Annotated in this window: 58 protein-coding genes and 1 pseudogene (2 of these 59 only partly in view); 18 read left to right on the forward strand and 41 right to left on the reverse strand. The window is 66.7% G+C overall.

The features are described 5' to 3' along the window. A protein-coding gene (locus tag Rhe02_RS21780; protein ID WP_203910145.1) for a class I SAM-dependent methyltransferase crosses the window boundary here: on the forward strand, positions 1-325 show its 3' end. Its footprint begins 491 nt before the window's first position; the window shows 325 of its 816 coding nt (coding positions 492-816); its start codon lies off the left edge, out of view; it ends in the stop codon at positions 323-325. A 90-nt stretch (positions 326-415) separates the two neighbouring features. Next, on the forward strand, positions 416-928 hold the full coding sequence (locus tag Rhe02_RS21785) for a DUF1990 domain-containing protein (protein ID WP_203910146.1): 513 nt from the start codon (positions 416-418) through the stop codon (positions 926-928). Here Rhe02_RS21785 and Rhe02_RS21790 read toward each other — a convergent pair. Further along, complete coding sequence (locus Rhe02_RS21790; RefSeq protein WP_203910147.1) at positions 910-1,677, reverse strand: maleylpyruvate isomerase family mycothiol-dependent enzyme; 768 nt, start codon at positions 1,675-1,677, stop codon at positions 910-912. The genes Rhe02_RS21785 and Rhe02_RS21790 overlap by 19 nt on opposite strands. Here Rhe02_RS21790 and Rhe02_RS21795 point away from each other — a divergent pair. Continuing rightward, positions 1,676-2,296, forward strand: a complete 621-nt coding sequence (locus tag Rhe02_RS21795) for a pyridoxamine 5'-phosphate oxidase family protein (RefSeq protein WP_203910148.1) — start codon at positions 1,676-1,678, stop codon at positions 2,294-2,296. The two genes, Rhe02_RS21790 and Rhe02_RS21795, sit on opposite strands and share 2 nt — an antisense overlap. Before the next feature lie 66 nt (positions 2,297-2,362). On the opposite strand, the gene Rhe02_RS21800 is transcribed toward Rhe02_RS21795, so the two are convergent. The 3 genes from Rhe02_RS21800 to Rhe02_RS21810 all read right to left on the reverse strand — a co-directional run bounded on the left by Rhe02_RS21800 (position 2,363) and on the right by Rhe02_RS21810 (position 4,422). After that, complete coding sequence (locus Rhe02_RS21800) at positions 2,363-2,725, reverse strand: hypothetical protein (protein WP_203910149.1); 363 nt, start codon at positions 2,723-2,725, stop codon at positions 2,363-2,365. A 2-nt stretch (positions 2,726-2,727) separates the two neighbouring features. Further along, a complete protein-coding gene (locus Rhe02_RS21805; RefSeq protein ID WP_203910150.1) occupies positions 2,728-3,441 on the reverse strand; it encodes a hypothetical protein in 714 nt (237 codons plus the stop codon). Positions 3,442-3,546: 105 nt separating this feature from the next. Continuing rightward, positions 3,547-4,422 carry a DUF72 domain-containing protein gene (locus Rhe02_RS21810; RefSeq protein ID WP_203910151.1) on the reverse strand — a complete coding sequence of 292 codons (876 nt, stop codon included), beginning with the start codon at positions 4,420-4,422 and terminating at the stop codon, positions 3,547-3,549. A 29-nt stretch (positions 4,423-4,451) separates the two neighbouring features. Here Rhe02_RS21810 and polX point away from each other — a divergent pair, with 29 nt between their 5' ends. Then, a complete protein-coding gene (gene polX / locus Rhe02_RS21815) occupies positions 4,452-6,152 on the forward strand; it encodes a DNA polymerase/3'-5' exonuclease PolX (protein ID WP_203910152.1) in 1,701 nt (566 codons plus the stop codon). 33 nt (positions 6,153-6,185) lie between these two features. Here the strand turns inward: polX and Rhe02_RS21820 are convergent, their stop codons facing one another. The 3 genes and pseudogenes from Rhe02_RS21820 to Rhe02_RS49935 all read right to left on the reverse strand — a co-directional run. Then, positions 6,186-7,124: an anti-sigma factor RsbA family regulatory protein gene (locus tag Rhe02_RS21820; RefSeq protein WP_239123979.1), complete on the reverse strand. Its 939-nt coding sequence runs from the start codon at positions 7,122-7,124 to the stop codon at positions 6,186-6,188. Positions 7,125-7,263: 139 nt separating this feature from the next. Then, positions 7,264-7,770 (reverse strand): FAD-binding oxidoreductase, encoded by a 507-nt coding sequence (locus Rhe02_RS49930; RefSeq protein WP_239123972.1) that lies wholly within the window; start codon positions 7,768-7,770, stop codon positions 7,264-7,266. A gap of 403 nt (positions 7,771-8,173) precedes the next feature. Continuing rightward, a pseudogene (locus tag Rhe02_RS49935) lies at positions 8,174-8,617 on the reverse strand (FAD-binding oxidoreductase); the annotation flags it as partial. 22 nt (positions 8,618-8,639) lie between these two features. On the opposite strand from Rhe02_RS49935, the gene Rhe02_RS21830 reads away from it, so the two are divergent. Further along, positions 8,640-9,266: a DUF2461 domain-containing protein gene (locus Rhe02_RS21830; protein WP_203910154.1), complete on the forward strand. Its 627-nt coding sequence runs from the start codon at positions 8,640-8,642 to the stop codon at positions 9,264-9,266. Here the strand turns inward: Rhe02_RS21830 and Rhe02_RS21835 are convergent. Genes Rhe02_RS21835 through pgsA form a run of 8 tightly spaced genes read right to left on the reverse strand, consistent with a single transcriptional unit; the run spans position 9,263 to position 15,165 of the window. Further along, positions 9,263-9,730 (reverse strand): YcxB family protein, encoded by a 468-nt coding sequence (locus Rhe02_RS21835; RefSeq protein ID WP_203910155.1) that lies wholly within the window; start codon positions 9,728-9,730, stop codon positions 9,263-9,265. The two genes, Rhe02_RS21830 and Rhe02_RS21835, sit on opposite strands and share 4 nt — an antisense overlap. Continuing rightward, the gene (locus tag Rhe02_RS21840; RefSeq protein ID WP_203910156.1) at positions 9,720-10,469 is read right to left on the reverse strand and encodes a YebC/PmpR family DNA-binding transcriptional regulator; all 750 of its coding nucleotides are present in this window, start codon (positions 10,467-10,469) and stop codon (positions 9,720-9,722) included. The genes Rhe02_RS21835 and Rhe02_RS21840 overlap by 11 nt, the downstream gene beginning before the upstream one ends. Beyond that, entirely contained in the window at positions 10,469-11,071 is a 603-nt protein-coding gene (gene pdxT / locus Rhe02_RS21845) for a pyridoxal 5'-phosphate synthase glutaminase subunit PdxT (RefSeq protein WP_203910157.1), read from the reverse strand. The genes Rhe02_RS21840 and pdxT overlap by 1 nt, the downstream gene beginning before the upstream one ends. Beyond that, on the reverse strand, positions 11,072-11,974 hold the full coding sequence (gene pdxS / locus Rhe02_RS21850; RefSeq protein WP_203910158.1) for a pyridoxal 5'-phosphate synthase lyase subunit PdxS: 903 nt from the start codon (positions 11,972-11,974) through the stop codon (positions 11,072-11,074). Positions 11,975-12,017: 43 nt separating this feature from the next. Beyond that, positions 12,018-12,524 carry a hypothetical protein gene (locus tag Rhe02_RS21855; protein WP_203910159.1) on the reverse strand — a complete coding sequence of 169 codons (507 nt, stop codon included), beginning with the start codon at positions 12,522-12,524 and terminating at the stop codon, positions 12,018-12,020. Between the two features lie 9 nt (positions 12,525-12,533). After that, positions 12,534-13,664 carry a glycosyltransferase family 4 protein gene (locus Rhe02_RS21860; RefSeq protein WP_203910160.1) on the reverse strand — a complete coding sequence of 377 codons (1,131 nt, stop codon included), beginning with the start codon at positions 13,662-13,664 and terminating at the stop codon, positions 12,534-12,536. Further along, a complete protein-coding gene (locus Rhe02_RS21865; RefSeq protein ID WP_239123974.1) occupies positions 13,664-14,554 on the reverse strand; it encodes a phosphatidylinositol mannoside acyltransferase in 891 nt (296 codons plus the stop codon). The genes Rhe02_RS21860 and Rhe02_RS21865 overlap by 1 nt, the downstream gene beginning before the upstream one ends. Further along, on the reverse strand, positions 14,551-15,165 hold the full coding sequence (gene pgsA / locus Rhe02_RS49940; protein WP_239123975.1) for a phosphatidylinositol phosphate synthase: 615 nt from the start codon (positions 15,163-15,165) through the stop codon (positions 14,551-14,553). The genes Rhe02_RS21865 and pgsA overlap by 4 nt, the downstream gene beginning before the upstream one ends. A 112-nt stretch (positions 15,166-15,277) precedes the next feature. Here pgsA and Rhe02_RS21870 point away from each other — a divergent pair, with 112 nt between their 5' ends. Beyond that, positions 15,278-17,437 carry an elongation factor G-like protein EF-G2 gene (locus Rhe02_RS21870; protein WP_203910162.1) on the forward strand — a complete coding sequence of 720 codons (2,160 nt, stop codon included), beginning with the start codon at positions 15,278-15,280 and terminating at the stop codon, positions 17,435-17,437. Here Rhe02_RS21870 and Rhe02_RS21875 read toward each other — a convergent pair. Genes Rhe02_RS21875 through Rhe02_RS21885 form a run of 3 tightly spaced genes read right to left on the reverse strand, consistent with a single transcriptional unit; the run spans position 17,333 to position 19,083 of the window. Then, entirely contained in the window at positions 17,333-18,259 is a 927-nt protein-coding gene (locus tag Rhe02_RS21875; protein ID WP_203910163.1) for an HTTM domain-containing protein, read from the reverse strand. The two genes, Rhe02_RS21870 and Rhe02_RS21875, sit on opposite strands and share 105 nt — an antisense overlap. Then, positions 18,256-18,699 (reverse strand): hypothetical protein, encoded by a 444-nt coding sequence (locus Rhe02_RS21880; protein WP_203910164.1) that lies wholly within the window; start codon positions 18,697-18,699, stop codon positions 18,256-18,258. The genes Rhe02_RS21875 and Rhe02_RS21880 overlap by 4 nt, the downstream gene beginning before the upstream one ends. A 12-nt stretch (positions 18,700-18,711) precedes the next feature. Continuing rightward, positions 18,712-19,083 (reverse strand): thiol-disulfide oxidoreductase DCC family protein, encoded by a 372-nt coding sequence (locus Rhe02_RS21885; RefSeq protein ID WP_203910165.1) that lies wholly within the window; start codon positions 19,081-19,083, stop codon positions 18,712-18,714. Between the two features lie 68 nt (positions 19,084-19,151). Here Rhe02_RS21885 and Rhe02_RS50565 point away from each other — a divergent pair, with 68 nt between their 5' ends. Further along, on the forward strand, positions 19,152-19,277 hold the full coding sequence (locus Rhe02_RS50565; RefSeq protein ID WP_275412631.1) for a hypothetical protein: 126 nt from the start codon (positions 19,152-19,154) through the stop codon (positions 19,275-19,277). A gap of 16 nt (positions 19,278-19,293) precedes the next feature. On the opposite strand, the gene Rhe02_RS21890 is transcribed toward Rhe02_RS50565, so the two are convergent. From Rhe02_RS21890 to Rhe02_RS21930, 9 genes are all read right to left on the reverse strand, one after another. Beyond that, complete coding sequence (locus Rhe02_RS21890; protein ID WP_203910166.1) at positions 19,294-20,022, reverse strand: VOC family protein; 729 nt, start codon at positions 20,020-20,022, stop codon at positions 19,294-19,296. Between the two features lie 30 nt (positions 20,023-20,052). Further along, positions 20,053-20,535 (reverse strand): HIT family protein, encoded by a 483-nt coding sequence (locus Rhe02_RS21895; RefSeq protein WP_203910167.1) that lies wholly within the window; start codon positions 20,533-20,535, stop codon positions 20,053-20,055. Further along, the gene (locus Rhe02_RS21900) at positions 20,532-20,975 is read right to left on the reverse strand and encodes a GNAT family N-acetyltransferase (RefSeq protein WP_203910168.1); all 444 of its coding nucleotides are present in this window, start codon (positions 20,973-20,975) and stop codon (positions 20,532-20,534) included. The genes Rhe02_RS21895 and Rhe02_RS21900 overlap by 4 nt, the downstream gene beginning before the upstream one ends. After that, positions 20,962-22,965 (reverse strand): threonine--tRNA ligase, encoded by a 2,004-nt coding sequence (thrS, locus tag Rhe02_RS21905; RefSeq protein WP_203910169.1) that lies wholly within the window; start codon positions 22,963-22,965, stop codon positions 20,962-20,964. The genes Rhe02_RS21900 and thrS overlap by 14 nt, the downstream gene beginning before the upstream one ends. A 92-nt stretch (positions 22,966-23,057) precedes the next feature. Further along, positions 23,058-24,713: a hypothetical protein gene (locus Rhe02_RS21910; RefSeq protein WP_203910170.1), complete on the reverse strand. Its 1,656-nt coding sequence runs from the start codon at positions 24,711-24,713 to the stop codon at positions 23,058-23,060. Next, positions 24,710-25,381 (reverse strand): ABC transporter ATP-binding protein, encoded by a 672-nt coding sequence (locus tag Rhe02_RS21915; protein ID WP_203910171.1) that lies wholly within the window; start codon positions 25,379-25,381, stop codon positions 24,710-24,712. Before Rhe02_RS21915 ends, Rhe02_RS21910 begins: the two co-directional genes overlap by 4 nt. Beyond that, positions 25,378-25,911: a PadR family transcriptional regulator gene (locus Rhe02_RS21920; RefSeq protein ID WP_203910172.1), complete on the reverse strand. Its 534-nt coding sequence runs from the start codon at positions 25,909-25,911 to the stop codon at positions 25,378-25,380. Before Rhe02_RS21920 ends, Rhe02_RS21915 begins: the two co-directional genes overlap by 4 nt. Before the next feature lie 47 nt (positions 25,912-25,958). Then, positions 25,959-26,927: a helix-turn-helix domain-containing protein gene (locus Rhe02_RS21925; RefSeq protein WP_203910173.1), complete on the reverse strand. Its 969-nt coding sequence runs from the start codon at positions 26,925-26,927 to the stop codon at positions 25,959-25,961. Positions 26,928-26,983: 56 nt separating this feature from the next. Beyond that, on the reverse strand, positions 26,984-28,678 hold the full coding sequence (locus Rhe02_RS21930) for a S8 family serine peptidase (protein ID WP_203910174.1): 1,695 nt from the start codon (positions 28,676-28,678) through the stop codon (positions 26,984-26,986). A 146-nt stretch (positions 28,679-28,824) separates the two neighbouring features. Between Rhe02_RS21930 and Rhe02_RS21935 the strand changes: the two genes are divergently transcribed. After that, positions 28,825-29,943, forward strand: coding sequence for a class I SAM-dependent methyltransferase (locus Rhe02_RS21935; protein WP_203910175.1), 1,119 nt, complete (start codon positions 28,825-28,827; stop codon positions 29,941-29,943). 7 nt (positions 29,944-29,950) lie between these two features. On the opposite strand, the gene Rhe02_RS21940 is transcribed toward Rhe02_RS21935, so the two are convergent. Continuing rightward, positions 29,951-31,618: a hypothetical protein gene (locus Rhe02_RS21940; protein WP_203910176.1), complete on the reverse strand. Its 1,668-nt coding sequence runs from the start codon at positions 31,616-31,618 to the stop codon at positions 29,951-29,953. A 167-nt stretch (positions 31,619-31,785) separates the two neighbouring features. After that, positions 31,786-32,640, reverse strand: coding sequence for a bile acid:sodium symporter family protein (locus Rhe02_RS21945; RefSeq protein WP_203910177.1), 855 nt, complete (start codon positions 32,638-32,640; stop codon positions 31,786-31,788). Between the two features lie 60 nt (positions 32,641-32,700). On the opposite strand from Rhe02_RS21945, the gene Rhe02_RS21950 reads away from it, so the two are divergent. After that, complete coding sequence (locus Rhe02_RS21950; RefSeq protein WP_239123976.1) at positions 32,701-33,048, forward strand: type II toxin-antitoxin system PemK/MazF family toxin; 348 nt, start codon at positions 32,701-32,703, stop codon at positions 33,046-33,048. Here the strand turns inward: Rhe02_RS21950 and Rhe02_RS21955 are convergent. From Rhe02_RS21955 to Rhe02_RS21970, 4 genes are read right to left on the reverse strand one after another with little or no spacing between them, the layout of a single operon-like run. Further along, the gene (locus Rhe02_RS21955) at positions 33,001-34,038 is read right to left on the reverse strand and encodes an adenosine deaminase (protein ID WP_203910178.1); all 1,038 of its coding nucleotides are present in this window, start codon (positions 34,036-34,038) and stop codon (positions 33,001-33,003) included. The genes Rhe02_RS21950 and Rhe02_RS21955 overlap by 48 nt on opposite strands. An 11-nt stretch (positions 34,039-34,049) precedes the next feature. Beyond that, positions 34,050-34,244 carry a hypothetical protein gene (locus tag Rhe02_RS21960; protein WP_203910179.1) on the reverse strand — a complete coding sequence of 65 codons (195 nt, stop codon included), beginning with the start codon at positions 34,242-34,244 and terminating at the stop codon, positions 34,050-34,052. Beyond that, the gene (locus tag Rhe02_RS21965; RefSeq protein WP_203910180.1) at positions 34,237-35,226 is read right to left on the reverse strand and encodes a chymotrypsin family serine protease; all 990 of its coding nucleotides are present in this window, start codon (positions 35,224-35,226) and stop codon (positions 34,237-34,239) included. Before Rhe02_RS21965 ends, Rhe02_RS21960 begins: the two co-directional genes overlap by 8 nt. 20 nt (positions 35,227-35,246) lie before the next feature. Next, entirely contained in the window at positions 35,247-36,014 is a 768-nt protein-coding gene (locus tag Rhe02_RS21970; RefSeq protein ID WP_203910181.1) for a methyltransferase domain-containing protein, read from the reverse strand. 178 nt (positions 36,015-36,192) lie between these two features. Between Rhe02_RS21970 and Rhe02_RS21975 the strand changes: the two genes are divergently transcribed. The 7 genes from Rhe02_RS21975 (at position 36,193) to Rhe02_RS22005 (ending at position 43,924) form a co-directional block, all read left to right on the forward strand. After that, positions 36,193-37,539, forward strand: a complete 1,347-nt coding sequence (locus tag Rhe02_RS21975; protein WP_203910182.1) for an ABC transporter substrate-binding protein — start codon at positions 36,193-36,195, stop codon at positions 37,537-37,539. Between the two features lie 87 nt (positions 37,540-37,626). After that, complete coding sequence (locus Rhe02_RS21980) at positions 37,627-38,610, forward strand: carbohydrate ABC transporter permease (RefSeq protein WP_203910183.1); 984 nt, start codon at positions 37,627-37,629, stop codon at positions 38,608-38,610. Next, the gene (locus Rhe02_RS21985) at positions 38,607-39,512 is read left to right on the forward strand and encodes a carbohydrate ABC transporter permease (RefSeq protein ID WP_203910184.1); all 906 of its coding nucleotides are present in this window, start codon (positions 38,607-38,609) and stop codon (positions 39,510-39,512) included. The genes Rhe02_RS21980 and Rhe02_RS21985 overlap by 4 nt, the downstream gene beginning before the upstream one ends. 26 nt (positions 39,513-39,538) lie before the next feature. Next, positions 39,539-40,873, forward strand: a complete 1,335-nt coding sequence (locus Rhe02_RS21990; protein ID WP_203910185.1) for a TrkH family potassium uptake protein — start codon at positions 39,539-39,541, stop codon at positions 40,871-40,873. After that, positions 40,866-41,534: a potassium channel family protein gene (locus tag Rhe02_RS21995; RefSeq protein ID WP_373320673.1), complete on the forward strand. Its 669-nt coding sequence runs from the start codon at positions 40,866-40,868 to the stop codon at positions 41,532-41,534. Before Rhe02_RS21990 ends, Rhe02_RS21995 begins: the two co-directional genes overlap by 8 nt. Further along, a complete protein-coding gene (locus Rhe02_RS22000; RefSeq protein ID WP_203910187.1) occupies positions 41,531-42,088 on the forward strand; it encodes a GNAT family N-acetyltransferase in 558 nt (185 codons plus the stop codon). Before Rhe02_RS21995 ends, Rhe02_RS22000 begins: the two co-directional genes overlap by 4 nt. A 459-nt stretch (positions 42,089-42,547) precedes the next feature. Continuing rightward, positions 42,548-43,924 carry a GH1 family beta-glucosidase gene (locus Rhe02_RS22005; RefSeq protein WP_203910188.1) on the forward strand — a complete coding sequence of 459 codons (1,377 nt, stop codon included), beginning with the start codon at positions 42,548-42,550 and terminating at the stop codon, positions 43,922-43,924. Between the two features lie 51 nt (positions 43,925-43,975). Here Rhe02_RS22005 and Rhe02_RS22010 read toward each other — a convergent pair whose 3' ends face one another. Beyond that, the gene (locus Rhe02_RS22010; RefSeq protein WP_203910189.1) at positions 43,976-45,208 is read right to left on the reverse strand and encodes a serine/threonine-protein kinase; all 1,233 of its coding nucleotides are present in this window, start codon (positions 45,206-45,208) and stop codon (positions 43,976-43,978) included. Positions 45,209-45,405: 197 nt separating this feature from the next. Here Rhe02_RS22010 and Rhe02_RS22015 point away from each other — a divergent pair, with 197 nt between their 5' ends. Continuing rightward, entirely contained in the window at positions 45,406-46,101 is a 696-nt protein-coding gene (locus Rhe02_RS22015; protein ID WP_203910190.1) for a lytic polysaccharide monooxygenase, read from the forward strand. On the opposite strand, the gene Rhe02_RS22020 is transcribed toward Rhe02_RS22015, so the two are convergent. The 3 genes from Rhe02_RS22020 to Rhe02_RS22030 all read right to left on the reverse strand — a co-directional run bounded on the left by Rhe02_RS22020 (position 46,043) and on the right by Rhe02_RS22030 (position 48,150). After that, positions 46,043-46,246, reverse strand: coding sequence for a DUF2795 domain-containing protein (locus Rhe02_RS22020; protein ID WP_203910191.1), 204 nt, complete (start codon positions 46,244-46,246; stop codon positions 46,043-46,045). The genes Rhe02_RS22015 and Rhe02_RS22020 overlap by 59 nt on opposite strands. A gap of 85 nt (positions 46,247-46,331) precedes the next feature. Next, complete coding sequence (locus tag Rhe02_RS22025; RefSeq protein WP_373320676.1) at positions 46,332-47,417, reverse strand: lytic polysaccharide monooxygenase; 1,086 nt, start codon at positions 47,415-47,417, stop codon at positions 46,332-46,334. A 220-nt stretch (positions 47,418-47,637) separates the two neighbouring features. Further along, positions 47,638-48,150: a hypothetical protein gene (locus Rhe02_RS22030; RefSeq protein ID WP_203910193.1), complete on the reverse strand. Its 513-nt coding sequence runs from the start codon at positions 48,148-48,150 to the stop codon at positions 47,638-47,640. A 290-nt stretch (positions 48,151-48,440) separates the two neighbouring features. Between Rhe02_RS22030 and Rhe02_RS22035 the strand changes: the two genes are divergently transcribed. Further along, on the forward strand, positions 48,441-50,783 hold the full coding sequence (locus Rhe02_RS22035; protein ID WP_203910194.1) for an ATP-binding cassette domain-containing protein: 2,343 nt from the start codon (positions 48,441-48,443) through the stop codon (positions 50,781-50,783). A gap of 69 nt (positions 50,784-50,852) precedes the next feature. Here Rhe02_RS22035 and Rhe02_RS22040 read toward each other — a convergent pair whose 3' ends face one another. The 4 genes from Rhe02_RS22040 to Rhe02_RS22055 all read right to left on the reverse strand — a co-directional run. After that, entirely contained in the window at positions 50,853-52,175 is a 1,323-nt protein-coding gene (locus tag Rhe02_RS22040; protein ID WP_203910195.1) for an inositol-3-phosphate synthase, read from the reverse strand. Between the two features lie 46 nt (positions 52,176-52,221). After that, entirely contained in the window at positions 52,222-52,851 is a 630-nt protein-coding gene (locus Rhe02_RS22045) for a hypothetical protein (RefSeq protein WP_203910196.1), read from the reverse strand. Between the two features lie 109 nt (positions 52,852-52,960). Next, entirely contained in the window at positions 52,961-53,653 is a 693-nt protein-coding gene (locus Rhe02_RS22050; RefSeq protein WP_203910197.1) for a carbon-nitrogen hydrolase family protein, read from the reverse strand. A gap of 10 nt (positions 53,654-53,663) precedes the next feature. Further along, positions 53,664-54,591, reverse strand: partial view of an MDR family MFS transporter gene (locus tag Rhe02_RS22055; protein WP_203910198.1) — the 3' portion only. Its footprint extends 1,049 nt past the window's final position; the window shows 928 of its 1,977 coding nt (coding positions 1,050-1,977); the start codon falls outside the window, past its right edge; its stop codon occupies positions 53,664-53,666.

The following is a 54,591-nucleotide window of genomic DNA, read 5'->3' on the forward strand; positions in this document are numbered from 1 at the left end:
GGTCACCCCGGCCGACCTGCCCAGCGGCCCGCCCTTCTTCCGCTTCGCCGACAAGGACACGGCATGTGGCCTGCTCACCGACGCTGGGTTCGGCTCCGTGCAGGTGTCCACGGTCGCCTTCGACCAGCCGATCGCCGACGCCGAGGAGCTGTGGCAGGGAATGATCAACGGCACCGTGCGTAACGGTGCGGTGCTGAATGCTCAGCCCGCCGAGACGCTGCAGCGGATCCGGGCCGCTTTCGACCGCAACCTCGCCGCCTACCAGCGCGGCGATCACCTGCAGGTCCCGGTCTCGGTGAAGCTGGTGTCGGGGCGCAAGCCATAGCGGCCGGGCGAAACGATACCTTGAGCGTATGGATCAACTCGTGCTCAGCCAATCAGCACGCACTCTCGGTCTCGGCCTGCTGATCAACTGATGGACCTGACCTATACAGAGGTCGGCCGGACTCGCGATGACGAGCTCCCGGCCGGCTTCCGGCATGCGCGACGCCACACCGTGGTCGGCAGTGGCGAAGAGGCATTCCGCGCGGTCGCCGCCGGGATGCGCCATTTTCAGATCCATCGCCTGGCCGGGGCCAGGGTGCGCACCGAGGATCCGGCGCCGGCGGTGGGTGGCCGATTCCTCAGCGGGATAGGGCTTTTCGGGCTGCGTTACTGGGTACCGTGCCAGTTCGTCTGGCTTTCCGACACCCCAACCGAATACGGCTATGGTTTCGGCACGCTGCCCGGGCATCCGGTGCGCGGTGAGGAGGCGTTCCTGGTGCACCTGGACCGGCACGGCCGGGTCCATTTCCGCCTGCGCGCCTTCAGCCGCCCGGCGACCTGGGCGACCCGCCTCGGCGGTCCGATCACGACATTGGCACAGCAGATCGCCTACGACCGTTATCTCTCCTCGGCCCACAAACTGACTCAGGTCCACCGCACGTAAGCGTGCGCCCGGTAATGCTCCAGGCCCTCGGTCGGCCCCTGCACCTCCAGCCCCGCTAGCGGGCGCCTGTTCCACAGCAGCAGGTAGAGATCGAAGGCCGTGCCGTAGACGCGGGTGCCGCCCTCGCCGGAGTCGTCGGTCGTGGTGGGCCCGTCGCCGTTGACCGCCACCTGCCACGCCTGCGGATCATCGGTGCATACCAGCACAAAGGTGTAGGGATCAGCGGCGCTGGTGAGCCGGGACGGGCGGCGCGCCAGAAAGCCGTGCAGCATCTCGTCTATCCCATCGACGGCGAACTCGGTGGTCGAGGGGCTGACCAGGCCGGTGACGTTCTGGGCGTCGACGCGATGGATGGTGGTCTCGTGCGCCTGGCGGCGGGCCCAGAAGCGGGTGCCCTTGGCACCGCCGGGAAGAAAGCCGTAGAAGGCCCCTTCCGGATCGGCCACCTCCAGCGCCTGGAGCAGCTCGGCGTGGCCCTCGCGGAACCAGTCGAGCAGCTGCGCGTCGTCCTCCGGGTAGGTCGCGAAGTTGCCCACGCTCATGGTTTCGCGCGCATCGATCACGTGGCTGGCGGCCCAGCGATGCACCTCCCCCAGGTGCCGGACAAGATCTCGAACTGTCCACTCCGGACAGCTGGGCACCTGGGCGTCAAGGCCGGTGGCCTCAGCCGAGTCGGCCAGCAACATACCCTCGGCCCGAAGCGTATCTATGTGCTCGACCAGCTCCATGGTGGATAGGGTAACCCTCATGCGGATCACCACAGAGGCCGAATTGCGCGATGTTCTTGGCGAGCCCGGCCCGCGTTCCGTCCTGAAGGAGCGCAAGACCCTGCACGAGCGCGACAAGCAGTGGCTTGCCGCCTCCCCCTTCTGCCTCATCGGCACCGCAGCCGCTGACGGCACCTGCGACGTCTCCCCCAAGGGCGACCCGGCCGGCTTCGTCCGTGTCATCGATGACACCACGATCGCCATCCCGGAGCGCCCCGGCAACCGGCGCGGCGACGGCTACAGCAATATCGTCAGCAATCCCCACGTCGGCCTGCTGTTCATGATCCCAGGTCGGGACGACACCCTGCGCATCAACGGCCGAGCCCACCTGATCACCGACGCCCCCTACTTTGACGAGATGGTGGTGAAGGGCAATCGCCCGATCCTGGCCATCGTGGTCGATATCGAGCAGGTCTTCTACCACTGCTCGAAGGCGTTCCTGCGCTCGTCGCTGTGGAAGCCCGACAGGTGGCAGCCCGACGAGCTGCCCTCGCGAGCTCGGATCATCAAGGACACCCAGCCCACGGCGGAGTCGCTTGAAGAGCTCGAGGCCCACTACGGTCCGGCCTACCTGAAGGGCCTTTACGAGCAGCTCAACTGAGGCTGCCCGCCCCCGATGCCCCGGAGTGGGGTCACGCCTCGCGCGACCCCACTCTGTTCAGTCCGGCTAGAACGTCACCGAGAAGAGCAGGCCGTCCGGGCGATTTACCGACCAGGTGGGGAAACTGTTGGGTTTGAGGCCGTTGCCGCCTATCTTGACCACTAATAGCCGGTCTGGGCGAACGGGCACATTGCTGAAGTTGGTCACCGGGCCGAGGAGCGGATCGGTTTCGAAACGCACCGCGAAATTGGATTGGCCGTTGAGCTGCGCGACGTAGACGTGGGCATCGGTCGCGCACGCCGCGAGGGCGGGCTGGGCCGTGACCGCCACGACGCCGGTGGCGAGCAAAGCGATGCCGAACAGCGTGATGAGCCGACGAAGTCCGTCATGACCGATAGCAGACCTCGCCGGACAGGCCCAGACTCGCACTCTCAGGAGTGGCGGATGACTTGGGTATCGGAATAGCCGAGCGAGTCACGGGTCCAGCCCACCGCCCACAGCTCACCGGTACCGGGAATCACCGTCGCGCCGCCGAGCGCCGACGCCAGGCCTTCAAGGATGCCAACGGATCCGGCCGCCGCGTTGGGCACGGCGGGGACGATGGTGAAGCCCTGGCCGTCCCAGTGCTGAACGTGATTCGACTCCACGCCCGCCACCCGGTCGTAGCCGATGAGCCACACGTCGTCGACCGCCCGTGCCACCACCTCGAGCAGCTGGGTGCTGCCGTCGCCGAAGGTGGGCCGCACCTGCCACGTACCACCGGAAAGATGCAGGACTATGGGATGGCAGTCGGCATAACCCGGGTCGGCCTCGGGCATGCAGGTCTTTCCAGCGGCCCAGACCTCGGTTGCCGAGATGGCCCGCACCGCTCGCAGCTCATTGCCCGCCGTAACCGGGCCATCGTGCGGGACGCTGACCCGGCTCCACTGGATTCCGTTCCAGTGCAGGACAACCGCCGCTGTGCCCGCAATGCCCACCGCCCACACGTCACCGGCGGACCTGGCGTGAACGGCCTCAAGCCGCGCCGGCGCAGGCACGCCGGGCACCGCCACCCGGATCCACTGGCCGTTGCGCCACCGCAAAAGCAGCGGCTCCTCCGCGACGCGTCCCACCAGCGACGGGCCGCCCAGCCTCACCCCGTCCATGGCCTGCCGGCTTTCGGGCCCCCCAGCTCGGGAAGGGTCCGTGCCGCCGCGGCAGACTCAGGGCTCAAGCCCGACACGCCATCGAGGCTACCCGGGCTTGGCGAGTCATTCGCCGCCAAGGAAATCCAGCAGCTGTTGGGCATTGCGCTGGGCGTAGTCGGTATAGCAGTTGTTCATCAGCACGTGGGTCTCCTTGGTGCCATCGGCCAGCTTGCGCAGCTTGGGCGCCCAGTTCTTCAGCTCCCGGTCGGAGTAGAGATAGCCGAACTTCTCATGGATGTTCTTGCTTGTCCATTTATCACTGTGGCCGTGGAAGCGCACGACGCTGATGTCTGCCGTCGACTCGACCACCGGCGGGATCGACGACTTGTGGCCCTGCGGCATGTCGACGCAGACGAAGGGCAGCCTGTTCTTCCTCAGGAACTCCAGCGTCTCTTCCTTGTTGGTGCCGTCGAACCAGGACGCGTGGCGGAACTCGACCGCGATCTTCAGCGGCTTGCACCGATCGCGAACCTCCACGACATAGTCTTTGTTGGCGCGCTTGATGGTGAACCACGGCGGGAACTGAAACAGCAACACCCCGAGCTTCTTCGCCTCGACCAGCGGGTCGAGCGCGGACAGGAAACGCGTCCAGATCTCCTCGTAAACCTGGGGCTCAAGATCCTTGGGATAGATGTTGGCCTTATCGGTCTCCGGGCGCAGGTCTTTGTAGATCGACGTGACCTTGGTCGGGTGCTGGGTCAGCAGGCTGTAAGCCTTGATGTTGAAGGTGAAACCCTTCGGGGTGCGCGCTGCCCACAGCGCGGCGGTCTGCTCCGCGGGCGGGCCGTAGTAGGTGGAATCGACCTCTACCAGGGGGAACTGCTTGGCGTAATATTCCAGCCGCTTTTCCGGGTCTTTGACAACCTCATCCGGGTACCAACCCGACTCCAGCAGCGTTGGATCCGTCCACGAGGCAGTCCCGATTCGGATCTTTCCCATGCGTCACATCCTCCCACTAAGCTATGACTATGGCCCGCCCAAATGACGCGGTTGGTGCGCTTTTACTGGAATACGCCGATCTGCTCGTGATGACCGGCGGCCAGGCATTCAAGGCTCGCGCCTACGAGAAGGCCGCCAAGGCGGTCAGCGGTCACCACGCAGACATATCAACTCTCGATCTCAAGCAACTAGAAGAGATACCCAATGTCGGCAAGTCCACCGCGGCGAAGATAAAGGAATTTATCCAAACCGGAGAGATCGCCGACCTGGAGAAGATGCGCAAGAAGCTGCCCTCGGGCTTGCGCACGCTGATGGCGATCCCGGGCATGGGCCCGCAGAAGGCCGTGACACTCCATCGCGAGCTGGGCATCAGCTCGATCGAGGAGCTGGTGGCGGCGATCGAGGCGGGCAAGCTGGAGGAGCTGAAAGGCTTTGGCCCCAAGACATCCGAGAAGATCCTGCACGGCATCGAGCTGTTGCGCAACGACACCGGCCGGGTGCTCATCAACGCGGCGATGGATGTCGCCGAAGAGATCATCGCCGATCTGAAGAAGGTCCCTGGCACGCTGCGCATCACCTACGCCGGGTCGCTTCGGCGCATGAAGGAGAGCATCGGCGATGTCGACATCCTCGCCGCGGCCGAGGATTCCAGCGCGCTGATGGAGAAGTTCGCCAAGACGCCGCTCAGCGAGGTCATCGTGAAGGGGCCGTCGAAGACCTCGATCCGCACCGCACGTGGGTTTCAGGTCGACCTGCGGGTGGTACCCGAAAAGTCATGGGGTGCTGCTCTTATGTATTTCACCGGATCCAAGGAGCACAGCGTCGCGTTGCGCACCAAGTGTGTCCACAAAGGACTCAAGCTTTCCGAGTACGGGCTTTACCGCGTCGAGACCGACGAGCTGCTCGCCTCCGACACCGAGGAGGCGGTCTACAAACAGCTTGGGCTGCCATGGATTCCGCCCACCCTGCGCGAAGACCGCGGCGAGCTCGACAAGCCACTGCCCAAACTGGTGGAGGAGAAAGACCTCAAGGGCGACCTGCATACCCACACCAATCTCACCGATGGGGTGGCCCCGCTGGAGAAGATGGTGGAGGCGGCCAGAAAACGCGGCTACAGCTATTACGCCGTCACCGACCACGCCAAGAACCTGCCCATGCAGCGGATGACCGACGAGAAGATGCTGGCGCAGCGCGAGCAGGTGCGCGCGCTCGACGCGGGCAAAATGACCCTGCTGCACGGCTCCGAGCTCAACATCGACCCCGACGGCGAGGTCGACTGGGATCACGACTTCCTCTCCGGCTTCGACATCACCGTCGCCTCGGTGCACTCGCACTTCACCCAGTCGTCCAAGGAAATGACCCGCCGCCTCATCACGGCCATCGAAAACCCTTACGTGAACATCATCGGCCACCTGACCACCCGGCTCATCGGCCGGCGTCAGCCGATCGACGCCGACTTCGACGCGGTCTTCGAGGCGGCCGGCGCCACCGGCACAGCCATCGAGATCAACAGCTTCCCCGACCGGCTCGACGTCAACGACGAGCTGATCCTGCGCGCCAAGCGGCACAACGTGAAGTTCTCCATCGACTCCGACGCCCACGCCACCGGCCATCTCAACGTGATGCGCTACGGCATAGGCATCGCCCAACGCGGCTGGCTCACCCCCGACGACGTCATCAACACCTGGTCACTAACCAAACTCCGCAAGTTCGTCGCCAGCAAGCGGTAATTCTGGCGCGGGCGAAGCAACGCGCGGCAGCGATTAGTGCAGGCGCAAATGTAGTCGCACTATGGTGCCGTTGTGGTGGGTGCGGATCTGCACCAGGTCACACAGCTGGTTGGCCAGCCACAGGCCGCGGCCGCCTACCTGGCCGAGGCCTGGGCGCTGCCTTCCCACCAGCGGCGCGGGGTCGAAGCGCCCGTTGTCGCGCACCTCGCACACCATCGAGCCGTCCTGCCGCCAAAGGCGCAGGAGGCCAGCGCCCGAGCCGTGGCACAGGCTGTTGGTGGCCAGCTCGTTGACGGCAAGCACGAGATTGCCCACGGCGGTGTCACCCAAGCCCGCTGCGCGGGCCTGAGCGGCGACGAAATCGCGCATCGTGGCGAGCACTCCCGGCGTGTGCTCGAAGACCAGCTCGGCGACCGCTCCGGCCGGCTCGGGCAGCGCGCGCTCAAGCTGCGCCATCGAGTGCTGAACCGGCAGGAAGGGCGGGCTGGTCTCGCGCTGGCCCGACGTGATCACCATGGGGTGGCTGCGCCGTGCCTCCTGCACCACCTCAGGCGTCAGCGCCTCGACGTCGTAGGGGCACAGCAGTTTCCACCTGCTTTCCGCGAACGCCACGTTGAGCAGGCGTTCGTGCAGCTGGCATTCGACCACTTCGCCGGCGGCCCGGCCGGGCCAGATCGGCTCCCCTACCCCGCGGACTGGCCGCTGCTCACCCGAGTGCCGCTCGAGGAAGCTCTGCCAGTGCGGGATGATCCGGGCCGGGTTACGCCCGATCTCGGCCATGTCGGCGAACTGAATCCGGTCGGCCTGTTCGCCCAGCGCCGCCCGAAGATCGGAGATCCTTTCCCGGCCGACGGCCACCAGGATCGGCTCGCCCGCCGCCAGCCCTTGCCGCAGGAAGGGCAGCACACCCTGCAGGAACCCTTCCCGGCCCGCATAGAAGAGCGCTTCGTGGCAGAACCTGTCCACCTGCATCGTGCTCACTGGGCACGCTCTCCTCAGCTCGGTTTGGCTTGAGACCGCCTGGGCCGCCTCCAAAAATACCCGCAGGGACCTACCCACTGAGGTCTACCCAGCGCTGGCCCGCCCAAACTCGCGCCGGCCAAGGATCGGCTCACGCCGCGTGGGGATCGATGTTGTGATTGTGGTGGAACAGGTTTCCTGGGTCCCAGCTGCGTTTGACCTCGACCAGCCGCCGATAGTTTTCCTCGCCGTAGCCGGCCACCACCCGGTCTGCTCCCTCGTCGCCGATGAAGTTGAGGTAGACGGCCCCGATCGACCACGGCATGACCGCCTCGCGGACGCTGTGCGCCCACGCCCTGCCGCGGGCGTCGTCGGCCGGGTCGGTCCACACCCCGAAGGGGTGTACGGCCCACGGCGCGCCGCGCCACGGCACCGGCCACCCAGTCGGTTCGCTGAGCACCCCACCCAGCGGGAAGACCGCGTGCATCGAGGGCGACGGGACGACCATGTCGGCAACGCTGTCGCAATAGCGGGCGACGGCCTCGTCGGGAAAGCCGCTGAGGTACTCGGCCGACCAGTAGTTGCGATGTCCGGGCGGGTCGTCGAGCATGCACTGGAAGTCGGCATAGGGCATCTCGGCCACCATGCCGCCCTTCATGCCCGAGCTTGAGCATCCCGTCGATGACCGGCATCGCCTCGCTCTGCGGGCCCGCGTAGGCGACCAGCGCGCCGAACAGAAGCTGGCCCTGCAGATGCTCCGGAACGAACGGCGCTTCCGGCCCGGTCAGATAGATGAGCCCGCCACCGATCTCGTTGGGTGCCCGGTCGTAGAAGTCGCGAAGATTCAGCGCGATCTCGTTTCCCTTTTCCTGCGGCCACAGCAGGAGCGCGGCCGTGATCGCCGAAAGTGGATGGAGTTTGAAGGTGAAAGACGTTGCCACACCGAAGTTTCCGCCGCCTCCGTGCAGCGCCCAGAACAGGTCGGGATTCTCCTTCTCGCTCGCGGTCACCACCTTGCCGTCGGCGGTGACCAGCTCGACCTCGAGGAGGTTGTCGCAGGCGAGGCCGTACATTCGCTCGAACCAGCCGGAGCCGCCGCCGAGGGTGAACCCGCCCACGCCGGTGGTGGAGGCACGGCCACCGGTGACGGCCAGGCCGTAGGGCTCGGTGCCGCGGTCGAGATTGCTGATGGTCGCTCCCCCGCCGACCACTGCTGTGCGCGCGTCAGCATCGACGACCACCGAATTCATCAGGCGCAGATCGATGACCAAGCCGTCCTGTGCCAGAGCGGCGCCGGTGACACCGTGCCCGCCGCCGCGCACCGAGACCTCCAGCCCGGCCTCCCGCGCGTAGCTGATGGCGCGCGCAACATCCTCCGGGGTCAGGCATTGCGCGAAAATCCGGGGACGCTTGTCGACCATTGCGTTGAACAGCACGCGGCTCTCGTCGTATTGCGGATCGCCCGGCTGGATGACGTTTCCGGTGAAGCCCTCGATTGTGGCCATCTCTTTACGGTAGGCCGGAACAATGGACCGGGTGACCGTCTTTGCCGAGGAAGTCTTCACGTTCTATGAGGGCCTGAGCGCCGACAATTCAAAAACGTTCTGGAACGCCCATAAAGATGTTTATGAGAAAGCGATTCGGGAGCCGATGCGCGAGCTTTTGGAAGGGCTCGCACCCGCCTTTGCCGCCGATGTGGTGATCTTCAGGCCATACCGTGATGTCAGGTTCAGCAAGGACAAGTCGCCATACAAGACCGCCCAGGGCGGTTTCCTGGAGCTGGCCCCCGGCGTCGGCTACTACCTGCAGATCGATGCCGAAGGAGTGCTTGTGGGGGGCGGGTTTCATGCGCATGGCCGCGAGCAGACCAACCGGTTCCGCGCCGCCGTCGACGCCGAGCCGACCGGCTCAGCGCTCGAGACGATCACCGCGAAATTGGTGAAGGCCGGTTTTGTGGTCGGCGGCGAGCAGGTCCGCACCCGGCCGCGCGGGGTTGCCCCCGACCATCCCCGCCTCGATCTGATGCGGCGCGAGTATTTGACGGTCGGCAGGCAGCTTCCGCCCGAGCAGGTCACGCCCACCACGGTCGGCAAGCATTGGCGCAGCCTCAAACCCCTTGTCATGTGGGTACTGGACAACGCCCCACCCGACTAGCGAAGCAACCCGTTCTCGCGCAGCACGGCCCGAATCTGATCGGCCTGCTCGCTGCTCACCGGCGCCTTCGGCACCGGGATGCTCACCCCGCCGTGGCGGCGCAACAGCCAGAAGTCGCGGGTCTCCCGAGCGGTGCGGAAAGCCTTCCACTCATAGGTTGCCGAGGCCCCGCTGACATCGGCGCTGAGCCCCTGGTCGGTCAGGCGCAGCCGGGTCTCCGGGTCGCCCTTGGCCTGCCGCATCGTGCCCCACATCATGATCTCGGGGATGAAGAAGGCCAGCACTCCGAACACGACCGGGATGAGGTCACCCGCGCTTAAGGACGGGAAGACCGACAGCACCACAATGAGTGGGCCGCCGAGGCGGAACATCCAGTATTTCCAGCCCAGAGTGGCCTTGACGGCCCGCGCCACGTAGGCGCGATCAATGGTTTGCCTGACGCTGACTTCCACCTCAGGCGTCAAGCTTTTCCATGATGTCATCGGAGACATCGAAGTTGGCGAAGACATTCTGCACGTCGTCACAGTCGTCAAGCGCGTCGATCAGCTTGAACACCTTGCGCGCCCCGTCCTCCTCCAGCGGCACCTGCATGCTGGGGACGAAGGTGGACTCGGCCGACTCGTAGTCGATCCCGGCGGCCTGCAACGCCTGCCGCACCGGGATCAGATCGGCCGGATCGCTGATGACCTCATAGGACTCGCCCAGGTCGTTGCACTCTTCGGCGCCCGCGTCGAGGACCGCTGTCAGCACGTCGTCTTCGGACAGACCCGCCTTGGGGACCATCACCTGACCCTTGCGGTTGAACAGGTACGCCACCGACCCGGGGTCGGCAAGGTTACCGCCGTTGCGGGTCAGGGCCGTGCGCACCTCGCTCGCCGCGCGATTGCGGTTGTCGGTGAGGCACTCGATCAGCAACGCGACACCGTTGGGGCCGTAGCCCTCGTACATGATCGTCTGCCAGTCCGCGCCGCCGGCCTCCTGGCCGGAGCCACGCTTGACCGCACGATCGATGTTGTCGTTGGGGACGGAGTTCTTCTTGGCCTTCTGAATGGCGTCAAAGAGAGTCGGGTTGCCCGCCGGATCGGCGCCGTTGCGCGCCGCGACCTCGATATTCTTGATCAGGCCGGCGAACAGCTTGCCGCGCTTGGCATCCAGCGCCGCCTTCTTGTGCTTGGTCGTCGCCCACTTTGAGTGGCCGGACATTAGCCCTCCCGCACCATATCCACGAATAGCCGGTGCACCCGAAGATCGCCCGTCAATTCAGGATGAAAGGAGGTGGCGAGCAGGTGACCTTGCCGAACCGCGACCATCCTACCTGTGGCCGGACCCGACGCTACGCGGCCTAGCACCTCGACCTGATCGGAGACCGACTCAACCCATGGCGCGCGGATGAACACCGCGTTGACCGGCCCACCTTCGACGCCATCGATGTCGACCGGCGACTCGAACGAGTCCACCTGGCGGCCGAACGCATTACGGCGCACGGTCATCCCGATGCCGCCGAAACTGCGCTGATCGGCCCGCCCGTCGAGGACCTCGTCGGCCAGCATGATCATGCCGGCGCAGGAGCCGTAGGCGGGCATGCCCTCGGCGAGGCGCTTGTGGATGGGCTCGAAGACCTCGAACGTGAGCGCCAGCTTGCTCATCGTCGTGGACTCGCCGCCGGGAATGACCAGGGCGTCGATCTCATCGATCTCGCCCGGCCGGCGGACCGGCCGGGCGATGACGTCGCATTCGGCGAGGGCAGCGAGATGTTCGCGGACGTCGCCTTGAAGCGCCAGAACCCCGATGACGAGGTCGGACATCTACCAGCCCCGCTCGGCGAGACGGTGCGGCTGCGGGATCTCTTCGACGTTGATGCCGACCATCGCCTCGCCCAGACCACGGGAGACCTTGGCGATGACATCGGGGTCGTCGTAGAAGGTGACCGCCTTGACGATGGCCTCGGCGCGCTGGGCCGGGTTGCCGCTCTTGAAGATGCCGGAACCGACGAAGACGCCCTCGGCGCCGAGCTGCATCATCATCGCCGCGTCGGCGGGGGTGGCGATGCCGCCGGCGGTGAACATGACCACCGGGAGCTTGCCGGTCTGGGCGATCTCCTTGACCAGGTCGAACGGGGCCTGCAGCTCCTTGGCCGCGACATAGAGCTCGTCCTCGGGCAGCGAGGTGAGGCGCTTGATCTCGCCGCGGATCTTGCGCATGTGGGTGGTCGCGTTGGAGACGTCGCCCGTGCCGGCCTCACCCTTCGAGCGGATCATGGCCGCGCCCTCGGTGATCCTGCGCAGGGCTTCGCCCAGGTTGGTGGCACCACAGACGAAAGGCACCGTGAAGGCCCACTTGTCGATGTGGTTGCTGTAGTCGGCGGGGGTGAGCACCTCGGACTCGTCGATGTAGTCCACGCCCAGCGCCTGGAGCACCTGCGCCTCAACGAAGTGACCTATCCGGGCCTTCGCCATCACCGGGATCGAGACGGTGTTGATGATGCCGTCGATCATGTCGGGGTCGCTCATGCGGGAGACGCCACCCTGGGCGCGGATGTCGGCAGGGACGCGCTCGAGAGCCATCACGGCGACGGCGCCGGCATCCTCGGCGATCTTGGCCTGCTCCGGCGTGACGACGTCCATGATCACGCCACCCTTGAGCATTTCGGCCATCCCGCGCTTGACCCGGGACGTGCCGGTGACTGGCGTGTTAACAGATTCGGACATGGTCCAATCGTACGGCCGGGCAGGTTGAGGGCCCGACGGCCAATCAATCCCTGGTGGCCCGGCTTGTGACCTGGGTCACAGATGGCAAGGTGGGATCGTCGATGTCGAAGTAGGCCGGCGCGCCGTGCCGCCGGGTCATCCGCAGCGCTCTGACCAGCGGTCTCGACCTTACCGCGAGCGCATCACGCACGAAGTCGGTGTGCACCTGGCGGGCCAGCGCCACCCGGCGGCTGGCTGCGATAACCGCCACATCACTAGCCTCGCTCGAGTCAAGCTCTTGCTTGCGCAGCAGCCGGGTCAGATCGTTCTCGGCCGCCTCGCGGTCCTCCACTCGGGCGTCAAGAGCGCCCCGGGCCGCCGCGTAGAGATCGGGCTCGCCGTGCTCCTCCGCGAGCACCGCCGAAGTGGCCGCCCGCCGGACCAGCTGGGCGTCCAGCGCCCGCCCCGCCGAGGCCGCCCTGGCGTGCAGGCGGTCCACGCGCTTGGCGGTAAAGGTCAGGTAGAAGCCGAGCAGCGCTACCACTGCCACGACGCCCACCAGCCAACCCATGCGGGCATCTTAGAGTTCTTCGCGAACCTTCGGATCGTCGGCATAGGCGTCAATCGCCGTGGCGTAGACCTCAAGCACCTGCTCGGCGACCACCGGCCAGTCGAACTGGGCCGCCGCCTTGCTCGCCCGCTGCCCCAGCTCGTGCCGGCGGGCGTCGTCATCGAGCAGCTCCGCGAGCACCCGGGCCAGCGCCGCGCTGTCGCCGGTGGGGAACAGGGCGCCGGCCCGGCCGGAGTCCAGTACCCGGCGAAAAGCATCCAGATCGCTTGCCACGACTGCGGACCCGGCCGCCATCGCCTCGGTGAGGATCATCCCGAAGGACTCCCCGCCGGTGTTGGGCGCGACATAGATATCGACACTTCGCAGCATTCGCGCCTTGTCCACTTCGGACACCTTGCCCAGGAAGTCGGTGCGCTTCGCGACGAGGGGCGGCAGATCGACATCGGCCAGCCCACCCGGCCCGGCCAGCAGCAGGCGCAGCCCCGGCCGCGACGGCATCAGCTCGGCGAGCGCGTCGACCAGCACCGAGAAACCCTTGCGCGACTCGGTGAAACGGCCCAGGAAACCGATCGTGCCGCCGGAACGCGGGTAGCCGGGCAGCGGCTGCGCCCCGGCGAACTTGGCCATCGCCACCCCGTTGGGGATCTCCACCGCTCCCCCGTCGAGGTGCTCCACCTGCACCCGGCGGGCCAGCGCGCTGACCGCTATCCGTGCGGTAATCCTTTCGAGGACGAGCTGGGCCACCCGCCGCCCGGCCGACATGGCGCGGGAACGGGTCATCGCGGTGTGAAAGGTCGCCACGATCGGCCCGTCGCAGGCCATCACCGCAAGCAGGGACAGGCTCGGCGCCATCGGCTCGTGCACGTGCAGGACGTCGAAGTCGCCCTCCTTGAGCCAGCGCCGCACCCGGGCCGCCGATATCGGCCCGAAGTTGAGCCGGGCCACGGAACCGTTGTAGGGCACGGCGACCGCGCGTCCGGCCGCGACCACATAGCTCGGCAGCACCTGGTCCTCGTCGGCCGGGGCCAGCACGCTGACCCGGTGACCCATCGCTATCAGCGTCTCGGCCAGGTCGCGAACGTGCAGCTGCACCCCGCCCGGCACGTCCAGGGAGTAGGGGCACACGATGCCGATGCGCATCAGGCCTCCCGCATCGGCGGCTCGGTCAGCCAGAGCTTCTGCAGCATGTGCCAGTCCACCGGGTTCGCCGCGATGCCCTTGCCGATCTCGTCGGCCACCTGCTGGGTGAGCAGCTTCACCCGCTGATCCAGCGATCCGGCTTCCGGCCCCGGCACGGGCAGCGGCCCGATCACCCGCCCGCAGGGCATGTCCGGCTCGTACCACATATTGACCACGAAAAGCGGGGCGCCTGTGCGCAGCGCGAGCATCGCCGGGCCGGCCGGCATCCGGGTGCGCCCGCCGAGGAAGCTGACCTCCACCCCGCGCGCGGAAAGATCGCGATCGGCCAGCAGCGGCACGATGTGCGCCTGTTTGATCGCCTCGATGAGCTGATCCATCGGCGGCGGGCCGCCGGTCAACGGAATGATCTTCATGCCGAGGCTCTCGCGGAAGGCACGGAATTTGCGGTAGAGCGATTCGGGTTTGAGGCGCTCGGCCACCGTGGTCACCGGAGCGCCCATCGCGGTCACCTTCGCCCCGGCCGCGTCCCAGTTGCCCGCGTGAGGCAACGCCACCACGCCGCCCGTGCCGGCCTCGTGCGCCTCGATCAGCAGCTTGACCTCATGCAGCCGGAAGCCCTCGCGCATCTGGGTCTGCGACAGTGACGGAAGCCGTAAGGCCTCCATCCAGTAGCGCGCGTAGGACCGCATCGCGGCGCGCACCATCTCCGGGGAGGCCGGCTCGCCGATCACGCAGCTCAGGTTGCGCTCCAGGCGCTGCACTCCCGGCCCTCGCTTGGCCGCGGCCCGGTCTGCCCCGGCCCGGAACAGCGCCTGCGCCATCGGCCGCGGCATCGCCCGCACCAGCCGCCACCCGGCCGTGAACCCCAGCTCTACCAACCGTTCCTTCACGACTTCTGCCGTTCTTGAGCTGCCACATGCCACATCCGCTGGCCGACCGTGAAGATGGAACCCACCGCCACGATCCACAGCGCCACGGGCAGGCCCCAGTCGGGCCCGAACGCGGTGATCAGAGCACCCACCCCCACGATGATGAGGCGTTCGGCGCGTTCGACCAGCCCCACCTGACACGACATGCCCAGGCCCTCGGCGCGCGCCTTCACGTAGGAGACCACCTGCCCGGAGACCAGGCAGATCAGCGCGGCCAGCACGGTGGGCTTGTCGCCGGAGAAAGCGAACCACCAGATGAGCGCGGAAAAGATCGCCCCGTCGGCGACGCGGTCCATTGTGGAGTCGAGCAGCGCGCCATAGCGGCTCACCGTGCCCCGGGCTCGGGCCATCGAGCCGTCCATGACATCGGTGAGACCGCATAAGGTGATCACCAGAACGGCTTCCCAGAAACGGCCACGGGCAGCGAGGAAGATCGATCCGACTACCACGCCCAGAGTTCCGACCACGGTGACCGCGTTCGGGGAAATCCCTGCGCGCAGCAGTGCCTGACCGAGAGGATCAAGCAGACGGGCTGTAGCCGCCTTCACCGTAACACCGAGGATCTTCGCCATGATGCCGGTAACGATACTGGCTTAGCGAGTCGGGGTTGTGTCCGAAGGCCTGCGGGTGTCTCATCGGGAAACAAGCGTGTAACTATCGGCGGCGCGACCCTTGGAGGCCGGGATGGCACGAGGCAGTCAGGACAAAACTTCGCTAGGGCCGGCACCCACGGCCGAGGAACCGGCCGGCATCAGAAATATCGTGCTGGTCGGCCACGCGGGCAGCGGCAAAACCACCCTGGTGGAAGCCGTTCTCGCAGCGACCGGCACGATTCCTCGTCCCGGCTCGGTGACGGAGGGCAATACGATCGGCGATCACGATCCGGCCGCTATCAAACAGCAGCGGTCGGTGGCCCTCGCCTGCGCGCCGATCGCTCACGATGGCGTAAAAGTGAACATGCTCGACACGCCCGGCTACGCCGACTTCGTCGGCGAGCTGCGCGCCGGCCTGCGCGCCGCTGACGCCGCGCTGTTCGTGGTCTGCGCTGCCGACGGGATGGACGCCACCACCGCCGCGCTGTGGCAGGAGTGCGCCGACGTCGGCATGCCCCGCGCGGTGGCGATCACCCGGCTGGATCACCCCCGCGCCAACTTCGACGAGACGCTCTCGGAGTGCAAACGCGTCTTCGGTGAAGGCGTCCAGCCGCTGTACCTGCCGATGCTCGGTGACGACGGCGAGTCGGTCACCGGCTTGATCGGCCTGATCTCGCAACGGATCTACGACTACACCAACGGGTACCCGCCCAGCAGCCGCGAGCCCGATCCCGAACATCTCCCGATCATCGAAGAGTCCCGCAATGAGCTCATTGAGGCGATCATCGCCGAAAGCGAGGATGAGACGCTGATGGAGCGTTACCTCGCCGGTGAGCAGATCGACCACGCGGTGCTCATCGAAGACCTGGAGAAGGCGGTCGCCCGCGGCCATTTCTACCCTGTCGTGCCCGTGTGCGCGCAGACCGGTGTCGGTCTGGACTCATTGCTGGAGCTGATGACCGGCGCCTTCCCCAGCCCGCTGGAGCACCCGCTGCCCCCGGTGTCCACTGTGGACTCAAAGCCGGCCGAGCCACTCTCCTGCGATCCCAACGGGCCGCTCGCAGCCGAGGTGGTCAAGACCACCATCGACCCCTACGTCGGCCGGGTCAGTCTGGTCCGGGTCTTCTCCGGCACGCTGCGCCCGGACACGCCAGTGCACATCAGCGGCCACGGCCTGGAGGAGCGCGGGCACCCCGATCACGACGCCGACGAGCGCGTCACCCACATCTACTCGCCGCTGGGCGCCAACCTGCGTGAGGTCAACGTCTGCGTGGCCGGCGACATCTGCGCCATCACCAAATCCACCGCGGCCGAGACCGGCGACACCATTTCCGGCAAGGACAAGCCGCTGCTGATGGCGCCGTGGAAGATGCCCGAGCCGCTGCTGCCGATCGCCGTGGTTCCTAAGACCCGTTCCGACGAGGATGCGCTCGCCAAGAACCTGGCCAAGCTCGTCGCGGGCGACCCCACGCTGCGCCTTGAGCGCAACCCGGAGACCCACCAGCTGGTGCTGTGGTGCATGGGCGAAGCCCACGCCGACGTGGTGCTCGACCGGCTGCGCGCCGGCGGCGTCGAGCTGAGCACCGAGCCGGCCAAAGTGGCGCTGCGTGAGGCCTTCGCCAGCGGCGGCAAGGGCCACGGGCGGCACGTCAAGCAGTCCGGCGGGCACGGCCAGTACGCCGTCTGCGACATCGAGGTCGAGCCGCTCCCCCGCGGCGCCGGCTTCGAGTTCGTGGACAAGGTGGTCGGCGGCGCGGTGCCGCACAACTACATCCCCAGCGTGGAGAAGGGCGTGCGGGCCGCCATGGAACGCGGCCTGATCTCCGGCAACCGGGTCATCGACCTGCGCGTGACGCTGGTCGACGGCAAGGCCCACAGCGTCGACTCCTCCGACGCCGCGTTCCAGACCGCGGGGCAGCTCGCGCTCAAGGACGCCGCCGAGAAGGCGCAGATCTCGTTGCTGGAACCGATCGACGAAGTCGTGATCATGGTGCCGGAGGCGGCCGTGGGCGCCGTGATGAGCGATCTTTCCGGACGTCGTGGCCGCGTTCTGGGGACAGAGACCGACCCCGACGCCGCCGACCGTGCCATCGTCCGGGCCGAGGTTCCGGCCACCGAGCTGCTGCGCTATCTGGTCGACCTCAGGTCAATGACCGCCGGCGCCGGCACCTTCAGCCGCACCTTCGCCCGCTTCGATCCGATGCCCAGCCACCTCGCCGAGCAATACCGGAAGGCCGCTGCCAGCCACTGACGGCTCTCGTGACGGAAGGCGGCGGGCCACCCAGTCCGCCGCCTTTTCCAGCGGCAGGAAGCTGAGCATCGCCACCAGATGCGGCGCGAACGAGATCGTGATCATGGAGATGGTCACCAGGTGGAACGAGTAGAAGTAGGCCACCGCCCAGCGCTGCCAGCGCCATGCGAGCACGAAAATGAGCGGGCTCAACAACTCGAAGGCCATGATCCCGATCTGTGCGGCGATCAGCAGCCCGGGGACGGGGGCGATCAGGTCGGCCAGATCGGTGCCGCGGCGCAGGATCGCCCGCGCCAGCACCGAACCGGTCATCCACTCCGGCCCGCCGAAGCGCAGCTTGGCCCACGAGGCGAGAAAGTAGGTGGCGACCACCGCCAGCTGGACGACCCGCAACGCCCACCCGGCCCGGGCGTCGAGCTCCCGGTCACGCCAGCGCGCCACCCCACAGGTCGGCAGCACAGCAAGGGCGACAAGGAAAGCGAACCGGTCGTGGTCCACCTTCCCGTAGCTCATCGCGATGATCATCCACTCGAAGTAGAGCAGGAAGACCATCCAGCCAAGAAAACGCGGCGCCTTCCCGGTCGCGGCCAGCAGCGCGAAGACGAGCAGCGCCCAGAAGATCGACGTCACCAGCAGCGAACTCGGCGCGGGCAGGTGCAGAACACGCGCCACCCACAGCGGCCGATAAAGCTCGGTGTCGACCGACCCGTGCGACCTGACCCACGGCGTGAAGATCACCAGATCGGCGGCGGCGAAAACATAGACCACGGCCCGGAAGACAGCGATGCGGCCGCGCGGCACCGGCGCGAACAACCAGCTCATCGCGGCACCTTCCAGGTTGCCAAGATCTCGTCGTGCCATTTTCCGGTGGGCCGGCTCGTCTTGATCTCATGCTCGCGCATCACATAGCGGATCTCGCTCAGCGTCGGTCCCTGCGGATTGCGCCGGTTGTAGGCATCGACAACCTCCTGCAACCGCGACGGCTCCTTGACGAACGACTCCTGCTGCCCCTCCACCTCGGCGCGGCGCAACCCGGTCTGCTTCTCGCCGAGCTGGATCACCACACCGTCCAAAGTGGTCCCCTCGATGCGGGGATCGGGCGCCGGCTCATTGGGCGGATTCACCCCGGCATACATCAGGAAAGGCCCGAACGGGAAATGGTCGTCCGAGCCCCACAGCGTCCCGGCGAGCAGCAACACCCCTGCGATCAGGGTGGCCGCCAGCCTGACCGCGCGGCCGCGCGCGGAGATCGTCGTTTCCATCAGACGTGAAGACTACTTGGATGGCGGCACGGCGCAAGCCGCTGTGCCACCGGGAAGACGGTGCCGGTTGCGCGCGACCCAGCGGTACAACGGCCACGCCGCGACCCGCACCGGCTTGAGCGCGAGCAGCCAGCCGATCGGCTTCCAGAAAACGTTGCTGGAACGCAGCAACGCCGCGATCGCCTCGGGCCCGGCGAGCACCGGCGAGGGCGGCGAAACCCATTGGACGGCATCGATAGCGGCGGACCGGCTCACCCCGAGCGCACCCAAATCGGTGAACTGCCAAGGCACCACCTTGGCCGAAGTAGGTATCCACCGCTCAACGAACCTCGCGCACATGGTGCAGAAGGCACAGTCGCCGTCGAAGACAAACGTCGGGGTCACACGCTCATCCTAAGCGCGCCACCCGCTTTGAACCGCCCCGCTGTGCCCGCCCCCACACACCCCCGCCGGTGCACCCTCGCCGCTTCCTCGCCGGGCAGTTGATCATCGCCGGCAGCGCGGGCGCGGCAGCAGGGCGGCGGGAGACGGTGGTGCGCGAAGCGCGGCGGGGGTTGCCCGCCGCGCTTCGCCCCTGAGGAGGGCGGTGAAAAGCTACTGGCCCCAGATGAGGCAGAAGGGGTGACCGGCGGGGTCGGCGAAGACGCGGTAGCCGCTGTCGGTGCCGCCGCCGCCCGGGAGCCGGGTGGCGCCGAGCGCGAGCACCCGCGCCTCCTCGGCGTCGACGTCATCGACGCGGATGTCGAGGTGGCCCTGCTGCGGATGGACCGGGTCGGGCCACTGAGGCGGGTGATAGCCGACCACGTTCTGGAACATGATCGGCAGCTGGCCGTCGGCGGTGATGAAAGCGCCTTCAGGCCCGCTGTAGGTCATCTCGTAGCCGAGCACCTCGGCGTAGAACCGGCCGAGGGCTTCGCCGTCTGGGCAGTCGATGGAAACCTCCTGCCACACCAGCCCGGTGGCGTCGGGGCTGGCGCACACGCAGAACGGATGCCCGGACGGATCGGCCAGCACCGTCCAGCTTTCGCCGCCGCCCTCCAGCCGGGTCGCGCCCAGCGTAATCGCCCGCGCGACATCGCTTTCCCGGTCAGGGGTTAGGAAGTCGAGGTGGAACTGCTGCGGATGCTCGGCCTGGTCGGGCCAGCGCGGCGGCACGTGATCGAGCGCGCGCTGAAAGGCGAGCTTGTGCCCGGCATCGCTGACCAGCGTGACCCATTCGTCGTCGGCGTAATGTTCCTTGAAACCGGTGAACTCGGCGTAAAACGCAGCCAGCCCCCGAACGTCGGCGGTGTCGTAGATGAAGCTGTGGATTTTGCCTGTCATAGCCGCCGATGCTGCCAGCCGCCTACGACATTATTGGACCCAAGCGCCGCGAAGCAGCTCACGCGTATCGGCCAGCAGCTGCGGCAGGGCCTTCGTGCCGCCGACGACCGGCAGGAAGTTGCTGTCCCCGCCCCAGCGCGGGACCACATGCTGATGCAGGTGCGCGGCGATGCCCGCACCAGCCACCGCGCCCTGGTTCATCCCGATGTTGAAGCCGTGCGCGCTGGACACCTTGCGGATCACGCCCATCGCCTGCTGGGTGAACAGACCCAGCTCCGCCACCTCGGCGTCGGTGAGGTCGGTGTAGTCCGGCACGTGCCTGTACGGGCAGATCAGCAGGTGGCCCGGGTTGTACGGGAACTTGTTGAGCACCGCGTAGACGAGCTCGCCGCGGGCCACCAACAGGGGCTCGAAGTCGTCGCAGAACGGGCAGCCGGCCGGTTTCTCCGGGCCGGCCACATAGGCCAGCCGCCACGGAGTCCACAGCCGCTCCAGCCCGTCCCCGTCTCTCATGCCGGTGGCCTGATTCGCGGCGTCGTGAGGATCATCATCTTTTCCGGCTCGGTCAGCGGCGTGAAGCCCGCCTTCGCGTAGACCCCGTGCGCGTCCTGGGTCACCAGAATGATCCGGTACACGCCCAGCTCATAGAGATCTTCACGGATCTGGGCCAGCGCCCACTGCGCCAGGCCACGGCCGCGGTAGTCGTGGGCGATGAAGACATCGCACAGCCACGCGAAGGTGGCCCGATCGGTGACCACCCGGAACAGGCCGACCTGGAACCCAAGATCGTTGTAGAGGCCGTAGACCGTCGAGTTGGCCAGCGACCGCTCGATCTGCGCGCGGGGGCGGCCGAAAGCCCAGTAGCTTTCGACCGCCAGCCAGCGTTCGACGAGGTCGAGATCGAGCCGGCTCAGGTCGGAATCGAGCTCGAAGCCTTCCTCATGCCGATGCATGGGACGGTCCTGTGTTCGTGCGGGAGCGCACCACGTCGGCGACGTGGGCGACAGCCTCGGCCAGCGGGACGCTGTTGCGCTGCGATCCGTCGCGGTAGCGGAAGGAGACGGTGCCGTCGGCCACATCCTGGTCGCCCGCGATCGCCATGAACGGGATCTTCTGCTGCTGGGCTGTCCGGATCTTCTTCTGCATCCGGTCGTCGGAGTGGTCGACCTCGGCGCGGATGCCCTCCTTGCGCAGCATGGCGACGAACTCGTCCAGGTAGGCCGAGTGGTCTTCGCGGATCGGAATACCGACCACCTGCACCGGGGCCAGCCACGCCGGGAACGCGCCGGCATAGTGCTCGGTCAGCACTCCGAAGAAGCGCTCGATCGATCCGAACAACGCCCTGTGGATCATGACTGGCCTTTGCCTGGTACCGTCCGAAGCCTGGTATTCCAGCTCGAACCGCTGCGGGAGCTGGAAGTCCACCTGGATGGTCGACATCTGCCAGGTGCGCCCGATGGCGTCGCGCGCCTGCACCGAAATCTTCGGGCCGTAGAAGGCCGCACCTCCGGGATCGGGCACCAGCTCAAGCCCGGATTCGAGCGCCGCCTCCTCCAGCGCCGCGGTGGCCTCAGCCCACTCCTCGGGCGCGCCGACGAACTTGGGCGAATCGTCGCGAGTGGACAGCTCGAGGAAGAAGTCGTCCAGACCGTAGTCCTTCAGCAGCCCCAGCACGAAGCTCAGCAGCGACTTGAGCTCGCCGGTCATCTGCTCCTTGGTGCAGTAGATGTGGGCGTCGTCCTGGGTCATGCCCCGCACCCGGGTCAGCCCGTGCACCACCCCGGACTTCTCATACCGGTAAACCGAACCGAACTCGAAGGTGCGCAGCGGAAGCTCGCGATAGGACCGCCCGCGCGACTTGAAGATGAGGTTGTGGAAGGGACAGTTCATCGGCTTGAGGTAGTAGTTGGCGCCTTCCATCTCCATCGGCGGGTACATCCCGTCGGCGTACCACTGCAGGTGCCCGGAAATGGAGAAGAGGTCGCCCTTGCTGATGTGCGGGGTGTTGACGAACGAGTAGCCCTCCTGCTCGTGGCGCACCCGCGAGTAGTTCTCCATCTCGCGGCGGATGATGCCGCCCTTGGGATGGAAGACGGCCAGGCCCGAGCCGATCTCGTCGGGGAAGGAGAACAGGTCGAGGTCGGCGCCGAGCTTGCGGTGGTCGCGTTTGGCGGCCTCTTCCAGCATCTGCAGGTAGCCCTTGAGCGCGTCGCGGCTCGGCCACGCCGTGCCGTAGATGCGCTGCAGCTGGGGGTTCTTTTCCGATCCGCGCCAGTAGGCCGCCGCCGACCGCATGATCTTGAAGGCCGCGATGAGCCGGGTGGACGGCAGGTGCGGGCCCCGGCACAGGTCGCCCCAGCAGCGCTTGCCCTCCTTGTCGAGGTTGTCGTAGATGGTCAGCTCGCCGCCGCCCACCTCCATCACCTCGGCCGAGTCGACGTCGCCTTTGATGTCCACCAGCTCGAGCTTGAACGGCTCGTCGGCCAGCTCGGTCTTGGCCTCGTCAAGCGAGGAGAAGCGCCGGCGCTGGAAGGTCTGCCCCGACTTGATGATCTCCTGCATCCGCTTCTCGATTTTTTCGAGATCCTCCGGGTGGAACGGCTTGGGGACGCTGAAGTCGTAGTAGAAGCCGTTGTCGATGGGCGGTCCAATCCCCAGCTTCGCCTCGGGGAAGATGTCCTGGACGGCCTGCGCCATCACGTGCGCGGTGGAGTGGCGCAGCACGTTGAGCCCGTCCGGGGAGTCCAGGCGCACCGGCTCCACCGAGACGTCCGCGTCGGGCGCCCAGTCGAGGTCGTGCAGCTGGCCCGAGGGATCCCTGACCACGACTATCGCCGCCGGGCCGGAGGTGGGCAGGCCGGCCGCGGCGATGGCGTCGGCGCACGTCGTGCCGGCCGTGACGACGACGGGGTCGACTACGGGCCGGGTACTAAGTGCGCTCATGACGAAGGCCTCTCGATAAGAAGATGGTTTTGTCCGATGCTATCGGTTGACCGATAGCGTCCGTCACCGAGTTGCCCTCTGCGCCGCACGGCCTAGGTCGTGCGCAGCGCGGTGTCCGCGCCGGTCCTCCCTCCGATCATCAGGCTCAGCACGGTCGCGGCCGCCACCGCCGCCAGGGCGATCACCGCGAGCATCGCCAGCCTGTCCCAGGGGATTGGTGGGTAGACGTTGTGCCAGGGACCCAGCGGATCGCGCTGCACGTGGCCGTATGCGGGCGACGTGCCGTCGCCACGGTCGGCCCGCTCCTGCTGCGCCAAACCTTGCGGGGTGCAGGGCACCTCGCCGGCATCGTCGAAGCCATGACAGGTGGTGATCACCACGGCTGAGTCCTGTACCGGCGGCAGGGCCAGCGTCGGGATCAGATAGCCAAGCGACAGTCCAAGCAGGACACCGGGCACCGCCGTCAACATGATCGCGGTCAGCCTCGCCTTGACCAACACCATTTGACTGGTACCGGTCGCGAGCAACGCCGCCTCGATGCGCCGCCGGGTCATCGCCGCATCAACGAGCGCGATGAGCAGCCCCACTGCCGCGAAACACACGAAGATGACGGCCATCGCGTCCAGGATGCCGAGGACCAAGTCGTTGAGCTGCTTGTCCCCGTGCCTGAAGCCGAACTTGCCACCGACTTCGTTCGTCCAGTCGAAGTTGATCCGATAGCCGAGAAGCCCCGCCACCAGCACCGCGCATACCAGCAACGCCAGCACGGCACGGCTGCCCGAGTACGGGTCGGCGAGCACCCGGCGGGCGGCGATCAGCGTGCTGGCCGACCTTCCCCATCGCAACGCCGCCTTGGCGCCCAGCCAGCCGATGGCCGCCGCGCACATCGGCACGCCAACGCAGAGCAGCGTGACTCCGACACCCATCAGCACGTAGGGCGGGGTGGTGTCGGCGCTCGTGCCGTCGGAGCGGACCAGGCGGTCGATCCACGCGCGACACAGCGCGAGATCGGCGAGGCCGATGATCATGAGCCACAATGGCCAGAGCCGCGGCCGAGCACGCCGTGCCCGGCGCACGGTGGCCGTCGGCGCGGCGAAGACGCGCCGCAACGCCAGCGACGACAGCAGCGCCGCTGCCACCGGAAGCCCGAGCGCCACGAGCGGCCAGCTCCACCAGGCGGGCGCGGTGTCGGTGGGCAACGGCAGCAGCGGTCCGCTGTATGGCGTGAAGAGCACCCCGTCGCCCTCCCAGCCACCCGCCCTGACGCCCTCCATCGTCGGGCGATGCAAGGCGAGGCGCAGCAAGGGAAATGCCGCCATCGCCAACAGCGCGCCGAGCCCGACCGCGATCCCCTGTTCAGCGGCGGCGATCGCACGGCTCTGCTGGGGTGTCGCCCCGGCCAGCCGCATGGTCGCCAACCTCCGATCGCGGGCGGGCCCGCCGAGCCTCGCCGCCTGTGCTATCAGGAAAAGGGCCGGAAGGATGCAGACGGTTGCCATGACTATCAGGCCCGGGCGAAGGCCCGTGGAGTTGAGGAAGGTCGTGGTGTAGCGCCAGTCGTTCTGCTCCAGATATGGCTGCCCGCCGGGTCGCTGCACCCAGCGCTCGGTGGGCGCCATGTTGAGCACGGCGCCGGTGGCGAGGATCGCTAGCCCGGCCAGGGCCGCCGCGATTACGGTCAGTCCTGCCCGGACCCGATCGGTCAGCGAGCCGGCGAAGGCAAGGCGCAGCAGGGTCGCGGGCCTCATTGGGCCACCCCCGCCAGCACGCGGCCGTCGCGCAGGTGAAGCTCGCGGTCGCAGTAGCCGGCCACGGTCGCATCGTGGGTAATCAGCAGGATCGCGGTATTCAGCTCACGGGCCGCCGCCATCATCGCCGCGAGCACCGCCTCCCCTGCCAGGCTGTCGAGCGAACCGGTCGGTTCGTCGGCGAACAGCAGCCTGGGCTGGGTGACCATCGCCCGGGCCAGCGCCACCTTCTGTTGCTGCCCTCCGGAAAGCTCGCCCGGCCGCTTGTCCGCGTGGGGCGCCACCCCGAAAAGACCCAGCCATTCGGCGGCCGCGGCGAGGGCACCGGCCTTGCGAGCGCCGCCGAGCAGGAGCGGCAGGGCCACGTTTTCAGCGGCCGTGAGTTCCGGGACCAGCTGGCCGTGTTGCAGCAAGGCGCCGATCTCGGTGCGCCGCAACACAGAGCGGGAAGCTTCGGACCTGTCGTCCAGGCGCGCCCCGGCGAACCAGACCTCTCCGGCGTCGGGCCGGGTGATGCCGGACAGGCACATCAGCAGTGTTGATTTGCCCGAGCCGCTCGGCCCGGTGACCGCCAGCACCTCGCCTGCGCCAAGAGTCAGGTCGACCTGGACCAGCGCATCGGTGAGTCCATAACGCTTGCTGATGCCTTTGGCTTGCAAGAGGCTCATGAGTTCATCTCCTGGTCGAGGGTGTCGAGGCGGTCCATGGTCTGCTGCATCCAGCGCAGGTCGGCGTCGAGGTGGGCGATGGAGTAGTCGGCGGCGGCGGTCTCGGCGATCGAGGCCGCCCGCTGCTTGAGCTGGGTGAGCTCGCGCATTCGGACCATGTGCGCGGCGCGCTGGTTGGCCAGGCAGCGCATGGCCGTCTGCCGGTCGGCGGCCACCAGCGCGACAACGATCTTGGTGAACATGGTGCCGCCGAGGAACGCCGCCGGGGTCTCCACCGCGTCTAGCCACTCGCGCAACGCCTGCCGCCCGGCATCGGTCATGCGGTAGCTGACCCGGTCGGGGCCACCGTCGCGATCCGACCCCGCCGGCTCGATGAGGCCATCGCGTTCCAGCCGGCCGAGTGTGGCGTAGACCTGGCCGAACGGCAGCGGCTTGGCGGTGGGCAGCCTGCTGTCGTGCGCTCGCTTGAGCTCGTAGCCGTGCTGCGGGCGGTGCGCGAGCAGCCCCAGCAGCAGATGACCGGTGGACACGGGATCACTATTCAATGAGTGAATAGTTGCCGTCAAGGGGTAAGCAGCTACAGCCAGCCCCGCCGCGCTGCCTGCAACCCGGCCTGAAAGCGCGTGGTCGCCTTCAGCTGCGCCATCAATTCCTGGATGCGCCGGCCCACCGTGCGCTCGGTGACGCCCAGGGTGCGGGCGATCGCGCGGTCTTTGAGCCCTCCCGCAAGCATCGACAGCAGTCGCTTGTCCTGTTCGCTGACCGTGTGCGGGGAGGCGGCGACGGCGCCGATCGGGGTGGCCTGGGCCCACAGCGACTCGAAGCACAGCACCAGCGCGTCGAGCAGGGGCGAGGCGTGAACCAGGATCCGGGTTCCGGTCTCGGCGGCCGAGAAGCTGATCGGCACGAGCGCCAGGCTGCGATCCGCAATGATCATCTTCATCCGCACCGACGGCAGGCTGCGCGCCTGCTCCCCCGCCGCGATGCACTCCATGACCTGGTCCAGGTGCCCGGCGTCGGCCAGGCCCGGGGCGTCGTAGAGGCAGCGATAGGCCACCCCGCGATTGAGCGCCTGCAGCTCTTCGGAGTTCACCACGGGCTGGCCGAACAGGTAGGGCGGGCTGTCGATGATGACCACCTCCTCGCGCGCGCCCAGCTGCATGCGGGCCAGGTGATGCAGGACCGCCTCCCTGCCCTCGACCAGCTGGATCAGCTCGGAGGGCTCGGCGGGCGGGAGCACCGAGCGCACCCGCAGCGCCAGCTCGTGGGCGTTGAGGCGCAACTGCTCCAGCTGCTGGGTGCGCTTGGTGACCAGGGCGTCCACCGCGACCTCGGGAGGCGCCGCGACATAGTTGTTGCGGGTGCCCACCAGGCGGCTGGCCAGACCCACATCGAGCAGTTTCTGCAAAGCCTTGCGCACGCGCGGAATGGGAATGTCCAATCTGGACGCAAGGTCGGCCGCAGTGGAGCGGGGATGGGTCAGCAGATCGAGGTAGAGGTCGCTATGAATCTGCGCCAACCCGACCGGCTCCAACAGGGACGGCATCTGAGCAGCGTAGATAGGCGGGCCCGCTCTGGAAAGAGGCGGGCCCGCGGAATCGGTCAGAACGTCAAGCTCCATCTGTCCAGGACGCCGTTGCTGGCCTGGAAGTTGAACGCTCTGACCCTCAGCTGCCACTGCCCCGACGCCGGGGACGAGGTGGCGTTGACCGTGTAGGTGGTGTCGACGTTCGGGGCTGTGTCCCCGAAGTTAATCTGCTTGAGCTGGTAGACAAATCCGTTCGGCCCCACCAGCTCTATGCTCAGCTGCCCGCGATTCGGGCAGGCGATCTTCACGTAGACGCGAAGCGCCGAAGGCGCGCTGCCGGGACGCCCGCTCACCGAGATCGGGCTGACCGCCGGACTGTTGAAATCGCCGATCGCCACGTCATTCTCGTTGGCGTAGGTGTTGCCCGGCGGCGGGGTGGTCGGCGGTGGCGAGCTGGGCGGCGGGGTCGGCGACATGGTGGGAGACGGCGAAGGCGTTGGTGAGGTGGTGGGCGAAGGGGACGGTCCCCCGGTACCCACAAAGAGAAGCACGTTGGGAGAACCACTTCCGGGATTGGTTATCTTGCCCGGAGTCGCGTTGTTCACCAGCGCATCGCGCACCTGTTGCGGTGTGGCATCGGGATTGGCCGCCAGATAGAGCGCGGCCGCGCCCGCGACGTGCGGCGAGGCCATCGAGGTGCCGCTCATTGTCGCGGTTCCGGTGTCAGAGCTGAAGCCGGCCGAGACGATCTGCGATCCGGGCGCCCAGATGTCCAGGCAGGTCCCGAAATTGGAGTAGCTCGCCTTGGCATCGTTGGACTCCGACGCGCCGACCGTGATGGCCAGCGGTTCCCGGGCCGGGGTGAAGTTGCAGGCGCTCTGGTTGTTGTTGCCACCGGCCAGAGCGAAGGTGACGCCCGCCGCGATGGCGCCGCGCACCGCGGTCTCCATTCCGGCGTGACTTCCTTGCGCGCCAAGGCTCATGTTGGCCACGGCGGGCTTGCGCGCGTTGGCCGCGACCCAGTCGATCGCCTCGGCAATCTTGTTGTCGTCCCCGCTGCCCTGGCAGTTGAGCACCCGCACCGCGTGGATCTGCACGCCTTTGGCCACGCCGAAGGTCGCACCCCCGACGGTGCCCGCGACGTGGGTGCCGTGGCCGTGGCAGTCGACGCCGTTCTGTCCATCGCCGACGTTGTCGAAGACGATGTCGGCGCGCCCGCCGAAGGTTTGATGCGTGCGGCGGATCCCGGTGTCGAGCACATAGACATGGACCCCGGAGGCCGTCGACGGGTAGGTGTAGGACTGGTTGAGCGGCAGGTTGCGCTGGTCTATCCGGTCCAGCCCCCATGACGGCGGATTCGGTTGCGTCTCAACAACTTGCACCCGCCCGTTCTGCTGGACGAATTGGACGGAAGGGTCGGCGGCGAGTGCCCGGGCCTGGGTTTCGGTGCCCTCAAAGGCAAAGCCGCGCAGGGCGGCGGAGAAGATCGCGCCATGCTTGCCACCGTGCTTGGCGGCCAGCGACTTCGCCTCGGTGCCGACATCGGTGCGGGCCTGCGCCTGAAGCGACGGCCTGCCCTTGAGCATGACTAGATAGCTATTGGGTACCGAGTCGGCCACCTCGAGGAAGCCTGCCGGAACCCCAGCGGGGGCCGGGGCGGGTGTCGTGCTCGCCTGGGCCAGCGTCGCTGTCACCGCGCCGACCGCGGTGATGCCCGCGGCCAGCGCGGCGATCAGCAGTCGCCGGCCTGGCGCACCATAACGTGCCATCGATGAACTCCTTATGAAGGATCGGTTAGCCCCGGGGTGCGCTCACGCTAATCCCAATTGGAGTTCATCGACCCTTCCGACTTCGGACATCGCCTGCGATCAGACACGTCTCCCGGTAGTCGATCCTGCGCGGTAGATTGCCTTTCATGGCACAGTCAGACCTTGCACGCGCCCTGGATCGCCGCTATCGCAACTATTTTGCTGAAAAGCGGCCGGTGCCCTTTGCGGTGCGTGATCTCGACGGCTCCGAGATCTCGCTCGGATCGGGTGCGCCAGCCTTCACCGTCACGGTCTCCGATCCCCGTGGACACAAAGCACTGTCCGGGTTGGACCAGTTCGCCATCGGCGTCGCCTACCTGCGTGGCTGGCTCGATTTCGAGGGCGATTTGATGACAGCGCTGAAGATGCGGGGCATGTTCCACGATTTCCACCCCATCGCGTGGGTCGCCCGTTTCATCAAGGCCGACCGCCCCGCGATCTCGTCGCACTATGACAACGACTCCGACTTTTTCCTCACCTTCATGGACAAGCGGCACCGTTGCTACACGCAAGGGGTGTTCCAGCGCGACGATGAGCCGCTGGAGGACGCGATGACCCGCAAGATGGACCTCGCGATCGAGGCCATCGGGGTCAAGCCCGGCGACCACGTGCTGGAGGTCGGCGGCGGCTGGGGCGCGTTCATGGAGCACGCGGGGCGTCGCGGGATCAAGGTCACCGCGCTCACCCTGGCCGAGGAGTCGGAGCGCTACCTCAACGCGCTGATCACGCGGGAAGCCTTGCCTGCCAAGGTAATTCGCCAGCATGCCCTCGAGTATCAAAGCGATCAGCGCTATGACGCGATCGTCAACATGGGCGTGACCGAGCACATCCCCAACTACCGGGCGACGCTGCGGCAATATGCGGCGCTGGTGAAGCCGGGCGGGCATGTCTACCTCGACGCGCTCGCGATGCGCACCAAGCACAGCGTTTCCACCTTCATGAGCCGCTACATCTATCCCGGCAAGTCCTCGCCGCTGGTGCTGCACCAATACCTGCGGCAGGTCGCCAAGTCGCCATTCGAGCTGGTCAGTGTCGACGATGACCGGCACAACTACCACCTGACCTGCGCCGAGTGGGCCCGCCGCCTGGACGCGGCCCGCGAGGACGTGGTGCGGCGCTGGGGCGAGCCGTTCTACCGCCGGTTCCGTCTCTTCCTCTGGGGGTCGGCGGCCAGCTTCGACACGGGTCTGGTGCAGGCCTACCGCTGGGTGCTGCGCCTGCCCTGACACCGGGCTAGGGCACGAGCGGGATTTTGTGCGGAGGGCACTGGGCCATGCTCGGCGCGTTGCCCGGAATGCAGTAGGCGGGAAGGCCGACGAGCAGGTTGTGGTCGTAGACGAGCACGAGCGCGCGGGAGAACTCGTGCCGCGCCACCGGCCTTCCGAACTGGGCGATGGCGGTCGCCTCCGCGCCCATGCCGGGGTGGGCCTTGTCCAGCACCAGGAACCGGGCGTCGTGCAGTGCCGGGTCGTACCACTGCACGCGCGACTCCCACCGATAGCCACTGATCGGGTTGCCGGTGGTGGGGATGACGTGCACGCGTCCGCTGGTGATGAGGGTGACGTTGTTGGCCTGCCAATAGCTGCCCAGGCCGTAGCTCATGCCCTGGGCGTCGAGCCATTGCGCCACATCCTGGCTCTCAGGTGCCCGCGCCGGTGTGGTGGCCTGGATCGCCAGCTCACCGGCCAGTGCCACCATGAGCACCGCGGCCAGCGCCTGCCCGGCGGCGAAGCGGCCGAACCCGCTGCGCAGCAGACCGGGCCGAGCATCATCCAGATGGCCGACGCCGCGCGGGCTTGACCGCCGCCCGGCGAAGGCAAGGCGCGCCTTGGCCGCCGCCAGCCGCGCCCCCCAAGCCCGGCCCACCAGAACGGCCGAGAACGGGACCACGGCCACAATCTGCCGGGCGGTGCCCAGGTCGCCAGGGAGGGTCGACACTACATAGGCGCCCAGGTTGACCAGCACTCCGACGGCCAAGAGCTCGCCCAGCCGGTCGCCCGGCTCAGTCCCTTTGCGGCGCAGCGCTTGGCTCAGCACCAGGCCCACCGTCCACATTGCTAGGACCAGACCCACCGAGTGCACCACGGCCATGGCCGCGCCCGGCGCGCCACCTCGATCGGCGAAGAACGCGCCGAAGTTTCCGGCCAGCGCCTGCGCCGCGATCCAAAGATGCTCGGGCAGCCTGGACAGCTCCGCGAGGCGCACCGGCGGAGCGTGAGCGCCGAAGCCGCCGGCCAGCCTGATGCCCAGCAGCACCAGCTGTGCCAGCACGATCGAGCCGAACCCGGCGATCAGGAGTCGGGCGTCGGTGCCGCGGCGGCCACTGCGGCCGCGCCGCAGGCGCCAGATGCTCACCAGCATGAGTGGCAAGGCCCCGATGTACATCGCCAGCGGGTCAGAGACCTGGCCGAACGCGAGCAGCGCCAGCACCGCCCACGGCATCCAGCGCTTGGTCGCGGCCCGCTCCAGGACCAGCCAGGTCAGCAGAAGCGGGATGGCCGTGCCGGTGTGGTCGGGCGAGGTGAGCTGCACCGAGCTGGCCAGGCCGAGCACGGGCACGCCGACCACGGCCACCGCCAGGCCGACCCGCCACCCCGCCTCCGCGCCGGTGGCCCGGCCCTTGGCCACCACCCCAACCATGAACACGAGCAGGGTGAACACGAGCGCCGCCACCACGTTGACCACGCCCGCGTGAAAGCCCACCACCAGCTCGGCCGCTACGAAGAGCAGCAATTCGTTGGTGTAGAACGGCACGTCGGTCACCGTCCACCCGGTGAGCAGCGGATTGCCATGCCACATGTCCCAGGCCTGCAAAGCGTTGCTGGCGCCGTCGGCGTTGACCCCCATCGCCGAGGCGATCCTCAGATAGGCGGCGAAGAGCGCCACCAGGCCGACAGCCACCCCGACCCGCCATGGCCACCTGGGAAATGTCGGGGATGGAGGTGATTGCGGTAGTTGCGGGACAAGCTTTTCCCGTGCAAGAACTACCGTAGTCATGATCCCCGCTTCCCCCGCGTAGGCCGCAATGCGTGCGCGAGCCTACCGCCTCAAGCGGGGGCGCGTTGTCCCTAAACGGGACGCGGGCGCACCAGATAGCCGAAAGCGGCGGCCGTGAAGAACATGATGATGCTGTAAACCGCGGCGGGAACTGCTATTTGCGTGCTGTTCAGCAGGGTGGTGGCGATCACGATGGCGAGAGTTCCATTGTGGATGCCAATCTCCATGGCGGCCGCGACCGACTCCGCCTTGCCCACCTTGGCCAGGCGCGGCGCGAAGTAGCCCACGGTGAGGCTGATCAGGTTGAAGGCGAGGGCGACCAGACCCGCGTCGGCGAAGTAGGTGGCGACATTCTCCCGCTCGTTGATGATGGTGCCCGCGATCACCACCACCAGCACGACGACGGACAGCAGCCGCACCGGGCGCTGCATCCGCTCCGCGAACGCCTGCCACTTCGACCGGACAAGCATGCCCAGCGCGACCGGGATCAGCACGATCGCGAAGACCTGAAGCACCTTGTCGAATTGAAGGCCGATTTGCCCGGTACCAGACATGAAGCGCTCAAGCGAAAGGTTCGCCACAATCGGCAGCGTGAAGACGGCCAGCACCGAGTTCACCGCGGTCAGCGTGACGTTGAGGGCGACGTTGCCGCCGAACAGATGGCTGTAAAGGTTGGCGGTGGTGCCGCCCGGCGACGCGGCCAGCAGCATCATGCCGACCGCGAGCACGGGCGGCAGGTCGAAGGCGAGCACCAGGCCGTAGCAGGCCAGCGGCAGCAGGAGGACCTGGCAGACCAGGGCCACCAGCACCGCCTTGGGGAAGACGACAATGCGCTTGAAGTCGGCGATGGTCAGACCCAGGCCAAGGCCCAGCATGACGATCCCGAGCGCAACGGGCAGGAAGACCTGGGCCAGCACCGAATCCATAGCCGAGGATTCTTCGCCACCTAGCGCTCACGCGGCCATCAGCCGATAGGGTGTCTGTTCGTGTGGACCTGGCTATGGCGAATCTTCGGAAGTCACAAGGCGAAGCCCGGCGAGATCTGGTGGGCCGACGTCCCGTTCGAGGACGGGCCGGGCTCGAAGGTGCGGCCGTGCCTGATCCTGCGTCTCAAGTGGAGGGGCTACGACATCCTCAAGATCACAAGTCAGGACCAGAGCCACCGCCGCGACCACATCGAGATCACCACTCGGGCGTGGGACCGCAACGCCACCAAGAACAGCTATCTGGACCTGAGCGATCCGATCCGGCTCAGGGAGCGAGCGCTGGACAACCGGGCCGGCAGCCTAGACGCCCCCACCTGGACGAAGGTCCGCCGCCTGCACGGCGTATAGATCGATCTCGGCCAGCAGCGAGGTTTTGACCCAGTCGGGTGCGAAGGACTGCCGCACAGCGCCGCGGGCCAGCTCGGCCACGCCCTGCTCGTCGAGTTGCAGCAGCGACGCGGCGACCTCGTACTCATGGTTGAGTGTCGTGCCGAACATGGGCGGATCGTCGGAGTTGATGCTCAGCTGCACCCCGGCCTCGACCAGTGTCGCAAGTGGATGCTCGGAGATCTCCCGCACCGCGCGGGTGCGCACGTTCGAGGTCGGGCACACCTCAAGCGGGATACCGGTTTGCGCCAGGTGCGCAAGCAGGGCCGGGTCTTGGGCGGCGGAGATCCCGTGCCCGATCCGCTCGGCGCTGAGCTCATTGAGGGCGTCCCAGATGGTCTGCGGACCCGTGGTCTCCCCGGCGTGCGGCACGCTGTGCAACCCGTTCGCTTTGGCCATCTCGAAGTAGGGCCGGAACTGCGGGCGAGGCACCCCGATCTCCGGCCCGCCCAGGCCGAAGCTCACCAGCCCGGCCGGCTTCTCCCCCAGCGCGATGCGCAGCGTCTCCTCGGCCGAGGGCAGACCCGCCTCACCCGGAATGTCGAAGCACCACCGCAGCACTATGCCGAGCTCCCGCTCGGCGCTCTCCCGCGCATCCTCGATCGCCTCGCAGAACGCCTCACCGGGCATCCCGCGCTTGAAATGGGAGTAGGGGGTGCAGGTCAGCTCGGCGTAGCGCACCTGCTGGCGGGACAGCTCCCGGGCCACCTCATAGGTGAGGATGCGCACATCTTCGGCGTCGCGGATCAGGTCCACCACGCTCAGGTACACGGTGATGAAGTGGCCGAAGTCGGTGAAGGTGAAATAGTCGGCGAGCAGCTCCGGATCGGCAGGCACCGGGGTGCTGCCCTCGTGCCGCGCGGCGAGCTCGGCCACGATCCGTGGCAGAGCCGAACCGACATGGTGTACGTGCAACTCGGCCTTGGGTAGCCCGGCGATGAAGTCCCGCATACGTGCTTACGTTACTGGGCCTGGATATCGCCCGAGTTACGCACCCTCACCTCGACGCCTTTCACCTTTTGCGGCAGCGAAACCGGTTGGGTCACCCACACGTCCACCGTCGGTGACCCGTCCTGCGCCCTTCCCTCGCCCACCATCACGACGCCGGGAACCTTGCCTATCCAGTTGTTCGCCTCGTCCAGCGCTTCCCTAAGCATCCGCCACCTTCACCCCCAACAGCCGCTGCACCGCTTCGATCGTGTTGACCACGGTGGCCAGCGGCGAGCCGGCGAAGAGCAGGCCGACCGCGGCGCCGTCGAGGTCGGCCACCAGGCTGCCCGAGTCGCCCGGCGCCGACATCGGCGTCGTGATGAGCTGGCCGACGAAACGCGCGACCTTGCCGGAGCCATAGTTGACGTCCACGGTGGCGTTGATGTTCACGATGCTACCCGTGGTGAAGCCCGTTGACCGGCCACACTTGGAAAGCAGCTGACCCACCTGAGGGGTGAGGATCGTGCGGCGAAGGTTGCCGACCCAGTGCACCCGTCTGTCCAGTTCGGACAGATCGACCTCGGCGAGCGCCGCATCCACCTCATTGGTGGGCGGGCTCTCGGTTCCGTCGATGAACTTGATTTCCACGAAGCGCGCCAGCTTGGCGATGGTGTCGGTCTCGGCCTTCCCACCGTCGTACGGCCCGGGTTGCAGGACCGCGTCGCCGATCGCGCCGGCGTTGGAGTTGGCCAGCACATGGTTGTTGCTCAGCAGGTAGAAACGCGGTGGCATGCCCGGGAACGAGGCGGCGTCATAACATCCGGTGGCGATGGTGCCCGCGGTGATGCCGACATGCCCGACGCTTAGCCCACCGAAGGCAGGACGGTAGCGTTTGGTCAGAGTGATCGCTGACGCGGCAAGGGGTTCCGGCCCCGCGCGCAGCACGCCGACCTCTTGCACATCGGTGGGAATGCCACCGATGGCCGCAGGAACGATGTCGGTGGCGGGCAACACTTCCGCCGCGAGTTTGGAGGTGACCAGCACGACGATGGCGCGCTCGCCGGTGTCATAACCCGCGATGTGCTTGTGCCCCAGGGCGACCCCCACGATGCTGGGCACCTGAAGCAGTTGGTCCTGCACCGCATGCTGGGTGCGGGCGATGTCCTCGAATTCGACCGGTACGGGCGGGATACGCGACGGCTCAGACATGACTCATCGTAACGCTGCGCTTACGAAAGTCGATTAGCCACCGCAAAGACACGCAGGAATGAAAAATCCACTATGGAACCGTGCGGCGGGTAAAGCTGCCACAGCTCGCGTTCCAAATCGTCGCAGAACGATTCCCATCGGGCATCGTCAAGCACCGCGCGGATCGGGCGCATCGCCGTGCCGCTCATCCAGGTGAGCACGGGATGGCACTGCCCCTGCACCACCGGCAGCTGATGGATGTAGTTGGTCTCCCACGCGTCGACCACACAGCCCGCGTCGCGCAGCAACCGTCCAAAGTGGATAGCGTCGCCCACGGGCCGGAAGTTGTTGACACCACCCAGCTCCGCCGACCAGCGCGGCGACTCGCACAACGCGCGCATGGCCAGGTGCCCCGGCGCGTTGTAGTTGCCCGGCACCTGTATGGCGATCCACCGGCCCGGCTTCACCCAGCCGCACAGGACCTCGTCGTGGCCTTCCACCCACTGCAGCATGGCGTTACTGACGATGACGTCCACGTCGTCGTCCGGCACGTAGTCGAGCGCGTCGCCCACCCGGTAGGTGACGCCGCCGTTCCCGGCCTGCGCCTTCTCGATCATCTCGGGGGACGAATCCACCCCGACGACCTGCGCATCCGGCCACCGGGCGGGCAGGGTTTCGGTCAGATTTCCCGGCCCACAGCCAAAGTCGAGCACTACCCTGGGCTCGGCGGCGCCAATCCGGGCCACCAGCTCATGAAAAGGCCGCCCGCGCTCGTCGGCGAAGCGGAGATACAGATCGGGGTTCCACATGCTGGCCTCCAAACAAACCGTACGTACGTATTGTTATATCAGGCAGGGCCGAGCCGATCTATCCGGGTTTCCAAACCGTTACGAAACACTGCCAGGATGAGAGCTGGACACGCTCCCGCAACTTCTTCCATGATTTGCGTTATCTTGCATCGGCGGCAACTTAGGAAGGAACGTGCTGATGGCATCAACAACACAGCGTCGGATCTACGCCCTGGTGGGTGTGGCTGCGCTGGCCTTGACCGCTGCGGCCTGTAAGGGCGGTGACGGCACCACGAATGACAACCTGAGCAAGCCAGAGTGCGCGGCCTTCAAGGACTATTCAGGCATAGCCGGCAAGAAGGTCACCATTTACGCCTCCATCCGTGACACCGAAGAGGACCTCCTCAAGCAGTCATGGAAGGACTTCGAGAACTGCACCGGAGTCAAGATCGACTACGAGGGCAGCGGCGAGTTCGAGACGCAGGTCAAGGTCCGCGTCGACGGCGGCCGCGCGCCCGACATCGCCTTCGTGCCCCAGCCCGGTGTGGTCGAGTACTTCGCCAAGGGCGGCAAGCTCAAGCCGCTGGGCGACAAGGCCAAGACCACCGCGACGCAGAACTACTCGGCCGACTGGCTGAAGTACGCGACGGTCGACGGCAAGGTCTACGGCGCTCCGCTCGGCTCGAACGTGAAGAGCTTCGTCTGGTACTCGCCGAAGATGTTCAAGGACAACAACTGGAAGATCCCGACCTCGTGGGACGAGCTGATCACGCTCAGCAACACCATCGCGGCCGGCGGCAAGCTCAAGCCGTGGTGCGCCGGGATCGAGTCGGGCGTGGCCACCGGCTGGCCGGCGACCGACTGGACAGAGGACATCCTGCTGCGTGACCAGGGCCCGCAGGTCTACGACCAGTGGGTGGCGCACACCGTCCCGTTCAACGACCCCAAGATCATTTCCGCGGTCGACCGGGCCGGCAGCATCCTGAAGAACCCGGCCTACGTCAACGCCGGCATCGGTGACGTGAAGTCCATCGCCACCACCGCCTTCCAGGAGGGCGGCCTGCCGATCCTCGCCGGCAAGTGCGCCCTGCACCGCCAGGCTTCCTTCTACGCCAACCAGTTCCCGAAGGGCACCAAGGTGGCCGAGGACGGCGACGTCTTCGCGTTCTACTTCCCGGCCATCGACGCGGCCAAGGGCAAGCCGGTGCTCGGCGGCGGCGAGTTCGTCGTCGGCTTCGCCGACCGTCCCGAGGTCCAGGCCGTCCAGGCCTACCTGGCCAGCGCGCACCACGCCAACACCCGGGCCAAGCTGGGCAACTGGGTCTCCGCCAACAAGGGCGTGGACCTGGCGAACGTGGCCAACCCGATCGACAAGAAGTCGGTCCAGATCCTGCAGGACTCCAGCTCGGTGTTCCGTTTCGACGGTTCCGACCTGATGCCCGCCGCTGTCGGCTCGGGCACGTTCTGGAAGGAAATGACCGCCTGGATCACCGGCAAGGACACCAAGGCCGCGCTCGATGCGATCGAGGCTTCCTGGCCCAAGTAGTCAAGTGCTATACAGGGGTGCTCGTTCGCGCGGGCACCCCTGCTTGTGAATGTGGGCACCCCTGCGCAGGTGAAGAGGAGTGGGTAGATGCTTGACATGGCGGTCGAGGGGCCGAAGCTGTTGATGCTGCTCTATGGCGTCATCGGTTTCTTCGCCATCGTCGGTCTCTTGCTGCTCGCGCTGGACAAGGTCTCCGGCCGCAGGGATCGCTGGGTGGCCCTGGGCTTCCTGACGCCGGCCCTGCTGCTGGTGACCATCGGGTTGGTCATCCCGGCCATCCGCACCTTCATCTTCTCGTTCATGGATGCCGACTCCTCCGACTTCGTCGGGCTGGACAACTATGCGTGGATCTTCACGCAGCCGGAAACGCGTAAGGTGCTGGGAAACACCGCGCTGTGGGTGGTGCTGGTGCCCACCGTGGCGACCACGGTCGGCCTGGTCTACGCCGTGGTGGTGGACAGGGCGAAGTTCGAGGGCCTCGCCAAGTCGCTCATCTTCATGCCGATGGCCATCTCGTTCGTGGGCGCTGGAATCATCTGGAAGTTCGTCTACGCCTACCGCGACCCGGAGGTGGCCGACAAGCAGATCGGCCTGCTGAGCCAGGTCGTGGTCTGGCTCGGCATGAAGCCCGCCAACTGGCTGCTCGAGCCGCCCTGGAACACGCTTTTCCTCATCGTGGTACTGGTCTGGATCCAGGCCGGTTTCGCGATGGTGATCCTTTCCGCGGCCATCAAGGCGATCCCCGCTGAGATCACTGAGGCAGCGCGCATCGACGGTGTCACGCCGTGGCAGATGTTCTGGCGCGTGACCGTGCCGAGCATCCGTCCCGCGCTGGTGGTCGTGGTGGTGACGATTTCCATCGCCTCGCTCAAGCTCTTCGACATTGTGCGCACCATGACCGGCGGCCGGTTCGACACCAACGTTCTGGCGCACGAGATGTACGTGCAGGCCTTCGACTCCTACGACGACGGGCGGGGCTCGGCGCTGGCCGTGTTCCTCTTCCTGCTCGTCACCCCGATCGTGTTCTACCAGGTTCGCCAGTTCCGCAAGCGCCGCCAGGAGGCGATGTGAGTACCGTCCCGGTCCCTGTCGCCGAGCCCGCCACGGCGGTCGGCCGGGTTCGCAAGAGGCTGACCAGCCGCACCGCAAGCGCCATCTCGCTGGTGATCGCTCTCATTTGGACGGTGCCCACGCTCGGCCTGTTCATCTCCTCGTTCCGGCCCGAGGCGGACATCAAAACCAACGGCTGGTGGAATTTCTTCACCGATCCGAAGGTGACCCTGGACAACTACCAGGACGTGCTCTTCGGCACCTCGGGCAGCTCGGGGCGGCTCGCCACCTACTTCATCAACTCGCTGGTCATCACGATCCCTTCGGTGCTGTTCCCGGTGGCGTTCTGCGCCCTGGCCGCCTATGCCTTGGCGTGGACCAAATTCAAGGGCCGCGACTGGATCTACGTGGCCATCTTCGCGCTGCAGATCGTGCCCATCCAGATGGCTCTGGTTCCCCTGCTTCAGTTCTTCAACATCTTCGCGCTGGAGGACGAGGGCTCGTTCGTCCAGATCTGGTTCGCGCACACCTGCTTCGCCATTCCGCTGGGCGTGTTCCTGTTGCACAACTTCATGTCCGAGCTGCCCGGCGACATCATCGAGGCGGCCCGGGTCGACGGGGCCAGCCATGCGCGCATCTTCCGGCAGGTGGTGCTGCCGCTCATCGTGCCCGCGCTGGCGTCCTTCGCCATCTTCCAGTTCCTATGGGTCTGGAATGACCTGCTCGTCGCGCTGGTGTTCGTCCCCGGCGCGGACAGCACCCCGCTGACCGTGCGCCTGGCCGAGCTCGCGGGCACCCGCGGCAACGACTGGCAGCGGCTCACCTCGGGCGCGTTCGTGTCCATCATCATCCCGCTGATCGTCTTCCTCAGCCTGCAGCGCTACTTCGTACGCGGCCTGCTGGCGGGCAGCGTCAAGGGTTGATCATCACCCCTCTACAGTAGGGGATCATGCGACGCTGGTGGCGGCATCCGGCACGGATCATCCCCGTGGCCTTCCTGTGTCTGATCACGGTAGGCACAGTCATGCTGATGCTGCCCATCTCCCGCAAGGGCGAAGGCCAGAGCGCGCCCTTCTTCACCGCGCTGTTCACGTCGGTCTCCACGTCGTGCATCACCGGACTGTCCGTTGTGGACCCGGCGACCTACTGGTCTCCGTTCGGCCATGTCGTGCTGCTCGTGCTGATGCAGATCGGCGGGTTCGGCATCATGGCGCTGGCCTCCCTGCTCGGGCTGTTCGCCGCGCGGCGGCTGGGCTTGACCGGGCGGCTCATCACGCAACACGAGACCCACGCCGTCGGGCTGGGCGACGTACGCGCGCTGCTGTTCAGGGTCGGGCTCTTCACGGTGACCTTCGAGGTGCTCACCTCGATCGTCCTGGCCGGCCGCTTCTGGCTCGGTTACGACTACCCCTTCGGCAAAGCCGTCTGGTACGGCATCTTTCATGGCGTGTCCGGCTTCAACAACGCGGGCATCGCCCTGTTCAGCAACAACCTGATGGGCTTCACCACCGACTGGTGGATCTGCGTGCCGCTGATCCTGGCCATCATCGGCGGCAGCCTCGGCTTCCCCGTCATCTACGAGCTGACCCGGGAGCTCAACCGGCCCCGCCTCTGGTCCACCCACACCCGCCTCACCGTCTTTGGAAGCCTTTTCCTGCTCATCGTCGGCTTCGGCACCGTGCTGGCCTTCGAGTGGGCGAACCCGGGCACGCTCGGGCCGCTCGACCTGTCCGGCAAGATCCTCGCCTCGATGTTCCAGGGCACCTCACCGCGCACCGCCGGGTTCAACACGGTGGACTACGCACAGATGGAGTCGGAGACGCGGCTGTTCACCGACTGGCTCATGTTCATCGGCGGTGGCAGCGCGGGCACCTCGGGCGGCATCAAGGTGACCACCTTCTTCTTGCTGGCCTTCGTCATCCTGGCTGAGGTCCGCAGCGAACGCGACGTGGTGATCGGCAAGCGGCGCATCGCCGAAGCGGTCCAGCGGCAGGCGCTCACGGTGGCGCTGCTCGGCGTGGCGTTCGTCGGCTTCGGCACCTTCGCCCTGCTTTTCATCAGCCACGCGCCACTGGACCAGGTCTTCTTCGAGGCCACCTCCGCCTTCTCCACCGTCGGCCTGAGCACCGGGCTGACCCCGACCCTTCCGCTGTCCGGGCAGGCGGTGCTGATCATCCTGATGTATGTGGGCCGGGTGGGCACAGTTACTGTTGCGGCGGCCCTTGCTCTGAGTGAGCGCCGCACGCTTTACCGCTATGCAGAGGAGCGACCGATCGTTGGCTAGTAACGAGAAAGATGCCGACAGCGTTGTGGTGATCGGGCTGGGCCGGTTCGGCGGCACCGTCGCCGAGTCGCTGTCCAAGCTGGGCCACGAGGTCCTCGGCATCGACAGCAGCATGAAGATCGTGCAGGACTATGCCGATCAGCTGACCCATGTGGTGCAGGCTGACAGCACCGACGAGGTCGCGCTGCGCCAGCTGGGCGTGGACGCCTTCCAGCGCGCCGTGGTCGGCATCGGTACCCATATAGAAGCAAGTGTTCTGACCGTGGTGGCGCTCAGCGAGCTTGGCGTGAAACAGATCTGGGCCAAGGCCGTCTCGGCGAAGCACGCCAAGATCCTCAAGGCGGTCGGCGCCCATCACGTGATCCGGCCCGAGGCCGAGATGGGCGATCGCGTCGCCCACCTCATCACGAGCAAGATGATCGACTTCATCAAGTTCGAGGACGGCTTCGCCATCGCCAAGGTGCGCGCCCCGCGCGAAGCGATCGGCAAGTCCCTGGCCGATGCCCACCTGCGCCGCCAGCACGGCGTCACCGTGATCGGGGTCAAGGAGCACGGCCAGGACTTCACCTATGCCGTGCCGGAGACTGTCGTTCCGCAGGGCGCCCTGCTGGTCGTGTCGGGCACGGTGGAGCAGGTCGAGCGTTTTGCGGCGCTGACATGATCCGGCAGGCCACCAAGGCCGATGTGCCGGCCCTGGCTGTCACGCTGGCCGAGGCGTTCGCCGATGATCCGGTGTGGAACTGGCTGCTGCCCGCCGCTGAACGCAAGCGGCGCCTGTTCGCCGTTCTGCTGCGCTATGCGGTGCCCAAGGGTCACGTCTACACCGTCGACAGCCTGGAGGCGGTGACCATCTGGTCGCCGCCGGGGGGCTGGAAGCTGCCCACCTCCGCGATGGTGCGCCAGGCGCTGCCGATGCTTTACGCCGCGGGGAGCGGGTTGCCGCGTCTGCTGGGGCGGCTGGGCGAGATCGAGAAGCTGCACGAACTGGTGCCGCCGGAACACTGGTACCTGGATTTCATCGGGACGTCCAACAAAGCCCGCGGCCAGGGCCTGGGGTCGGCGCTGCTCGAAGATGGCTTGAAGCACGGCCTGCCGGTCTATCTGGAGTCGTCCAACCCGCGCAACCTGAGCTTCTACCAGCGGCACGGTTTCCAGGTCACCGGGGAGCCGGTGATGAAGGCCGGTCCGCCGCAGTGGACGCTATGGCGCGACTAAACCGGCGGCGCGGATTTCAGGACTGTTGCGCGCGGATTCACAACTCGCTATCGTCTGAACAAACGCCGTGGGAACGCTTCCACGGAAGATCGTCAATACAGCCCGGTCGGGGCGAGCCCGGAAATGCCCTGGCTGGAATACCGGAACGAGTCATGGCAACCGCCATGATTCGGCAAGACGGGTCGGTCGCCGATCTCCGTACGACCGGCGGCCGACTCGTCCTCCGGGTGCTCGAAAGGAGGCCCGAAACCGCCCATGAGCGGGCGGTGCGACTACGTCGCGTGCCAACGGCTCCCGCGCGCACTGTCCCGTGTAGATACACGAGAAGTGAGCACCCGTGGGGATAGGGACTGCCCTTCCCTATCCCCACACTTTATCGACATCCCCGTCCTTTCCATAACCATGGACGATTATGCTCATTGGTGGGAGCGTTCCCACCAAGATTATGAGGAGCACCACATGCTGACAAGCTGCGATGATCCACCATCGGCCGAACCATCGGACGAAACCTCCCTTGGGCTTCGTTTTCCGAAGGGCTTCGTCTGGGGTGCGGCAACCTCGGCGTATCAGATAGAGGGCGCGGCCGGGATCGACGGCCGTGGACCCTCGGTCTGGGACACCTTTTGCGCGACACCCGGCAAGGTTCGCAATGGTCAGACCGGCGACGTGGCCGTTGACCACTACCACCGCTGGAGCGACGACCTCGACCTGATCAAACAGCTTGGCATGAGCTCCTATCGCTTCTCCGTCTCCTGGTCCAGGGTGCTGCCCGACGGAGTCGGCCCGGTGAATCAGCGCGGTCTGGACTTCTACCGGCGGTTGCTGGCGGGTCTGCACGAGCGCGGCATCTCGCCGATGGTCACCCTCTACCACTGGGACACCCCACAGGCCCTTCACGAGGAAGGGGGGTGGGAAAACCGCGACACCGCCTATCGGTTCGCCGACTATGCGGCACTGATCGCGGCGGAGCTAGGCGACTCGGTCCCGGTCTGGCTCACCCTCAACGAACCGAAGACGGTGGTACAGAACGGCTATCTGACCGGCGTGCACGCCCCCGGCCACAAGGACCCGGCCGCGGCCTACGTGGTGGCACACCACCAGCTGCTCGCGCACGGGCTTGCGGTGCAAGCGATGCGGCCGCATCTGCCGGCGGGAAGCCGGATCGGCCCGGCTCTCAACCTGCACCCGTGCTATCCGGCCGACAACAGCGAGGGTGCTCAAGAACAGACCATTCTCTATGACGGGTACGAGAACCGGCTCTACCTCGACCCCATCTTCCGGGCCTCCTACCCGGCCGATGTGATGGCCGACGTGGCGCGTTTCTCGCCGATGGCGTCCTACATCCAGACCGACGACCTGAAGATCATTGGCTCGCCTGTCGATCTGCTCGCGGTGCAGTACTACACCCCCATCTACGTCACGGCGGACGGCAGCACGATCTTCAAACACCCCACGAGTCAGGCGTTCTGGCAACAGATCTACCCGCAGGGCATGTATGACATCCTGACCCGGGTCAAGCGCGACTACGGCAACATCCCACTCACCATCACCGAAAACGGCCTGCCCACCCCCGACGCGCTCGGCGGCGACGGCATGGTCGACGACCCCGGCCGGATCGCATTCTTCCGCGATCACTTCGCCGCCGCGCATCGCGCCATCTCCGACGGGGTCAATCTGGAGAGCTACCACGTGTGGTCCCTACTGGACAACTTCGAGTGGCAAGAGGGCTACGACGAGCGCTGGGGACTGATCTACGTGGACTATGCGAGCCAGCGGCGCATTCCGAAACGGAGCGCGCGTTGGTACAGCGGAGTAATCAGCGCCAATTGTGTGTGAGGCTTCCTGGCCGGGTGCGTGAGGTCTGCTCCGCGCCCGGTCGGGGTTCTATCAATACGATGCCGCGAGATTGTTGAGCGCCGTTTTCAGATCGCGCGCCGTGGCCGGGCTGATCGCCCCCTCCTGCTCCCTGGCCGAAATCTTGTCCCGGACGCCTTCGATCGCGTCCTCGCTTTTCGCCTGGCGCAGCAGCTGTTGCAGATCGAGCCCGGCGTCGGGACGGATCGATCCCTGCGCCACCCCATCGCTGATCGCACTGAGCATCATGTACAGGGCGCTCTCCCGCGACAGCGGCGAGGGCGTCGGAACCGGCGTCGGTGAAGCGGGCGGGGTGCGCGACACCGCCACACTGGTGCGGGGCGCGGCCGGCGGAAACGTCGGCTGATCCTGCGGCCGCGGCCACCAGATCACCAGGGCGGCGCCCACCATGGCCGCCGTGACCACAGCGGCCACGAGCAGGTGGGAACGCTTGACGGACAACGCTTCCCGAAGCACCTGGGCAACCTGCTCGGCGCGCGGACGCGCGGCGGCCTCCCGCGCCAGCATCTGCGTCACCAGCGAACGCACCTGCGCCGGCAGCCCACTGACCCGCAGCAGCGGGGCCGGGCCGTGGTCGACCGCCACGTCGTCCCAGCCCCGAACCCGGAACGGGACGCGCGCGGTCAGCATTTCGAAAAGCACCACACCGAGGGCGTAGATGTCGGTCGCGGTCTGCGCCGGCGTTCCGTCGAGCCGTTCCGGCGCCACATAGGCGGGCGTGCCGAAGCTCGCGCCGGTGCTGTCGTCGTCCGGCTCGCCGATCTTCGCCGCTATCCCGAAGTCGAGCACGGTGACCCGATCACCATGCACGACAATGTTGTCCGGGGTGATGTCGCGGTGGATGACGCCGCGATGGTGCGCGTGGTCGAGCACCAGGGCGACCCGCATGCCGATGCGCAGGGCCTCCTGCCACGGCAGCGGCCCGGCCGCGATCAGGTCGGCCACCGGTGTTCCCTCGACCAGCTGCATGACCAGCACCCCGAAGTCGCCCACCTGGACGAAATCGTGCACGCTGGCCACGTCCGGGTGGTTGAGGCGGGCCGCGGCCCAGGCTTCGCGGCGCACCAGGTCGCGCATTCTCGCGTCACCGGACAGCGAAAGGTCGAGCACCTTTACCGCGACCAGCCGCTCCAGCGTCTCGTCGTGGGCGCGCCAGATCACCGCCATGCCACCCATGCCGACGCGATCGATCAGGCGGTAGCGCCCGGCAAGAAGGTCGCCGGGCGACAATCCATCATCGGCCATGCCTTGCCTCCTGGACTCGCAACCGTAACAAGGCAACCTGAACAGGGTAAGACCCCTATCGCGGTGACTGTCCATTGCGGACGGTGCGAGCGCGCTCTCGAGTTGTTGCGAAGATTAATTGATGATGCAATGGACGCCGGAGCCGAGGTGCGTGACGCATTCCCATGCGTCTTCCTTCCGTCTGGAAAGGAAACCTCGTGCAACCTCATGTCAGGGTGGCCGCTGCGGCCGGTGCCGCCTTGCTGGTGGCGGCGGCGCTCAGGTCGATGGGCCCCGGCCCGGCCCAAGGCCACGTTGCCCAGTCCCTACCGGGCAGCCGTCCCTACCTGTGCTATGTGGATGCTCACCAACCCGACGGCCAGATCCAGCCCACCAACTCCGCCTGCCGCTCCGCGCTGGAGGCCGGCGGGGCCGAGGCGTTCTACGACTGGTTCGGGGTGCTGCGCGCCGATGGGCAGGGCCGCACCCGCGGCTTCATCCCCGATGGCGCCCTGTGCAGCGCCGGCCTGAGCAAGTTCGCCGGATTCGACGCGCCCCACAGCGACTGGCCGGTGACGCACCTTAGCCAGGGTGCGAACCTTCAGCACGGCAACCGAGTCGCCTATGCCGGGTGGTTCTCGCTTTTCGTGACACGTGACGGGTACCAGTCAAACAGGCCCTTGACCTGGAACGACATTGAGCCGGAGCCGTTCTACTCAGCCGCCACCCCACCCGGCGCCGTCCTGCCGCACAAGACAGGACGCCACATCATCTATTCGGTTTGGACACGAGAAAACAGCCACGAAACCTTCTATGGCTGCTCGGATGTGATTTTCGATGGCGGCGGTGGCGAGGTCAGCGGGATTCGCTCAGTCGCGTCTCAGCCAGTGCCTGGGCCAGGCGGCGAAGGGTGAACTCCTCCTGGGAGTCGACCGCGCCGAGCTTTTCGAGTACCTCGTCGGGCGCGCCCGCCTTGATCGCCGCGGAGATGAGGGTGTCACGCTGAGCCGGAAAAATTTCAGGATGCAGGTACTTCAAGAAGTGCGGGCTGAATCTCATAAGCCCGGTTATACCCGCAACGTCCGTTCCGGAAACGTAAGCCCGGCCAGTGGCGGCCGGGCTTACGCATGGTTTTACCTGCTGTTTACGAAGCGGAGCAGGTCAACGTGGGCGCGTTATTGGTTCCGCTCCACGTGCCGAGGAACCCGAAGGTCTTGGTTCCGTTCGGCGCGATGGTCCCGTTGTAGTTCGCATTGCGGAAGGTAGCCGTCGCACCGGTCTGGGTGAAGCTGCTCTCCCAGGACTGGTCGACCCTCTGCCCGTTGGCGAACGTCGCGGTCACCGTCCAGCTGCCGATGCTGGCGGTGGTACTGGTATTGCGAACCGTTACTCCACCTTGGAACCCGGGGTTCCATTGGTTGGCCAGCGCATAGGTGGCCGAGCAGGCCCCGTTGCCCGGGGGCGGAGTCGTCGGTCCACTGGTCGGCCCACTGGTCGGCCCGCTTGTCGGTCCGCTGGTCGGTCCACCGGTCGGCGGCGGCAGGGTCTGGTTCGGGCCTACGCCGGTCACCTGGCCGTTGCCTCCGTCGAAGACGACGTCAGCGCAGCTGAAGAAGTTCTCCTGGCTGTCCGAACGTACCCACCGGGTGTAGATGATGGCGCGGCCGCTGCGGCCTGTGGGCAGTTGGGTGTTCCAGAAGTAGTAGTTCAGCGCGCCCGGTCCGCCGTTGTCCGGCGGGTCGGTGACGCTCCAGAACTCGGTCAGGTCGCTCCACGCCAGCGGGGTGGCCGGGTCCCATCCTTGGCGCGTGATGGAAATGTGGAACGTGCCCGGGTGGCGAGCCCAGTTGCTGTGCCGGAACTGGATGTTGGACCCGGAGGTGAGGTGGGTCAACGGCCAGTCGGTCCGGGTCGCGTTGTAACCGGAGAAGTTGTAAGGCCCGCCTGATCCGCCGCTGCAAAGCTGCCCATCCGGGATGTAGCCGGTGGTGCGGCCGTTGGCGTCGGACCGGAGCACGGCGAACCAGTTGTACAACGGCGTGGTGCCGTTGGCCGCAATTGCCGAGGCACAAGCGGGGTTGTAAGCGATGATTTCTCCGTTTGGCCGCAAGCCGTCCTGATAGCACAGCCAGGTGCGGCTGCCCGGAATCATGGTGACTCCGTGGGCCTGCACCGGGGCAGCTTGGATGACGGCAAAGCCGAGCCCCGCCGTGACCACGACTGCGGCCATGCTTGCCAATAGTTGGCGTCTGATTTTCACCCTGTGTCCCTTCGAGTTTTGGGTGGGCGACACCTTTCCGCCAAGGCGTGCCCGTTCAGGGGGTTGCTGACGCCGCGTGCCATGCACCGTCTGGAAATGGGCGAAGCGACGGCGGCTCCCGGCCGTCTAGTGCCCAGACATCGATATTGCACCATGAGAACGCTCCCATGGCAACGCTGCGAAAACCGGTTCAGACGATTTCGTGCTCGTACTGCTTGCGCAAGGCGGCCGGTCTTCCCTTGTCTTTGAAGGTTCCGAACGCCCGCTTTTCAAGGTTGTCGGGGATAAGCGCACGCACCCGCTCCGGATAGCCCTCTCCGGAAAGCGGTATCTCGACTGACGGTGGATCGCTCAGAGTTATCCGCACCGGCCCCGAGCTGCGGGTCGCGTAATCCCACGGCATCCCGCGCACAGCCACCGCACAGAGGTAGAGGGCATAGATGACCCGAACGTCCTCCACGCGCTTGGCGCCAGCCGGCTCCGTGCCGAACGACTCCGCCGCGCAGATGACCTTGCCCGGCTCGCCGCTCAGGTCATGCAAATGTTGCTCGGTCGGAGTTGTTTGTTCCAGAACCGTCCTAGCCTTATCCGATAATTGATTGGCAAAAGCGTCTTGCCGAAGGTAAACCAAGCCGGCGGCAATGACGGCAAGGGCCAACACCTCGGGAAGCAGCCACCAACTGTGGCGTCTGAGAAAGCCCACGCGCCAATGCTCGCATCGATGGACGCCACAACACAATCTCTACTAGACCGGTTAAGAGCGCTGCTGGCGCTCCAGCGTGACGGCAGTGGGTTTGAAAGGTCGGTGCGTGCGGTCGCCTCGCGGCGAGCGGCTCACTGGGGCTCCAGCCTGACGGTATTCCCCAATGGCATTTGTAGTTGAGGCCCGGGGACACTGTCCACGCACCGACCTGTGGTCAAGATTGCCACGCTGAGTGTCGGATTGCCCAACGTTCGCTTGATCTGTGGGCGGGATAACGCCAAGATGACCGGGTGTCAAGCGACCACCCCACCTCACCCGTTTCCGCAGGGGACGGCACTGTCGCAACTGGACAGAACAAGTTCGTCACCCCGGACAACGCCGCACGCATCCGCATCGGCCGAGATGCCGACAATGACCACGTCCTGGCCGACCTGCAGGTTTCCCGTCACCACAGCGAGATCCGGCGCGCCGGTGACACGTACCAGGTGGTCGACCTCGGCAGCCGCAACGGCACGTATCTCAACGGCCGTCAGGTGCACAAGCCGACCGTCATCCACGCCGGCGACGTCGTCTCCATCGGCCGCCACGAGCTGCTCTTTGACGGCCACCGGCTGCACGACCATGTAGACACCGGCCCCGCCTCGCTGATCGCCGACGACCTCACCGTGCGCATCAAGGACAAGGTGCTGCTCGACGACGTCAGCTTCGCCCTGGCCGAGGGCAGTTTGCTGGCGCTGATCGGGCCCAGCGGCTGCGGGAAGTCCACGCTGGTCAAGGCGCTGACCGGGTTGCGTCCGGCGACCCAGGGACGGATCTGGTACGGCGGACGGGACCTCTACGCCGACTATGCGCAGCTGCGTTACCGGCTGGGCATGGTGCCCCAGGACGATGTCCTGCACAAGCAGCTAAAGGTGCGCACGGCTTTGCGCTTCGCGGCGGCGTTGCGTTTCGCTGATGATGTTCCGCGCCGGGTGCGCTGGGCGAAGGTCAACGAGGTCATGGAGACCATGCGGCTGACCGAGCGCGCCAAGCAGCGCATCGACACCCTCTCCGGTGGCCAGCGCAAACGCGCCTCGGTCGCCATGGAGCTGCTGACCGAACCCTCGCTGTTCTGCCTCGACGAGCCCACCTCGGGTCTCGATCCGGCGCTGGACAAGGAGGTCATGCAGGAGCTGCGGGAGCTGGCGGACAAGGGCAAGACCGTGGTGGTGGTGACGCACAGTGTGCTTCATCTGGACTACTGCGACCGGGTTCTGGTCATGTGCCTGGGCGGCACCATGGGCTATTTCGGCCCGCCCGACCAGTTGCTCGCCTTCTTCGACGCCGAGGACTACGCGGACGTTTTCACCAAGATCACTGAGGAGCCGGAGCGCTGGACGCGCGCCTTCCGCAACTCGCCGCTTTACGCCCGTTATGTCAGCGCGGTGAACCCGACCGACCGCAGTGCGCCCCGACCGGCGCTCGCTGCGAAGGCGGCAGCCGAGGCGGCGGAGGCCGCAGCGGCCGCGGCCGTGTCGGTCACCAACCACGCGACCGTTGACGTCTCGGAGGCCATGACTCCGGCGACCCCGGCCGCCAACGGCGACTACCCGGCGCCCACGTCGGAGAAGGCGCCGGCGATCACGGTACCGGCGCAGCGCAGCGGCCAGCTCGACGACGAGCCGACGCTGCAGGTGTTGCCGACCGCTCCACCGCCCCTGCCCGAGCAGATCGGCATCGAGCCGACCCTGGCCCGGACCAGGCCCAACGCACCGGCTGCCAAGCCCGGCCAGGCCAACATGGACAAGCAGGGATGGCGGCTGTTCGCCCGCAACCCCAGCGCTCCCCTGCGGCAGTACGCGACGCTGTGCAATCGGATGGTCCGCGTGATCCTCTCCGACCGCGGGTTCGCGCTGTTCCTGCTGGCAATGCCGCTGGTGCTGGCGGTGCTGGCCTACACCGCCCCGGGCGAGCACGGTCTGGAGTTCGGCAACGTCTCCCAGGGCATCCAGGCCCAGCAGCTGCTCGTGGTGCTGGTGACCGGCGCGGCGTTCCTGGGCACGGCTGCGGCCATCCGCGAAATCGTCAACGAGGCGGCGATCTACCGGCGGGAAAGAGCGGTCGGCCTTTCGGCGGCGGCCTACCTGAGCTCGAAGCTGACCATCTTCTTCCTGATCAACACCGCGCAGGTGGCGCTCTTCGTCTGGCTGGCGCTTTTCGAGGGCCCGCCGACGAGATCGCTGGTGCTGCCCAGCCAGACCATGGAGATCATCGTGGCCATGGTGGCCATCTCTCTGGTCTCGACCGTGCTTGGCCTGCTGATCAGCTCGCTGGCCAAGACCACAGAGCAGACCACACCCATCATGGTGGTACTGGTCATGGCCCTGCTGGTGTTCTCCGGTGGCCTGTTCCTCCTCGAAGGCTCCCCGATCATGGAGACGATCGCCTGGTTCTTCCCCACCCGGTGGGGCTTTGGCGCGGGGGCGCAGACCGTCGATCTGTTCGGCATGATGCCGAAGACCTTCCAGGATCCGCTCTTCCAGCACACCCCCGAGCTGTGGTGGCGGTCGATGATCTTCCTTGGCATCCAGCTGGCGGTCCTCATTGGACTGACCCGGCTCGCCCTGCGCCGCCACGAACCGGGCCGCTCCTAGGCCGTGTTTTCGTAACGCCACGGATCTCCGGATCGGCAGTCATCTGCTGCCGATCCGGAGATTCTCGTTTCAGTCCTGGTAGTACTCCATCCCCAGGTGGGTGATCTGCTCCTCGCCCATCAGCCAGCGCAGGGTGTTCTTGAGCTTGGTCTGCTGGATGAACAGGTCGTGCTCGGGGTAGACGCTGGGTGCGTGCTGCGGGCTCTTGAAGTAGAGCGACAGCCACTCCTGCACGCCCTTGAGGCCCGCTCGCTGGGCCAGGTCCATGAAGAGCACCAGGTCGAGCACCAGCGGCGCGGCCAGGATCGAGTCCCGGCACAGGAAGTTGACCTTGATCTGCATCGCATATCCGAGCCAGCCGAAGATGTCGATGTTGTCCCAGCTCTCCTTGTTGTCTCCGCGCGGCGGGTAGTAGTTGATACGCACCTTGTGGTGGACGTCGCCGTAGAGCTGGGGATAGAGCTTCGGCTGCAGGATGTGCTCGATCACGCCGAGCTTGCTCTCCTCCTTGGTGCGGAAGCTGTCTGGGTCGTCGAGAACCTCACCGTCGCGGTTGCCGAGGATATTGGTCGAATACCAGCCCTCCAGGCCCAGCATGCGAGCCTTCAGCATCGGGGCGAGCACGGTCTTGAGAAGGGTCTGCCCCGATTTGAAGTCCTTGCCGCCGATGGGCACGCCGGTCTTGTGGGCGAGCTCGACCATCGCCGGGACATCGGTGGTGAGATTGGGCGCTCCGTTGATGAATGGCGCACCCTCTTGGAGAGCCGCGTAGGCGTAGAGCATCGAGGGCGCGATGGTCTCGTCGTTCGCGTCCATCGCGGCTTCAAAGGCGGCCAGGTTCCAGTGGGCCGGGCCGGGTTCGAGAAAGATCTCGGTGGAGCCACACCAGATCACCACTATCCGGTCGCACGAATGCGCCGCCTTGAAATCGCGGATGTCCTGGCGGAGGGCCTCGGCAAGGTCTCGCTTGCCCGCATTGGGCTTGACGTTGGCCCCGTCGAGCCGCCGAACGTAGCTCTGGTCGAAGACGGCCGGCATCGGCTCGATCTCCTTGAGCTGCTCCGCGATCGGCTCGATGTGGACGTACCGGTCAAGAACGCCGCTTTTGATCGCTGCTTCGTAGGCCGTGTCCGAAATCGGGTCCCAGGCGCCGAAGACCAGCTGGTCGATCGTTGCCAGCGGCACGAAGTCGCGAATGAGCGGCGCTCGGTCCTCGGTCCTTTTGCCGAGGCGAACGGTGCCCATCTGAGTGAGCGAACCGATCGGCTCGGCGAGGCCGCGCTTGATCAGCTCGACGCCGGCGATGACGGTCGACGCCACGGCGCCGAGCCCCACCATCAGAACGCCCAACCTGCCCTCGGCAGGCTCAATATGGTGCTTGGCTGTCTGCACGAAAAATCTCCAGCTTCCATGACGAGCGTGAATGTTTGCCAACCTGCTATCTCGGCTTGCGGCCCGGCATTTGCGGTGACAGACCGCGCCCTGGGCGGATTTCGCCGCCGAGCGCCGCGAGCCGCTGCAGGGTGTAGGAGGCGGCGTCGAAAGCCGTGCAGCCGTGGTAGATCCGGCCGTGGTCGTCGAAGAGCCGGCCGATGAACTCGTGCTCCCCCACCTCTTCCGCGGTCCACCGATCCCAGAGCACGCGCTGCACGGCCTGTGTGACATCGGTGGCCGGGTCCTTGAAGACGATTTCGCAGCCCTGGTCGCGCAGGGCACCGATCAGGTGCTCCGCCGCTTTGGTCTGCATGCCGTCTGCCAGGAGCCCGTCCTCGTACTCGATGCCGGGGAAATCGATTGGCGCCCAGGAGAAGTCATCGGGGCGCATGAACCTGAAGACGAAGGTGCGGCGCAGCGTTTCCTGAACGTGCTCGGCCAGCATGGCGCGCCTGCCTTGCCCGGGTCGCCGGCTCTCCCAGACCCGCAGCTCCTCGGCCCGGTCTGGATCCCAGCCCGCCATGCCGCCGACGATGACATCCGGCTCGGGGAACTCCGGATAACGCAACCGCCACATGCTGACGGTCTTCGGCTCGACGTTGAACATCACTGCGATGTCGGCCACGCTGAGCATTTCTTTCACCATGTGTCCCGCCCCAGGCTCGCATGTTTGTAGAGCGCCATCTACAAACTATCGCGCTGGCGCAGTTTGTCAACCGTGGTCTACAAACTGGGGCCGCGGGTTAAGTCAGCGTGGCTCGGGCGAGGGCGCCGATTTCGGGCCCCGCTTGGGCAACGCTGTTTCCTTGCGGATCCCAGATGCCTGACCGGGCCGCGGTCGCGGTGTAGCCGTCGCCGGTCGGGCCGGCGTGGCTCGCGATCGCCACCCACATGCCGTGTTGGGCCGCGAGACGGGCCGCACGCTCGCTTTGCTCCTGGGCTTCATAGTCGAACTTCACTGTGCCCGCAAGGTAACCGTCGATGCGCAAGGCGGCGGTGTCGCTCTGGTGCTGCGGCACGGCCACGTCCTTGCAGATGGCCAAGCCGAACCGCCAGCCGTCGACCTCGATCACGGCCGGCTTGTCACCCGGCGAGAAGCGCGCCGATTCTGAGCTGCCAAGCCACATTTTGCGATAGGCGACAGTCACGCCGCTGCCGTCGACGGCCAGCATGGCGATGTGGTCGCCGGCCAGCGGCGCCCCCACCAGCGCCAGCGAACCTGTTGCCGCGCAAGCTGTCACGAGGGGCTCCAGGCGCGGGTCGGCCGCTTCGATCGCGGGGGCGGCCAGCTCATAGCCGGTCAGCGAGAGCTCGGGAAAGACGACCACCCGGGCCCGCGCGGAACGCACGGCCTCGGCATGGGCGAGCGCGTTGGCCGCGACATCGCGCGCTACACAGGGCGGCTGCGCCACCGCGAGCACAAGGGGATCACGCATGGGGCCAAGGCTATCTGTGCCCGGCGACGGTCAGCTCCTCGGTTACGAACTGCTCGGCCACCCGGCGCAGCGCGGCGGAGAACTCCTCGTCATCGATCTCGCCCCAGTCGGAGAGCTCGGAGGAAAGCCAATCGCGCCAGGCTGCCGAAATCCGGTCGTACTCGGCCAGGCCTCGGGTGGTGAGCTTGAGGTCCACGGCGTCGTAGCGCAGGTATCCGATCTCGATGCAGCGATCGAAGGCCGGCCGGAACACATCGGCCGGGATGCCGTAGTAGCCGGCAATGTCGTCGAGACGGGCCCTTCCCCGGTACTCGGAGAAAAGAGCAACCCTGGAAAGACACCAGGCGTGGGCCGGGTTGGCGTGCACCCCGGCCGCCTCAAGGACGGCTGGCGCGGCCGCCAAGCCCTTGCGGCGCCAGGCCCGTGAGATCGCCGCCTCCAGCAGGTCCTCGCGGTTGTCGCCCTCAGGCACCGAAAAACCTTCGCCCATGTCGGTGGCCGCGGCACGAGCCGTGTCGCGCAGCGGAACCTGCTTGAGGAAGAAGGCGATGAGCATCGCCAGCAAGCCCACCGGGACCGCGGCGAGGAAGACGTTCTGCAGCGCGGTGGCGTAGCCGTCGACCACGATCTGCTGAAGCGGGAACGGCAGCGAGTGCACGCCCTTGGGGCTTTGCAACACGGTGGCGTCGACCCCGGCGGGCAGCGCGGGCGCCTGCTCGAATTGGGTTTTCAGGCTGGTGGAGTAGACCGTGCCGAACAACGCGACGCCGAAGGCGCTGCCCAGCGTGCGCAGGAAGGTGACACCGGAGGTGGCCACGCCCAGATCGTGGTAGGCCACCGTGTTCTGCACGACGATGGTGAGCACCTGCATGCACAGGCCGAGCCCGAGCCCGAGCACGAAAAGGTAGATCGAGGAAACCAGCAGGCTGGTCTGGGAG

The organism is Rhizocola hellebori, from assembly GCF_016862955.1.
Classification (GTDB): domain Bacteria; phylum Actinomycetota; class Actinomycetes; order Mycobacteriales; family Micromonosporaceae; genus Rhizocola; species Rhizocola hellebori.

Excerpts from the sequence above, each read along its gene's own strand:
- Rhe02_RS21785 (WP_203910146.1), top strand. The coding sequence starts at position 416 with ATGGACCTGACCTATACAGAGGTCGGCCGGACTCGCGATGACGAGCTC.
- Rhe02_RS21795 (WP_203910148.1), top strand. The coding sequence starts at position 1,676 with ATGCGGATCACCACAGAGGCCGAATTGCGCGATGTTCTTGGCGAGCCC.
- Rhe02_RS21790 (WP_203910147.1), bottom strand. The coding sequence starts at position 1,677 with ATGAGGGTTACCCTATCCACCATGGAGCTGGTCGAGCACATAGATACG.
- Rhe02_RS21805 (WP_203910150.1), bottom strand. The coding sequence starts at position 3,441 with ATGGACGGGGTGAGGCTGGGCGGCCCGTCGCTGGTGGGACGCGTCGCG.
- Rhe02_RS21810 (WP_203910151.1), bottom strand. The coding sequence starts at position 4,422 with ATGGGAAAGATCCGAATCGGGACTGCCTCGTGGACGGATCCAACGCTG.
- polX (WP_203910152.1), top strand. The coding sequence starts at position 4,452 with ATGGCCCGCCCAAATGACGCGGTTGGTGCGCTTTTACTGGAATACGCC.
- Rhe02_RS21820 (WP_239123979.1), bottom strand. The coding sequence starts at position 7,124 with ATGCAGGTGGACAGGTTCTGCCACGAAGCGCTCTTCTATGCGGGCCGG.
- Rhe02_RS49930 (WP_239123972.1), bottom strand. The coding sequence starts at position 7,770 with ATGAAGGGCGGCATGGTGGCCGAGATGCCCTATGCCGACTTCCAGTGC.
- Rhe02_RS21830 (WP_203910154.1), top strand. The coding sequence starts at position 8,640 with ATGGACCGGGTGACCGTCTTTGCCGAGGAAGTCTTCACGTTCTATGAG.
- Rhe02_RS21840 (WP_203910156.1), bottom strand. The coding sequence starts at position 10,469 with ATGTCCGGCCACTCAAAGTGGGCGACGACCAAGCACAAGAAGGCGGCG.
- pdxT (WP_203910157.1), bottom strand. The coding sequence starts at position 11,071 with ATGTCCGACCTCGTCATCGGGGTTCTGGCGCTTCAAGGCGACGTCCGC.
- pdxS (WP_203910158.1), bottom strand. The coding sequence starts at position 11,974 with ATGTCCGAATCTGTTAACACGCCAGTCACCGGCACGTCCCGGGTCAAG.
- Rhe02_RS21855 (WP_203910159.1), bottom strand. The coding sequence starts at position 12,524 with ATGGGTTGGCTGGTGGGCGTCGTGGCAGTGGTAGCGCTGCTCGGCTTC.
- Rhe02_RS21860 (WP_203910160.1), bottom strand. The coding sequence starts at position 13,664 with ATGCGCATCGGCATCGTGTGCCCCTACTCCCTGGACGTGCCGGGCGGG.
- pgsA (WP_239123975.1), bottom strand. The coding sequence starts at position 15,165 with ATGGCGAAGATCCTCGGTGTTACGGTGAAGGCGGCTACAGCCCGTCTG.
- Rhe02_RS21870 (WP_203910162.1), top strand. The coding sequence starts at position 15,278 with ATGGCACGAGGCAGTCAGGACAAAACTTCGCTAGGGCCGGCACCCACG.
- Rhe02_RS21875 (WP_203910163.1), bottom strand. The coding sequence starts at position 18,259 with ATGAGCTGGTTGTTCGCGCCGGTGCCGCGCGGCCGCATCGCTGTCTTC.
- Rhe02_RS21880 (WP_203910164.1), bottom strand. The coding sequence starts at position 18,699 with ATGGAAACGACGATCTCCGCGCGCGGCCGCGCGGTCAGGCTGGCGGCC.
- Rhe02_RS21890 (WP_203910166.1), bottom strand. The coding sequence starts at position 20,022 with ATGACAGGCAAAATCCACAGCTTCATCTACGACACCGCCGACGTTCGG.
- Rhe02_RS21895 (WP_203910167.1), bottom strand. The coding sequence starts at position 20,535 with ATGAGAGACGGGGACGGGCTGGAGCGGCTGTGGACTCCGTGGCGGCTG.
- Rhe02_RS21900 (WP_203910168.1), bottom strand. The coding sequence starts at position 20,975 with ATGCATCGGCATGAGGAAGGCTTCGAGCTCGATTCCGACCTGAGCCGG.
- thrS (WP_203910169.1), bottom strand. The coding sequence starts at position 22,965 with ATGAGCGCACTTAGTACCCGGCCCGTAGTCGACCCCGTCGTCGTCACG.
- Rhe02_RS21910 (WP_203910170.1), bottom strand. The coding sequence starts at position 24,713 with ATGAGGCCCGCGACCCTGCTGCGCCTTGCCTTCGCCGGCTCGCTGACC.
- Rhe02_RS21915 (WP_203910171.1), bottom strand. The coding sequence starts at position 25,381 with ATGAGCCTCTTGCAAGCCAAAGGCATCAGCAAGCGTTATGGACTCACC.
- Rhe02_RS21925 (WP_203910173.1), bottom strand. The coding sequence starts at position 26,927 with ATGCCGTCCCTGTTGGAGCCGGTCGGGTTGGCGCAGATTCATAGCGAC.
- Rhe02_RS21930 (WP_203910174.1), bottom strand. The coding sequence starts at position 28,678 with ATGGCACGTTATGGTGCGCCAGGCCGGCGACTGCTGATCGCCGCGCTG.
- Rhe02_RS21935 (WP_203910175.1), top strand. The coding sequence starts at position 28,825 with ATGGCACAGTCAGACCTTGCACGCGCCCTGGATCGCCGCTATCGCAAC.
- Rhe02_RS21945 (WP_203910177.1), bottom strand. The coding sequence starts at position 32,640 with ATGGATTCGGTGCTGGCCCAGGTCTTCCTGCCCGTTGCGCTCGGGATC.
- Rhe02_RS21955 (WP_203910178.1), bottom strand. The coding sequence starts at position 34,038 with ATGCGGGACTTCATCGCCGGGCTACCCAAGGCCGAGTTGCACGTACAC.
- Rhe02_RS21960 (WP_203910179.1), bottom strand. The coding sequence starts at position 34,244 with ATGCTTAGGGAAGCGCTGGACGAGGCGAACAACTGGATAGGCAAGGTT.
- Rhe02_RS21965 (WP_203910180.1), bottom strand. The coding sequence starts at position 35,226 with ATGTCTGAGCCGTCGCGTATCCCGCCCGTACCGGTCGAATTCGAGGAC.
- Rhe02_RS21970 (WP_203910181.1), bottom strand. The coding sequence starts at position 36,014 with ATGTGGAACCCCGATCTGTATCTCCGCTTCGCCGACGAGCGCGGGCGG.
- Rhe02_RS21975 (WP_203910182.1), top strand. The coding sequence starts at position 36,193 with ATGGCATCAACAACACAGCGTCGGATCTACGCCCTGGTGGGTGTGGCT.
- Rhe02_RS21980 (WP_203910183.1), top strand. The coding sequence starts at position 37,627 with ATGCTTGACATGGCGGTCGAGGGGCCGAAGCTGTTGATGCTGCTCTAT.
- Rhe02_RS21990 (WP_203910185.1), top strand. The coding sequence starts at position 39,539 with ATGCGACGCTGGTGGCGGCATCCGGCACGGATCATCCCCGTGGCCTTC.
- Rhe02_RS22000 (WP_203910187.1), top strand. The coding sequence starts at position 41,531 with ATGATCCGGCAGGCCACCAAGGCCGATGTGCCGGCCCTGGCTGTCACG.
- Rhe02_RS22005 (WP_203910188.1), top strand. The coding sequence starts at position 42,548 with ATGCTGACAAGCTGCGATGATCCACCATCGGCCGAACCATCGGACGAA.
- Rhe02_RS22010 (WP_203910189.1), bottom strand. The coding sequence starts at position 45,208 with ATGGCCGATGATGGATTGTCGCCCGGCGACCTTCTTGCCGGGCGCTAC.
- Rhe02_RS22020 (WP_203910191.1), bottom strand. The coding sequence starts at position 46,246 with ATGAGATTCAGCCCGCACTTCTTGAAGTACCTGCATCCTGAAATTTTT.
- Rhe02_RS22025 (WP_373320676.1), bottom strand. The coding sequence starts at position 47,417 with ATGGCCGCAGTCGTGGTCACGGCGGGGCTCGGCTTTGCCGTCATCCAA.
- Rhe02_RS22045 (WP_203910196.1), bottom strand. The coding sequence starts at position 52,851 with ATGCTCAGCGTGGCCGACATCGCAGTGATGTTCAACGTCGAGCCGAAG.
- Rhe02_RS22050 (WP_203910197.1), bottom strand. The coding sequence starts at position 53,653 with ATGCGTGATCCCCTTGTGCTCGCGGTGGCGCAGCCGCCCTGTGTAGCG.